Origin of the sequence: Streptomyces sp. NPDC102451, assembly GCF_044765485.1 — a bacterium.
Taxonomy (GTDB): domain Bacteria; phylum Actinomycetota; class Actinomycetes; order Streptomycetales; family Streptomycetaceae; genus Streptomyces.
This window is the reverse complement of sequence record NZ_JBIWKD010000001.1, coordinates 679,062-735,556: the sequence shown is the minus strand read 5'-3', so window position 1 is coordinate 735,556 and position 56,495 is coordinate 679,062. Positions and strand designations below refer to the sequence as shown.

Sequence of the window (56,495 nt, the reverse complement as noted above, 5' to 3'; positions counted from 1 at the left end):
CTACCGGCGAGTTGGGCGGGAGGAGTCGGGGACGCGGGCTTTGGCCCCCACGGAGTTCGTCGGCGAGCGCCCCTTCGCCGAGCACCTCGACCCGGCCCTCCTTGACGGCCTCCGCGAGGGTGCTCCCACCGCGTCCGACCGCCAGGACGGCGTCCGCGTCCAGGACGAGACACGCGTCCGGGTGACCGGCGGGGCCGTATCCGTACGCCGCACCGCCCGTCGCCTCAGCCCCGGTGCGGATGTGGAACTCCCCCTCGGGGAGCCGCACTTCGATGACCCCGCTGTGGGTGAGGCCGTCCAGGGCCCGCAGCAGCGGCAGGGCGAACCAGTGAGCCCTGACCGCGTCCGTGGGGCGGCGCTCACCCAGCCCGGGCGCACCCCACGCGGCGAGCGCGGTGAGCACCGGGAGCAGTCCGCGGCCGTGCTCGGTCAGTTCGTAGACGGCGGCGGCCGCAGGAGGAGGCAGGCGGCGGCGCACCGCCAGGCCGCCCTGTTCCATGTCCTTGAGCCTGGAGGCCAGCACGTCCGTGCTGACTCCGGGCAGATCGGCGTGCAGATCCGTGTAGCGGCGCGGTCCGGCCAGCAGTTCACGGACGATCAGCAGGGTCCACCGGTCGCCGACGGAGTCGAGGGCACGGGCGGTGGCGCAGAACTGGTCGTAGCTCCGGCGGCGGGCGGGGCGTGCGGGCTGCTGCTGACGTGGCATGCGACGCAGTCTAGACATGTTGTTGGACTTTCCAAGCCCGGGCTTGGTAAAACCAAGTACCGCAATATGTGTCGGGGAGGCACCGCATGGAGTTCCGGCAGTCCAGCAAGCTCAACGAGGTCTGTTACGAGATCCGGGGGCCGGTCATCGAGCAGGCCAACGCCCTGGAGGAGGCGGGCCACAGCGTGCTCCGTCTCAACACCGGCAATCCGGCGCTCTTCGGCTTCGAGGCGCCGGAGGAGATCGTCCAGGACATGATCCGGATGCTCCCCCAGGCACACGGCTACACCGACTCGCGCGGCATCCTGTCCGCGCGCCGCGCCGTCGCGCAGCGCTATCAGGCGATGGGGCTGACCGATGTCGACGTGGACGACATCTTCCTCGGCAACGGGGTCTCCGAGCTGATCTCCATGGCAGTGCAGGGGCTCCTGGAGGACGGCGACGAGATCCTGATCCCGAGCCCCGACTATCCGCTGTGGACCGCCGTCACCACCCTCGCCGGCGGGAAGGCGGTGCACTACACCTGCGACGAGGGGGCGGACTGGAACCCCGACCTCGCCGACATGGCCTCGAAGATCACCGACCGTACCCGGGCCATGGTGATCATCAACCCGAACAACCCGACGGGCGCCGTCTACCCCCGCGAGGTCCTCGACGGCATGCTCGGCCTGGCGCGCAGGCACGGGCTGATGGTGTTCGCCGACGAGATCTACGACCAGATCCTGTACGACGACGCCGAGCACCACAGCGTGGCGGTGCTCGCTCCCGATCTGCTCTGCCTCACCTTCAGCGGGCTCTCCAAGACGTACCGCGTCGCCGGATTCCGCTCGGGCTGGATGGTGGTGTCGGGCCCCCAGCAGCACGCCCGCAGCTATCTGGAGGGGCTGACCATGCTCGCCTCGATGCGGCTGTGTCCCAACGCCCCCGCGCAGTACGCGATCCAGGCCGCGCTCGGCGGCCGGCAGTCGATCCGGGAGCTCGTCGCCCCGGGCGGCAGGCTCCATGAGCAGCGCGACCGGGCCTGGGAGCGGCTCAACGAGATCCCCGGGGTGTCGTGCGTGAAGCCGAAGGGGGCGCTGTACGCCTTCCCGCGCATCGACCCGAAGGTCCACCGCATCGTCGACGACGAACGCTTCGTCCTGGACCTCCTGCTGCGGGAGAAGATCCAGGTGGTGCAGGGCACCGGCTTCAACTGGCCGCGCCCGGACCACTTCCGCATCCTCACCCTTCCGCACGCCGACGACCTGGACGCGGCGATCAGCCGCATCGGCCGCTTCCTGAACGGATACCGTCAGTGACCTGTGGGACCTGTCGTACGCCCGTGCACACGCAGTTCGCCTCGGCCGGTCTCGTGGAGGCGATCGTGGAGGGCGGGCTCGACCCGGCCGAGGACCCCCGCTGGGCGGACTCGGGCGCGGTCTCGCCCGCCGAGTACGCGCGCTGGGCTGGCCATCTGTGCGGGATGACCTGTCTGCGGATGGCGCTCGGCACCGGCGCGCCGTCCCTGTTCGCCCTGCGGGACGGTGCGTTGACGTACGAGGCGTACACCGAGGGTCCCGACGGCGTGATCAAGGGCCTGGTCTACGCCCCCTTCGCCCGGTACGTGTCCAAGGTCCACGGCCTCGACGCGGTCGTCCACCGGGACCTCTCCCCCGCCGGGATCCTGGACCTGCTGGACGCGGGCCGGCTGGTGATGGCCTCCGTGCACTAAGGGATCCGGCACCCGGAGCAGCCGGCGCCGGGGCGCGGCGGACATCTGGTGCTGCTGACCTCCCGGACGGCCGACGGGGCCGGTGTCCACTTCCACAACCCGTCGGGGACGACGGCCGGGACGCGGGCGGCCGACCTTCCGCTGCCGGTCTTCGAGCGCTTCTTCGCGGGCCGTGGGGTCTGCCTCCCCGGCCTCCCGGCGACAGGCGTGTAGCGGCTCACCATTACGGGTGGTTCGGCCCGGTTCGGGATGTCCCGCCGTGTGGGCGCGGGGCTCCCGTGCCACGGTGGGCGCCGACCTCGCCCGACCGTTCCTGGGAGTGTGCCTTGCACCGTCCGCGTACACAGCCGAAGCCGCGTCCGATGCGTTCCGGCAGGCGCACCGCGCTCATGACCGCCGCCGCGGCCTGTGCCGTGCTGGCCGGGGGGACGCCGATCGCGTACGCCACCCTCGGCGGTGAGGTGCCCCCGGCCGCGGCGGCCCCCGCCGCACGGGGCGCGGCGTATGTCGAGACCCGTCTCTTCTTCGGCACGGAACGCCCCGACGGTGGGCCGGCAGTGACGGAGGCGCAGTTCCGGTCGTTCATCGACCGCAAGGTGACTCCGAGCTTCCCCGGCGGCCTCACGGTCCAGGAGGGCCGGGGGCAGTGGCGTGACTCCAACGGGGTGATCGAGCGGGAGCGTTCGTACGAACTGATCCTGCTGTACCCGGCGTCGGAGGCCCGCCTGCGCGACCCGCAGATCGAGCGGATCCGCTCGGCGTACGAGAAGGCCTACGCCCAGGACTCGGTGGCCCGGCTCGACGAACGCACCCTCGCCGACTTCTGAGTCCCGGACATCGTCCGGTCTGCCCGTTCGGCGCCCTCTCCCCGGCTGCTCAGCGCCTGTTCAGCAGCCGGGCGAGGCCTTGCACCCCGGCCGCGACGACCGGGAACAGCGCCAGTCCGGCGGCGGCCGACCGCCCTCCCCCGACGGGGACCCCGGCCGCCGCGAGCCGTCGTACGGCCCAGACCGAGTACGGGATGACGACCAGCGGGGCGGTGGCGGCACCCGGGGTGTAGCCGCGGTAGGCGGCGGACTGCGCCAGGTGGACCGCTCCGTGCAGCCCGAATCCGAACAGGACGGTCCCGAAGAAGGGGCTGCGGCCCCCCGTGCGCGCACCGGCCGCCGAAGCCGCGGCGACCACCCCGGCCATGAGGCCGATGGCGGTGTTCACCTCGCGCTGCGAGAGATCCATCCGCTGCCACACCGCGTCCGGCACCCGCGGGAAGCGTTCCTGGAGCCGGGGCCGGGCCGCCGCGGCCCACCGGGCCATGGTGGCCAGTTCCTCCGCGTCGTGCACCGCCCATGCGGCGAACAGCCCCCAGGTCACCGCACCTGACACCGCTTTCCCTGCCATGTCCGCCCCCTTGCCGTTCGGTGACGCGCTGTTCCGACGTCGCGTCACCTGCCGGCCCCGGGCCGGTACGACGCCGTCCTCACAGTATTCGCTACTGTTCCGCAGCCGGGTCCATGGGCCGGCGCCACGGACGGACACGAGCAGGGGAGCAGTCGACATGGGCGCGGCCATACGTCACTTCACCGCCATCGGCCCCGGGGACCAGGTGTTCACGGTCAACATCGAGCGGGACTTCCGGTACGACCCGTACCGCGACTTCCTCGACTGCGCGCACTGCGGCTGGTCCCCGTCCCTGCTGACCACGCGGAGGACCGACGCCATGGCCTGGGAGCACCTGGCGGACTCCCACGGGGCCACCCGCGGACGGAGCGACCAGGAGAACGAGTCCTTCAGGAAGGCGCGTTGGGTGGTGCTCCCGCTGTGCGCGGTCCTGATCGTCGTCCTGCTGATGCTCGTGCAGAGCTGACGCACGTGCCGGGCGTCAGCCGCGCAGGGCCCTGAGGGCGGCCACCGGGTCGGGGTCCGGGGTGGCGCGGGGCCACCAGTCGTCCTCGCCCGGGTCGGATTCGTAGCCGTACCAGCGGCTGTCGTGGCCGAAGCGGAGCTGGAGCGTGCCCCGGGCGTTGGTCAGATGGTTGCGCCAGGGCTGGAAGCGCGGGTGGTCGGCCGCGGCGAGGGCGGGCCGCGCCCGGTCGAACGGGCCGGCCGGCGGGTCCCAGGGTGTCTCCAGCACCTCCAGCCCCTCCGCGCCGCCCTGCCGCCAGGCGGCGACGGCCCGGGCCAGGTCCGTCGTGCTGCGTCCGGTGGCGTAGGCCAGCTCGCGGTAGAGCGCCCGGGTGGTGGCGGTGAGCCCGGCGGTGGGGCGGGACGCGGCGATCCGGACGGCGTCCTGCCAGGTGCTGAGCCCGGCGAGCGGGTCCTCCCCGGTGGTGAGCATCGCGTGGGCGCGGGCCGCCGCGTCCGTGGCGAGGTGGTCGAGGCCGAGCGGATCGCGGGCGCCGGGCAGCTCCGGGAAGGACGGGGGCTCACCCGGGCACGGAGGCACGGGCAGGGGCGCGGGCAGCGGCGGCAGGAAACGGTCGGCCAGGGCTTCGCGGGCCGCGACCGAGGGCATGGCCGGGGTCTCGGGGCGCTCGCGCGCGGAGTGCTCGGCGTTGCGGCGGCCCAGCTCGTCGAGGAGCTCGCGCTCGCCCCGGCCCCGCATCAGCAGGAGGACGAACGGGTCGCTGTCCAGGAGCCGGGCCGTCTGGAAGCAGAGCGCCGCCACGTGCTTGCAGGGCCAGCCCCGGTCGGGGCACGAGCAGTCCGGGTCCAGATCACCGGCGGCGGGCAGCAGCCGGATGCCGGTCTCCCCCGCCGTGTCGACCAGGGAGTGCGGCATCTCCTTGTCGAGGAGCGCGGACAGATGCCCCGGCCGGGCCGCGACCGCGTCCAGGAAGGTGTCCCAGTCGGACGCCGAGAACGTGCGCAGGCGCAGCTCCGCGCGGTAGGGGCGGGGACGGCTGCCGTGGACGTAGGCGATGACCCGGCCGGGGGTGACGGTGACCGCGGCGACGTGACCCCCGTCGGCGTACGTACGGCCGCGGGCGAGACGGCCCTCGTCCATCGACAGGGATTCCAGGGCGTCGACCCAGGCCCGGCCCCACCAGCTGTCCGCGAAGTGCCCTCCGGCGTCGGAGGCGCGGGCGGGCACCGCTTCGAAGGTGCGCCGCAGATCGTCGGGGCCGGGGCGGGCCGCGGGGCTCCCACCGGGGCTCATGACGTCCTCCGGAGCGAGACGAGGTCGGCCAGGTCGCGGTCGCTGAGCTCGGTCAGGGCGGCCTCTCCGGAGCCGAGCACCGCGTCGGCGAGGGCCCGCTTGGACTCCAGCAGCTCACTGATCCGGTCCTCGACGGTGCCCTCGGCGATCAGCCGGTGCACCTGCACGGGCTGGGTCTGGCCGATGCGGTACGCGCGGTCGGTGGCCTGCTCCTCCACCGCCGGGTTCCACCAACGGTCGTAGTGGATGACGTGGGCGGCGCGGGTGAGGTTCAGCCCGGTGCCCGCCGCCTTGAGCGAGAGCAGGAAGACGGGGACCTCGCCGGACTGGAAGCCGTCCACCATCCGCTCGCGCTCGGGCACCGGTGTGCCGCCGTGCAGCAGCTGGGAGGGAATGGCGCGGGAGGCCAGGTGGGCGGCGAGGAGACGGGCCATCGACACGTACTGGGTGAAGATCAGGACGGAGCCGTCCTCGGACAGGATGGTGTCGAGCAGCTCGTCGAGCAGGGCCAGCTTGCCGGAGCGTCCCGTGAGCCGGGTCGGCTCCTCCTTCAGATACTGCGCGGGGTGGTTGCAGATCTGCTTGAGCGAGCCCAGCAGCTTCATGATCAGGCCGCGCCGGGCGATGCCCTCCGACTGCTCGATGAACGCCATGGTCTCGCGGACGGCCGCCTCGTAGAGCGTGGCCTGTTCCCGGGTGAGGAAGACCGGGTGGTCGGTCTCGGTCTTGGGCGGGAGCTCGGGCGCGATGCCCGGGTCGGACTTCTTGCGGCGCAGCAGGAAGGGGCGGACCAGCCGGGACAGCCGCTCGACGGCCTCTTCGTTGCCCAGGCCGGCGGCGGTGCCGGTGTTCTCGACGATCCTGGCGTGCCGGGCGCGGAACGCCTTGAGCGGGCCCAGCAGGCCGGGGGTGGTCCAGTCGAGCAGCGCCCACAGCTCGGAGAGGTTGTTCTCGACGGGGGTGCCGGTCAGGGCGATGCGGGCGGGGGCCGGGATGGTGCGCAGGGCCCTGGCCGTCGAGGAGTGCGGATTCTTCACGTGCTGTGCCTCGTCGGCGACGACCAGTCCCCAGGTGTGTCCGGCGAGCTGCTCGGCGCTGGAGCGCATCGTGCCGTAGGTCGTGAGGACGAAGCCGCCGTCGGAGCCGCCCAGATCGCGGTCGGTGCCGTGGAAGCGCCGCACGGGGACGCCGGGTGCGAAGCGGCTGATCTCGCGGTGCCAGTTGCCGAGGAGGGAGGCGGGGCAGACCACCAGGGTGGGGGCGGCGCGGTCGCGGTGCAGATGGAGCGCGATGACGGTGATCGTCTTGCCGAGGCCCATGTCGTCGGCGAGGCAGCCGCCCAGGCCCAGCGAGGTCATGCGGTCCAGCCAGGCCAGGCCGCGGAGCTGGTAGTCGCGGAGGGTGGCGTCGAGACCGGGCGGCGCCGGGAGGGTGGCCTCCTCGTCCAGGATGCGCGCGCGGAGCGCGGCGAGGGCGCCGGCGGGCACCGCCTCGACCTGTTCGCCGTCGACCTCGGCGCTGCCCGTGAGCGCGACGGCGAGCGCGTCCACCGGGTCCAGGAGCCCGAGTTCCCGCTTGCGTGCCTTGCGGACGAGCGCGGGATCCACGACGACCCACTGGTCGCGCAGCCGCACCACCGGCCGGTGCGCCTCGGCCAGGGTGTCCATCTCCGCCTCGGTGAGCCGGTCGTCGCCCAGGGAGAGCTGCCAGTTGAACGCGAAGAGCTGCTCGGCGTCGAAGAAGGAGGTGCCGTCGGTGGCCGACCCGGGTGCCGGGCGGACGACGGCCGTCGCGGTGAGCGAGCGGGCGAGCTCGCGAGGCCAGTGGAGCGCCACCCCGGCCGCCGCGAGCCGCGCTCCGGCGGCGCCGATCAGCTCGTACAGCTCGTCCTCGGTGACGGCGAGGACGTCGGGAACGGGCTGGTCCAGCAGCCGCTCCAGCGGTGGCCAGACGCGGGCGGCGCGGCGCAGTGCGAGCACGGCGTCGATCCGGGCCCTCGGCCCGAAGGGCTCGCCGGCCCCGCCGCTCCACAGGGTGGCCGCGTCGGTGACGTACGTCGGGTCGGCCAGGCTGTGCACCTGGGTGATGGCGGCGGCGGCGTGGCGCGTGGCGGCGGAAGGGCCCTCCGCGTCCTCCTCCCCCGTGGTGCCGGAGGAGTCGAAGAGGTCGTACGCGGAGAGGTCGAGCCGGAGCGAGACGCGCACCCCGGCATCGAGCCCGGCGGCCACCTCGACGGCCCAGGCCCGGGCGTCCGGCAGGTGCTGCGCCTCGCGGGCGGCGAACGGCGCCCCCATGGCGTGGGCGGCGGCGGGCGTCCGGGGCAGGGTGTCGGCGACGGCGTCGAGGAAGGCTCCGAGCAGGGCGCGGGGCTCGGGGACGCGCAGGGGGGTGCCGTCCAGCGGAACGGCGTGCCCCTCGGGCGGCATCGAGGCGGCGACGGCCCTCAGGTGGGCGATGTCCTCCGCGTCGCGCGGTCCGGCCCGCCAGGCGTCGTGGTCGTCGGCCGTCAGGCCTGGCAGGAGTCTGCCGCGCGCCACGAGGGTCAGGGCGTGCAGGGCGGCCGCTCCCCACGCGCGGGTGGCGGGGTGGGCCGTGGCGCGGTGCCGGGCGCGCGCGAGCAGGGCCACCGCGTCCCCGACGGGAAGCGCGACGGCGGGCACGGTGCGTGCGCGGGCGCCGTCCGTGCCGTCCAGGCCGACGACCGTGAGCTCGACAGCGGTGTACGCGGGGCCGTCGGGAACCACGGCGGGGCGGCCGACGCTTCCCCGGCCGACGCTTCCCTCGGGGTCCCAGAAGGCGATCCGGCCCTCCCGGGGCAGCGCTGACGGCAGGAAGACGGCGGCGCACCGCAGCAGCCGGTCGACAGCGACGTCCTGCGTCTGCCGCTCCATGTCCACCGCCCCTCCCGCTCCGGTCCGCGTCTGGCCGCTCGCCCGTACTTTTCCTGTCCTCGCGAGTCTAGGCGGGGGGTGTGACAACGCCCGCCCCCGGCCGTGTTCCCACAGGCGAGGGGGCGGGCGACCGCGTCAGTGATGGGTGAAGTGGCCCCTACGGGGGCGGCGGGACGGCTGCTCCGGTTCGAAGTCCGGGACCGCCTCGGGTTCGAACTCCGGCACCCCGTCCGGCTCCGGAACCGCATCCGTGAGAGGGGGATCCGGGAGCGGCTGGTCCGTGAAGGTCTGCGCCGTGACCGTGGGATCCACGACCGGGGTGCCCGCAACCGGAGGACCGACGGCGGCGGACGGATCCACGGTGGACGCCCCGGCCTGGTCCGCCTCGGCCGCCGGGTCCACCGTGGCCGGCTCCTGCGGCTGCTGCCCCTGCTGCGCCCGCTCCAGGAAGCGGAGCAGTTCCACCGGGAAGGGCAGGACCAGCGTGGAGTTCTTCTCGGCCGCGACCGCGACCACCGTCTGCAGCAGCCGCAGCTGCAGCGCCGCCGGCTGGGTCGACATCTGCTGCGCCGCCTGGGCGAGCTTCTTCGACGCCTGCAGCTCCGCGTCGGCGTTGATGACCCTCGCGCGCCGCTCACGGTCGGCCTCCGCCTGCCGGGCCATGGAGCGCTTCATGGTCTCGGGCAGCGAGACGTCCTTGATCTCCACCCGGTCGATCTGCACGCCCCAGCCCACCGCGGGACTGTCGATCATCAGCTCCAGTCCTTGGTTCAGCTTCTCGCGGTCGGACAGCAGATCGTCGAGGTCGCTCTTACCGATGATCGACCGGAGGGAGGTCTGCGCCATCTGGGAGACCGCGAACCGGTAGTCCTCCACCTGGATCACCGCGCTCGCCGGGTCCACCACCTTGAAGTAGATGACGGCGTCCACCCGCACCGTGACGTTGTCGCGCGTGATCCCGTCCTGCGCGGGCACGGGCATCGTCACGATCTGCATGTTCACCTTACGGAGCCGGTCGATACCCGGGACGATCATGGTGAAGCCAGGGGGGCGCACCGCGTCATGGAGCCGTCCGAGCCGGAGCACCACCCCCCGTTCGTACTGCTTGACCACCCGGGCCGCGGCCATGGCGTACACCAGGCCGCACGAGAGCACCGCCACCAATGCGATCAACAGCTCCTGGACCATCACGGCCCCCTGCCTCCGGGGTGCGTCACCGCACCCGTTCATCACGCCCTATTAACACGATATGCCCGATACGTACATTCTCGAACCCCCGTGCGGGTGCCGGTGGCCCCGGCCGGCCGCGCACCGGATGCCGGCACCCCGCGGACCGGGCAGGGTGGCCAGCGCCAGCACGTCTCTGGGACGTACCGATGAGCCGGACGAGCAGACGAGGACCCCGCCCATGTCCGTGACCGCGCCCCCCACCGTTCTCCGCCGACGCATCCGCATCGCCGCCGGTGCGGCCCTGCTCACCCTGACCGTCACCGGCTGTTCCGGCCTCGGGCGCACGGCGGTGGGGCCGGTGTCCTACACCACCGGGAAGGACGAGGTCGTCACCGTGCACAGCCCCTCCGTGAAGGGCTGCCACACGATGGACCCCGCCGGCTCGGGCAAGGTCGACAACCGGACGCTGATCGACATGGAGCTCTACACCACCCGCGACTGCACCGGCCGCTCGACCGCCTACGTGGCCACCACGTTCTCCGACGCCAACGCGCCGCGCGCCCTGCCCTGGCGCAGCTACCGCTTCATCCACTGACCCGTTCAGGACTGCTTCGGGCGGGCCAGCGCCCAGATGCCGTCCGGGGTGAGGTAGCGGCCGAGGGCGAGCCCGGCCTCCTCCAGGTACGCCTCGAACCGCTCCACGGACAGCTCCCGCGACCGGAAGGTCTGGGTCCACCGGGCGTCCTCGAAGACGTACTCCGCGCGCACCTCGTCCACCCCGTCGCCGACGGGTTCCGCCGAGAGGATCCGGATGACGCAGCCCGCGGCGGCGTCCTCCCGCTCCCGGGGCAGATCGGAGTGGTAGCCGGCGCCCTCCCGCTGGATGAGCACGACACCGTCGTCCTTCACATACCTGCGGCAGGTCCCGAGCAGCCCTTCCCTGACCCGGTGATCGCTCGTGTGCACCAGGAACGACCCGAGCACCACGGCGTCGAACCGCTCCTCTCCGAGATCCAGCGCCTCGATGGGGCTCCGGACCGTGCGGGCTCCTCGGATGCGCTCCAGCATCTGCGCCGACTCGTCCACCGCGGTCACGTCGAAGCCCAGCCCGACCAGGGGATGCGTCACCCGGCCCGCCCCGCAGCCCAGTTCGAGCACGCTCGCCCCCGGCCGCAGCGCCGAGGCGATCACCTCGGGTTCGCTGCCGACGGACAGGCGCGCGTACAGCTCGACCGCGCAGCCGTCCGGTGTGATGGAGCCGGGTCCGGTCCCTGTGTGGCCCTCACGTACCAGTTGTCCGCTCATACCCGCCGGAACGTACGGGCGCGGGGCGGCGTTCCCCGTCACCGCCGCCGGCAGCGCCCGCGGTTTCCGTACGCCGGGCCGCGGAGTCATGCTGGAGACGAGGCGATGCCGATGTTGCGTACCGGAAGTGAACCGTCCACCGCGCGCAGTCCGCTGCGGATGCGGTTCTGGCTGAGTCTGTGGGGCATGGTCTGGGCCGTGGCCGGTCTGGTGGGTTTCGTGATGACCGGGCGGGCCGGCTGGGCCACGGCCTGTGCCGTCCTGCTGGTGATCACGGTCACCGACCTGTGCGTCGTCGTCCGCCACATGCGGCAGGGCCCGCACTTCCAGCCGGGCCGGGACGTCCCGCCGTACGAACCCGACCGGGGCGGCCGGAGGCGGTACGGCAGCTGAGTCCCGCCGCGGCGGGGCTAGGGGCGGCCGGGCGCCGGTCCCGCGCCCCGGCCGCGTCAGGAACGGTCGTCGAAGCGGGCCGCCCGCAGGTACTCCGGATTCGGGTCGAGTGCCGCGGCCAGCCGGAAGTGGCGGGTGGCCTGCTCTTCCCGGCCGGCGCGCTGGAAGGTCCGGGCCAGGGCGAAGTGCGCGAAGGCGTTGTCCGGCTCACGCTCCAGGACCAGCTCGAACTCCAGCTCGGCCGGACGCAGTTGGGCGGCGGCGAAGAAGGCCCTGGCCCGCAGCAGCCGGGCCGCCGTGTTCTCCGGGTGGGCGGCTATCACCGAGTCGAGCAGCTTGACCGCACCCCGCGGGTCCCGTGCGGCGAGCAGCTGCTCGGCCGCACGGAAGTCGATGACATGCGTCTCCGGGTTGTTCTCGGGCACGGCCGTATCCTTCCCCTTGCCTGCCGGTCTTCAACATGCGGCCGGGTGCGCGTATTCCATCCGCACGCCGGGTCAGCCGGTGGCGGCCCGTGCGGTGAGCTCCGACCAGACCGCGCGGACCTGGGGTTCCAGGTCCTCCAGCGGGCCGTCGTTGTCGACGACGAGGTCGGCGACGGCCAGTCGCTCCTCACGCGTGGCCTGTGCCGCCATGCGCGCGCGGGCGTCGGACTCCGTCATGCCGCGCAGCCGTACGAGCCGGTCGAGCTGGGTTCCGGGCTTCGCGTCGACGACCACGACCAGGTCGTAGAGCGGGGCGAGATCGTTCTCGGTGAGCAGCGGGACATCGTGGACGACGACCGCGCCCGACCCGGCTGCCCGTTCCAGCTCGGCGGAACGGGCTCCGACGAGCGGGTGGACGATGGCGTTGAGCGTGGCCAGGCGTGCGGCGTCGGCGAAGACGATCGAGCCGAGCGCGGGCCGGTCCAGGGCTCCGTCGGTGCCGAGGATCCCGGGGCCGAAGGCCTCGACGACGGCCGTGAGCCCGGGGGTACCGGGCTCGACGACCTCGCGGGCGATCCGGTCGGCGTCGATGATGACGGCTCCGTAGCGTGCGAGCAGTCGTGACACTTCGCTCTTGCCGGCGCCGATCCCACCGGTCAGGCCCACTTTCAGCATGGGCCGAGCCTAGCCTCCGGACCGGGGGACGGCCTCGGCCCCCTCAGGAATCGCCTTCACGCTCCGCGAGGAAGCGTTCGAACTCGCGGCCGATCTCGTCCGCCGACGGCAGGTCGGCCGGCTCCGCGACGAGGTTGCCCCGGGTCTCGGACCCCGCGATCGCGTCGTACTGGTGCTCCAGCCCCTCGACGAGCGAGACGAGTTCCTCGTCGCCCTGGCCGACCTGCCGGTCGATCTCGGTCTGGGTGCGGTGCGCTTCCGTGCGCAGGGTGTGCGCGACGCTCGGCAGGACAAGGCCGGTGGCCGCGGTGACGGCTTCCAGGGCGGTGAGCGCGGCGTCCGGGTAGGCGGACCTGGCGACGTAGTGCGGCACATGGGCGGCGACGCCCAGGACGTCGTGCCCGGCCTCCATCAGCCGGTACTCCACGAGCGCCTCGACGGAACCGGGGACCTGCGCCTCGTCGAAGGGGCTGCGGTGTCCGGGCATCAGGTCGGTGCGGTTGCCGTGCGGGGTGAGGCCGACCGGGCGGGTATGCGGGACGCCCATGGGGATGCCGTGGAAGCTGACCGCGAGGCGGACGCCGAGCCGCTCCACGATCTGTTCCACGGCGGCGGCGAACCGCTCCCACTCGACGTCGGGCTCCGGCCCGGAGAGGAGCAGAAAGGGGGCGCCCGTGGCGTCCTGGACGGCCTTCACCTCCAGGGTGGGCGCCTCGAACGCCGTGTACCGGTCGCGCCTGAAGGTCAGCAGCGGGCGGCGCGCCCGGTAGTCGACGAGCCGGTCGTGGTCGAAGCGGGCCACGGTCTGGTGGGGCAGCGTCTCGAGCAGGCCGTCGACGATCTGCTCGCCGGTCTCACCCGCGTCGATGTATCCGTCGAAGTGGTAGAGCATGACCAGGCCGGCCGACTCCTGGGCGAGCGCCATGTCGACGACGGCCAGGCCCTTGGGCTCCCATTCGTACAAACTCTGCGGATCAGGCACGGTTACCGCTCCTCCTCGTGTTCCTGGACAAGAACACCCCGCCCGGCCACGGCATTCCCGCCCGCGCCCCTTTCCCTCGCGGTTACGCGAGGACCCGGCTGTGCAGCGCCGTCACCGCCTTCCGCGCCGAGGTGAACGCCCCGTGCTGCCAGGCGTCGGTGTGGCTGAGGTAGTCACCGGCGAAGTACACATGCCCGGCGGGCCTGTTGAGCGGCGCGAAGGCGGGGGCGTCGGGCCCGCCGGACAGGGAGTGCCAGGAGGCCTCCAGATACGGCGTCTGGCGCCAGTGGTGGGAGAACGACGTGGCGAGCTCCGTACGGTACTTGTCGCCGTGGATCTTCACGCCCTGGGCGACGGCCCGGGCCTCCCTCTCACGCGGCGCGAGGGCCGCGTACGCGTCGGCGTTCGAACCGGTGTTGTAGTAGCCGATGATCGTGCCGCGCTCGCCGAGGTGGCCGTAGGACGGGTACCAGATGTGCGAGAGATCCATGTCCGTCTCGGTGATGCCCCCGAAGATCCGGTGGTCGCTCTCCCACCAGCGGCTCCTGTACTCCAGCCCGATCTTGCCGGCCGAGGACGGCTTGCAGGCCTCCAGGGCGCTCTGGACGGCCGGGCCGAGGTTGTGCGCGGTCTTCGCCAGGATGTTGGGCGGCAGCGCGGCCACGCAGTAGTCCGCCTCGACGCGCCGGGTGCGGCCCGCCTGGGTGTACGTGACGGTGACGCCGTGGGCGGTGTCCTTGATCTCGGTGACGGCGGCCCCGGTGCGGATCCTCCGTTCGCCCACGGCCCTGGTGAGCGCCGCGGGTATCCGGTCCATGCCGCCGACCGGCTGGAACATCAGCATCGCCTGGTCGTACTCGAACTCGAAGGAGAAGTAGCGCCCGACACCGCTGGCGAACACCTCGGACGCGGTGGGTGCGGGACCGAGTTCCTCACCCGGGGTGCCGGCTGCGGCGGGGTCGACGCGGTAGCCGCGACGGGGGCTGCCGGTGTAGTCGAGCGTGTCGCCGATGTCGCCGAACTCCTTGAGGAACTCCAGGAGCCGCTCCTGGTCGTCGGCGGTGATCTGCCGGTCGAGGGCGCCCTTGTCGGTGGCCTTGGCGAGGAGCTCGGCCACGTAGCCGTACATATCGGCCTTGGCGGTGCGGTAGCGGACCGGCGCCTTCATGCCCGCCTTCTCGTTGAAGAGGTAGGCGTTGGCGTTCTCGTTGGTGAACACCTCCACGGGGACGCCGAGTTCGCGGCAGTAGTCGAGGGTGACCATCCACTGCGGGATCCGGCCAGGACCGGCGTTCATGTACTGGCCGTCGCTGAAGCGGGCGGTCTGCTTGTTGCCGTTGGTGTCGGTGGTCGTGTCGCCGCCCCGGACGGTGAAGTTACGCCCGCCGGTGCGGCCGCGGGCCTCCAGGACCGTACAGTCGTACCCCGCCTTGCCCAGCTCGTACGCGGCGGCGAGGCCGGCGATGCCTCCGCCGACGACCACGACCTTGGCGGCGGCCTTCCCCTTCAGCGAGAAGTCACCCGGGCTCGGCGCCCGGAAGGCGGGCTCACGGCTCGCCGCCCGGGCGGTGGGGGCGAGGCCGAGTGCCCCCATGGTGGCGAACATGGCGCCGGCGCCGCCGGTGAGGCCCACATTGCGCAGAAAGCCGCGACGGCTGGTGCCCGCAGCCGCGGGAGAGTCCTGTGAGACGCGTGTGGTGTTCGCGATGTGTGTCATTCCCTGGCTCCCCTGGTGATCCTGGCGTTGCGCGGATCCTGGCAAGCAGGTGTTACGGGCCGGCAGTTACTCGTGTATCCCACACGTTTCTTCTGCCTCGCCCGGACGCGAGTGAGGCCCGCCCCCCGAAGGGGACGGGCCTCACTACAGCTCTACAGCTACTGCAGCCGATGAGCAGCTGGGGTCAGAGCGTCAGCTCTGGCCGCCGGCCAGCTTCTCGCGCAGGGCAGCCAGGGCCTCGTCCGACGCCAGGGCGCCGGAGTTGTCCGCGGACTCCGAGGAGTACGAACCGCCACCGCTGCCGCCGGAGGCAGCCGGGGCAGCGCCGGCCGGGGCGGCAGCGCCCTCGGCAGCGGCAGCCTCGTCGGCCTCGCGGGACTTGATGACCTGGGCCTGGTGCTGCTCGAAGCGCTGCTGCGCCTCGGCGTACTGCGTCTCCCAGACCTCGCGCTGCGCCTCGAAGCCCTCGAGCCAGTCGTTGGTCTCGGGGTCGAAGCCCTCGGGGTAGATGTAGTTGCCCTGGTCGTCGTACGACGCGGCCATGCCGTACAGCGTCGGGTCGAACTCGACCGAGGCCGGGTCGCCGCCGAAGGCCTCGTTGGCCTGCTTCAGCGAGAGGCTGATGCGACGGCGCTCGAGGTCGATGTCGATGACCTTGACGAAGATCTCGTCGTTGACCTGGACGACCTGCTCCGGGATCTCCACGTGGCGCTCGGCCAGCTCGGAGATGTGGACCAGACCCTCGATGCCCTCGTCGACGCGCACGAACGCACCGAACGGAACGAGCTTGGTGACCTTACCGGGAACGACCTGCCCGATCTGGTGCGTACGGGCGAACTGCTGCCACGGGTCTTCCTGCGTCGCCTTGAGCGACAGCGAGACGCGCTCGCGGTCCATGTCGACGTCGAGGACCTCGACGGTGACTTCCTGACCGACCTCGACGACCTCGGAGGGGTGGTCGATGTGCTTCCAGGACAGCTCGGAGACGTGCACGAGACCGTCGACGCCACCCAGGTCCACGAAGGCACCGAAGTTGACGATCGAGGAGACGACGCCGGAGCGGACCTGACCCTTCTGCAGGGTCGTGAGGAACGTCTGGCGGACCTCGGACTGCGTCTGCTCGAGCCAGGCACGGCGGGACAGGACCACGTTGTTGCGGTTCTTGTCCAGCTCGATGATCTTGGCCTCGAGCTCCTTGCCCACGTAGGGCTGGAGGTCGCGGACACGACGCATCTCGACGAGCGACGCCGGGAGGAAGCCACGGAGGCCGATGTCGAGGATGAGACCACCCTTGACGACCTCGATGACGGTACCGGTGACGATGCCGTCTTCTTCCTTGATCTTCTCGATGGTGCCCCAGGCACGCTCGTACTGAGCGCGCTTCTTCGAGAGGATCAGGCGGCCTTCCTTGTCCTCCTTCTGGAGAACCAGGGCCTCGATCTCGTCGCCGACCTTGACGACCTCGTTCGGGTCGACGTCGTGCTTGATCGACAGCTCGCGGCTCGGGATGACGCCTTCGGTCTTGTAACCGATGTCGAGGAGAACCTCGTCCCGGTCAACCTTGACGATGACACCGTCAACGATGTCGCCGTCGTTGAAGTACTTGATCGTCTCGTCGATCGCCGCGAGGAACGCGTCCGCGTCGCCGATGTCGTTGACCGCAACCTGCGGAGTGGTGGCGGTGGTCTCGGTGCTGCTCGTCATGTGGGAAAGGGCTCCGGTACGGACAGTGAGTCGAAGTTACTGCTACGCCGTGAGCCCGTATCGCCTCTGCAGAAGCCGGACAGCCTGGAAAGCGCCGATCCGTTAACCGGGAGGCGCCTCGACAACCGAGGGGACATGCAACAGACGCGAGCGCGGCCTGCTAGGTCTGAAGCGCGCAGGCTCGCGACGCAACTTGTAGCATACGGGGGCAGCCGGACAGGGTCAATGCGCGAAGGCGCACACCCGGGGCACAACACCCCATTCCCGGCACAACTCACGTTCGCCGAGGCCACATCGGTCCCAGCGGTGTGTCGCGCGCACACGGACGTACTCACCCGTACGGCCCGAGGAGGCACCCGCGCGAGGCGGGTGAAGGCAAACTACAACGACGGGCACGATGAGCCAAGAGATCTACGAGTCCGAACCTGAGGCGACCCGGCGGGAAGCCGGTGAGGCCGAGAGCAGCCGGGCGAGCCGCGGCTGGTGGGACCGGAACGCCGACGAGTACCAGAGCGACCACGGAGCGTTCCTCGGGGACGACCGGTTCGTCTGGGGCCCGGAGGGGCTGGACGAGGCCGAGGCCGCCCTGCTGGGCCCGGCGGCGGACCTGAAGGGCCGGGACGTCCTGGAGATCGGGGCGGGCGCCGCCCAGTGCTCGCGGTGGCTCGCCGCCCGGGGCGCACGCCCGGTGGCCCTGGACCTCTCCCACCGGCAGCTCCAGCACGCCCTGCGGATCGGCGGCGGTGTCCCCCTCGTGGAGTCCGACGCCGGACGGCTCCCGTTCCGGGACGGCTCCTTCGACCTGGCCTGTTCCGCCTACGGCGCGGTGCCCTTCGTCGCCGACCCCGTCCAGGTGTTCCGCGAGGTGCACCGGGTGCTGCGGCCCGGCGGCCGCTGGGTCTTCTCGGTGACGCACCCGATCCGCTGGGCGTTCCCCGACGAGCCGGGCCCCGAGGGCCTCTCCGTCTCCGCCTCCTACTTCGACCGCGTGCCGTACGTGGAGCAGGACGAGGGCGGCGACGCGGTGTACGTGGAGCACCACAGGACGCTGGGCGACCGGGTGCGGGACGTCGTGGCCGGCGGTTTCCGGCTGGTCGACCTCGTGGAGCCGGAGTGGCCCGCCTGGAACGACCAGGAGTGGGGCGGCTGGTCCCCGCTGCGCGGCAACCTCATCCCCGGGACGGCGATCTTCGTCTGCGAGCGGGACTGAACCACCGGGCGGGACTGAACCACCGGCCGGTGCGGGGCGCGGGCACCGGCCGTACGAGACTGGGGGCGTGATCCGCACCGACGCCCTGGACCGGTTGCCCGTACGCTCCGCCCTGCCCGCCCTGGAGCGGGCGCTCGACGAGCGGGGGGCCGCGGTGCTCTGCGCGCCGCCCGGGACCGGCAAGACGACCCTCGTGCCCCTGGTGCTCGCCGGGCTGACCGGGGGCGGCCCGGTGCGCCGGGTGCTGGTCGCCGAGCCCCGCAGGATCGCGGCCCGGGCCGCGGCGCGGCGGATGGCGTGGCTGCTCGGCGAGCGGACCGGCGGCCGTGTCGGGTTCACGGTGCGCGGGGAGCGCGTGGTGGGGCCGGACACGGTGGTGGAGGTCGTGACCACCGGGGTGCTGCTCCAGCGGCTGCAGCGCGACCAGGAGCTGGCCGGGGCCGACGTGGTGATCACCGACGAGTGCCACGAGCGCCATCTGGACGCGGACACCGCGGCGGCCTTCCTCCTCGACGTAAGGGCGACGATCAGGCCTGATCTGCGGCTGGTGGCGGCGTCGGCGACCACGGACGCCGCGGGCTGGGCGCGGCTGCTGGGCGATGCCCCGGTGGTCGAGGCGCAGGGCGTCTCCCATCCGGTCGAGGTGGTGTGGGCGCCGCCCGCCCGCCCGGTCCGGCCGCCGCACGGGATGCGGGTGGACCCGGCCCTGCTGACGCATGTCGCCTCGGTGGTGCGGCGGGCGCTCGCCGAGCGGGACGGTGACGTCCTGTGCTTCCTGCCCGGTGTCGGCGAGATCGCCCGGGTGGCCGGGCAGCTCTCCGGCGTGGACGCGGAGGTCCTCCCGGTGCACGGGCGCGCCCCGGCGGCCGTGCAGGACGCGGTGCTGGCCGGCTCGTCGGACCGGCGCCGGGTGGTGCTGGCGACGTCCGTGGCGGAGTCCTCCCTCACGGTGCCGGGCGTACGGGTGGTCGTGGACTCCGGCCTCGCCAGGGAGCCGCGCACCGACCACGCGCGGGGGCTTGGCGCCCTGACGACGGTACGGGCATCACGGGCGGCGGGGCGCCAGCGCGCGGGCCGTGCGGGGCGCGAGGCCCCCGGCGCGGTGTACCGCTGCTGGGAGGAGGCCGAGGACGGGCGCCTCGCGGCGTTCCCCTCGCCCGAGATCAAGGTGGCCGACCTCGCGGCGTTCGCGCTGCAGGCGGCGTGCTGGGGCGAACCCGACGCCTCCGGGCTGGCCCTCCTGGACCCGCCGCCCGAGGGCGCCATGGGCGCGGCCCGGGAGGTGCTGACAGCCGTCGGCGCGGTCGACGCCACGGGGCGCGCGACGGACCGGGGCGTACGGATGTCCCGGCTGGGCCTGCACCCCCGCCTGGCCCGCGCTCTCCTGGACGGCGCGGAGGAGGTCGGCGGGCGCCGGGCCGCGGAGGTGGTGGCGCTGCTGAGCGAGGAGCCGCCTCGGGAGTACGGCGACGACCTGGCGCACGCGCTGCGTACGGCGCGGCGCGGCGCGGACGGTTACGCGGCGCGCTGGCGGCAGGAGGTGCGGCGGCTCTCCCGGTCCCTGAGCTCCTCGGGGGAGGCGGCTGCGGGCCCGGAGGACGCCGCCGTGGGGCTGGTCGCGGCGCTGGCGTTCCCGGAGCGGGTGGCGCGGGCCAGGGGCGAGGGGGCGTTCCTCATGGTGTCGGGCACCGGCGCCGAGCTGGGGGACGGCTCACGGCTGCGCAGCGCGCCCTGGCTCGCCGTCGCGGTCGCCGACCGGCCGGCGCACGCCGCGTCCGCCCGGGTGCGGCTGGCGGCGGTGGTCGACGAGGGCACGGCACGGCTGGCCGCCGGGCACCTGCGGTTCTCCGGCGAGGAGGTCCACTGGGCGGACGGCGACGTGGTCGCCCGCTCCGTGGAACGCCTCGGGGCCGTCGACCTGTCGGTACGCGCGCTGCGCAGGCCGGCCCCGGAGCTGGTGCGCGCGGCGCTGCTGGAGGGGCTGCGCCGTGAGGGGCCCGGGCTGCTGCGGTGGACCCGGGACAGCGAGCAGCTGCGGCTGCGGCTGGCATTCCTGCACCGGGTGCTGGGGGATCCGTGGCCCGATGTGTCGGACGGCGCACTGCTGGACCGCGCCGACGAGTGGCTGGAGCCCGAGCTGTCACGGGCCGGCCGCCGCTCGGACCTGGCGCGGATCGACGCCGGGCAGGCGGTGCGGCGGCTGCTGCCGTGGGCGACGGGCGACGCCGCCCGGCTCGACGAGCTCGCCCCGGAGCGCATCGAGGTGCCGAGCGGGTCCAGGATCCGGGTCGAGTACGGCGGCGAGCAGCCCGTACTCGCGGTGAAGCTCCAGGAGCTCTTCGGGCTGAGCGAGACGCCCCGGGTGGCGGGGGTGCCCGTACTGGTCCACCTGCTGTCACCGGCCGGGCGCCCGGCGGCGGTGACGGCGGACCTGGCGTCCTTCTGGCGGGAGGGCTACAAGGGCGTACGGGCGGAGCTGCGCGGCCGCTACCCGAAGCACCCCTGGCCCGAGGACCCCACGACGATGGAGGCGACCCGCTTCACCTCGGCGCGGCTGCGCCGGGACTAGGCCTCCGGTCGCGCTGCCGCACCGGGACCACGAGGGCCCAGGTGCGGCAGCCTCTCCCGTACGGGTCAGGCGGCGGGTGCCTCGACCTTCAGCTCGACGGTCAGCGTGGCACCGCTCGCGGTGGTGATCCGCAGCGTGTAGGTGCCGGCCGTGTCGTCGGCGTAGATCTTCGGGAGCTCCAGGAGTCCGTCGGCGCCGGTCGTGAGGTCCAGGGTGCGGACCGGTTCGCCGTCCCCGTCCTTGAAGTACGGGCCCTTGTCGTTCTCTGCGGGCGTCTCCGCGTCGGTGATCATCGTGGCGGTGACGGCGGTGCCCGCCACCCCCGTGCCCTTGTACGTCGTCTTGATCCCGACCCGGTCGGCGAACTCGGCGCCGGGGGCGGCCGTCAGGGCCTTGTCGTCGGTGCGGGCGACGGTGTCCGCGACGCGGGCGGTGACGCTCGCGGCGAAGGAGAGGACGCGCGGTTCGGTGGTGCCGGCGACGGCCGTCACCTTGAAGGCGCCGGTCTTCTCGCCGGCCGTCAGGACGGGCGCGGTGACGGTGCCGTCGGCTCCGGTGGTCAGGGTGACGGTGCTCTTCCCGTCGGCGAAGCGGGTGTCCGTGCTGCCCACGACGGCGAAGGTGACCGACGTCTTGCCGAGCGGCACCCCGAGCTCGTTCTTCGCCCGGACCCTGACGCGCTCGGTGAACGCCTCGCCCGCCGTGGCGGTGAGGGTGCCGGTGCCCGCGTTCTCGAGGCTGCCGAAGGTCTCGGACGGGTCGGGAGCGGTGGGCGGGGGCGTCGTCGTCGGAGGTGTGGTCGGCGGCTTCGTCGGCGGTGTCGTGGCCGGCGGAGGCGTGGTGGCCGGCGGGGTGGACGGCGACGAGGAGGCCGGCGGGGTGGTCACGGACGGGCTGGGCGACGGGGAGGACGTGCCGGTGCCCGTGTCCGTCGCCGGGAGGACGCCCGTGCCGTCCGGGACCTCGTGGGTGCCGCGCTTGTAGTACTCGAACCAGGAGCGGACCGTGCGCAGGTACTCCGTCGAGTGGTTGTAGCTCAGCACCGCCTTGTCGAGGTCCGTGGCGAGCGACAGGTCGCGGGTGCCCGCGCAGAGGTAGCGCCCGGCGGACAGCGCCGCGTCGTAGATGTTGTTGGGGTCCTTGCGCCCGTCGCCGTTGCCGTCCGTGCCCCAGGTGGCCCAGGTGGAGGGGATGAACTGCATCGGGCCGACCGCGCGGTCGTGGGTCGCGTCCCCGTCGTACGCCCCGCCGTCGGTGTCCTTGATCAGCGCGAAGCCCTGGCCGTTGAGCGCCGGGCCGAGGATCGGGGACAGGGTGGTGCCGTTCGCGTCGACCTTGCCGCCGCGGGCCTGGCCGGACTCGACCTTGCCGATCGCGGCGAGGAGCTGCCACGGCAGCCGGCACGCGGCGTCGGTGCTCGCGAGGCCCTGCTCGGCCTTCTTGTACGCGGCGAGGACCGAGGCGGGTATGCCCGCTTCGGCACTTCCGGTCACCGGAAGATTCACGGACGTACCGGGCTTGTTGGGCGTATCGAGCGGCGGAAGGTCCGTGTAGTAGGGCGAGTTGCCCGTGGCCGCGCTGTCACCGGGCTCCGTCGCCCCGGCCGCCGTCCGGTCGTCGGAGGCGCTGCCGGGGTGGGGTGCCGCGGGGGCCTGGGAGGCGGAGAGGGCTGCTACTGCGGCGGCGGCCACCGCGGTGGTGGTGGCCCCCCTGCGCAGTCTGCGGCCGAATTGCGCTGCCATACGTGTCGGTCCCTCCCCGTCGACGACTGCCCGCGCTCCCCGCGCGAGAACTCAGGCGACCCTACGACAACTCCCGCCGCCCGAACACCGGTCCCTGACCGGTTCTTACCGGTTTCTCAGCTTCCCGGCCGTCAAGTCACCGGAACCCCGCGGACGGGTGACGCGGGCTCACGCATACTTGCCGCCATGCCGTTCACGCTCAGCCACGCCGCAGCCGTACTCCCGGGGATCCGCAGGTCCGGCACTGCCCGCGGGCCGCTCCTCGCCTCCGCGCTGGTCGCCGGATCGTTCGCGCCCGACATCACCTACTACGCGGACACGGTCGTGCCGGGGGCGATGGAGTTCGGCGAGGTGACACACAGCCTTTGGGGAGTGTTCACCGTGGATGTCCTCATCACCGGGGCCCTGGTGGCACTGTGGCTGATGCTGCGCGAGCCCCTCGTCGCGTTGCTGCCCGGGGCGGCGCAGGGGCGCGTGCACGCCTTCGTACGAGGGCGGAGCCGGGAGCCCGGCCGCCCGCTCCTCCCCGAGGCGGTGTGGTTCGTCGTGTCCGCCGTCATCGGCTCGGCCACCCATGTCGTGTGGGACGCCTTCACGCATCACGACCGGTGGGGCACGGAGCTGGTCCCGGGCCTCGACCGGAGCGTCGGGGGCCACCCGGTCTTCCAGATCGTCCAGTACGGCAGTTCGGCCGTCGCCCTGGTGGTCCTGGCGTGGTTCACGTACACGGGCCTGCGGCGCACCGGGCCCGCCCCCGTCCCGGGGTCCGTGCCGGTGCTGGGCCGGGCCGAACGCAGGTGGGCCGGGGCGCTCCTCGCGCTCTGCGTCCTGCTGGGCGTCGTCCACCGGTGTGCCCGCTGGTACGCCTGGTTCGGGCGCCTGGACACGCCCCTCGACATCATCCCGACGGCGTGCTTCGGCGCCGGGGCGGGCCTGGCGGCCGGCCTGGTGCTGTACGGGGCGTGGATGCGGCTCCTGCGCAGGCCACCCTCCGCGCCCCGGCCGCCGGACGCGCCCCGCGCGGACACCGCACGGAGCAGCCCGGCCGGCCAGGACGCCGGCTGAGACCTCTGGTCCAGCCGGCAGGACCTCAGTGCGCGGCGGTCTCCCAGTCCTTGCCGACACCGACGGAGACGTCCAGCGGCGCACGGAGTTCGACCGCCGTGGACATCTCGCGGCGCAGGATCTCCTCTACCTGCTCCCGCTCGCCCTTGGCGATCTCCAGCACGATTTCGTCGTGGACCTGGAGCAGCATCCGTGAGGTCAGCTTCGCCTCCGTCAGCGCCCGGTCCACGTGCAGCATCGCGACCTTCACGATGTCCGCCGCCGTCCCCTGGATCGGGGCGTTCAGCGCCATCCGCTCGGCGGCCTCGCGGCGCTGGCGGTTGTCGCTGTTCAGGTCCGGGAGGTAGCGGCGGCGGCCGAGGATCGTCTCGGTGTACCCGGTGGCCCTGGCCTCCTCGACGACCCGGTGCAGATAGTCGCGCACCCCGCCGAACCGCAGGAAGTAGGTGTCCATCAGCCCGCGGGCCTCACCGGCGTCGATGTTCAGCTGCTGGGAGAGGCCGAACGCGGAGAGCCCGTAGGCCAGCCCGTACGACATGGCCTTGATCTTGCGGCGCATCTCCGCGTCGACGGCCGACTTCTCGACGCCGAACACCTGCGAGGCGACCGTCGTGTGCAGGTCCTCCCCGGAGGTGAACGCCTCGATCAGACCGGCGTCCTCGGAGAGATGGGCCATGACCCGCAGCTCGATCTGGCTGTAGTCGGCCGTCATCAGCGTCTCGAAGCCCTCGCCGACGACGAAGCCCCGGCGGATCGCCCGCCCCTCGTCCGTGCGGACGGGGATGTTCTGCAGGTTGGGTTCGGTGGAGGAGAGCCGCCCCGTCGCCGCGACCGTCTGGTTGAACGTGGTGTGGATACGGCCGTCCGCACCGATCGTCTTGATCAGGCCCTCGACCGTGACCCGCAGCTTCGCCTGCTCGCGGTGGCGCAGCATGATGACCGGCAGCTCGTGCTCGGTCTGCGCGGCCAGCCAGGCCAGCGCGTCCGCGTCGGTCGTGTAACCCGTCTTCGTCTTCTTCGTCTTCGGCAGGGCCAGCTCACCGAAGAGCACCTCCTGGAGCTGCTTGGGCGAGCCGAGGTTGAACTCGCGGCCCACCGCGGCGTGCGCCTCCTTCACCGCCTGCTGCACGGCACCGGCGAACTGCTGCTCCATGCCTTCCAGGTGGGACCGGTCGGCGGCGATGCCGTGCCGCTCCAGACGGGCCAGCATGATCGACGTCGGCAGCTCCATGTCGTACAGCAGCTCGGTGGCACCGACCTCCTTCAGACGCGTCGTGAACGCGTCCCCGAGGTCCAGCACCGCGCGGGCCTGCGCCATCAGGGCGTCGGCCTCCGCGCGGTCGTCCGCGCCGAAGGCCAGCTGCCCGTCGGACGCGGGGGCCGGGGCCAGCTCACGCCCGAGGTACTCCACGGCCAGCGCGTCCAGGGCGAAGGAGCGGCGGCCCGGCTTGACGAGATAGGCGGCGAGCGCGGTGTCCATGGTGATGCCGTCCAGCCGCCAGCCCTGCTCGGGGAAGACCCGCAGGGCGTTCTTGGCGTTGTGCAGGACCTTGGGCCGCGCTGGGTCCGCGAGCCACTCGGCGAGTGCCCGGTCGTCGGCCTCGTCGAGCTCGGCCGGGTCCAGCCAGGCGGCGGCCCCGTCGGCGGCGGCGAGCGCGAGCTCCGTGACCGTGCCCGAACCCAGCGACCAGGTGTCGACGGTCATCACACCGAGCGGCTGCCCGCCGTGCGCCTCCAGCCACGGGGCGACCTCGCCCGCCCCCAGCACCACGCCGTCCAGCTCGATCCCGGCCAGGGGCTCCGGCGGACCGGCCTCCTCCGCACCCGGGTCGACGGCGAGCAGCCGCTCACGCAGGCTCGGGTTACGGATCTCCAGGATGTCCAGCACACCGGTGACCGCCGTGCGGTCGTACGGAGCGCGCTCCAGCTCGGCCGGGACCTTCGGCAGCTCCACGTCGCGGACCATCTCGGTCAGCACACGGTTCATCTTCACCGCGTCCAGGTGGTCGCGGAAATTCTGGCCGGCCTTGCCCTTGACCTCGTCGGCCCGCTCGACCAGCTCCGCGAACGACCCGAACTGGTTGATCCACTTCGCCGCCGTCTTCTCACCCACACCGGGGATACCCGGAAGGTTGTCCGACGGGTCACCGCGCAGCGCCGCGAAGTCCGGATACTGCCCCGGGGTGAGCCCGTACTTCTCCTGGACCTTCTCCGGGGTGAAGCGCGTCAGCTCCGAGACGCCCTTCGTCGGGTAGAGCACCGTCACGTTGTCCGTGATCAGCTGGAACGAGTCGCGGTCACCCGTGACGATCAGCACCTCGAAGCCCGCCGCCTCGGCCTGCGTGGCCAGCGTCGCGATGACGTCGTCGGCCTCGAAGCCGTCCACCGCGAACCGGTCCGCACGCATGGCGTCCAGGAGCTCGCCGATCAGCTCGACCTGCCCCTTGAACTCGTCGGGGGTCTTGGAACGGTTCGCCTTGTACTCGGGGAACTCCTGCGCACGCCACGTCTTGCGGGACACGTCGAACGCGACCGCGAAATGGGTGGGCGCCTCGTCGCGCAGCGTGTTCGCCAGCATCGACATGAAGCCGTACACGGCATTCGTCGGCTGCCCCGTCGCCGTCGTGAAATTCTCCGCGGGCAGGGCGAAGAACGCCCGGTACGCCAGGGAGTGCCCGTCCATCAGGAGCAGGCGCGGTCGGTTGTCTGCCGTCTTCTTCGATGCCGTCTCAGCCACGCCCCCGATCCTGCCACGGACCACTGACAATCCGGACCGGCCACCGCCCCGGACCACCCCGGCCCGCCCTTACCACGCCCCCTGACCGGCCTCCCGGCCTCCCCCGCTTCCCGCGGAACACCCCCGCACGCGTGCATGACAGGATCGAAGGACTGTGAAGGCGTAAGAAGTACGCGACAGGACGCCACGGCACGCACGGACGCGGCACCCGCGCCCGCACCGCGCCCGGAGGCGACCGAAGGCTCGAAGGGGAGCACCATGGCCACGAAGCCCCCGACCGGTGACCCGGTCCAGGACGCGCCGCAGATCGACGAGGTCCAGCACGCCGCAGCCGGGCTGCCCGCCGTCGCCCACACCCTGCGCATCGCCCAGCAGCAGATGGGCGTGCGGCGCACCGCGCAGACCCTCCTCAAGGTCAACCAGAAGAACGGCTTCGACTGCCCCGGCTGCGCCTGGCCCGAGGGCGACAAGCGCCACACCGCCGAATTCTGCGAGAACGGCGCCAAGGCCGTCGCCGAGGAGGCGACCCTGCGCCGCGTCACCCCCGACTTCTTCGCCGCCCACCCCGTCGCCGATCTCGGCACCCGCAGCGGCTACTGGCTCGGCCAGCAGGGACGCATCACGCAACCTGTGTATCTGCCCGAGGGCGCCGACCGGTACGAGGCCGTGACCTGGGAGCGCGCCTTCGAGATCATCGCCGAGGAGCTGACCGCGCTCTCCTCCCCCGACGAGGCGCTCTTCTACACCTCGGGCCGCACCAGCAACGAGGCGGCGTTCCTCCTCCAGCTCTTCGCCCGCGAGTTCGGCACCAACAACCTGCCCGACTGCTCCAACATGTGCCACGAGTCGTCGGGCTCGGCCCTCACCGAGACCATCGGGATCGGCAAGGGCAGCGTCAGCCTCGAGGACCTCCACCAGGCCGACCTGATCATCGTCGCCGGCCAGAACCCCGGCACCAACCACCCCCGGATGCTCTCGGCCCTCGAACAGGCCAAGACCGCCGGAGCGAAGATCATCTCGGTGAACCCGCTGCCCGAGGCCGGCCTGGAGCGGTTCAAGAACCCCCAGACCCCCCTCGGCATGATCAAGGGCGCCGCCCTCACCGACCTCTTCCTCCAGATCCGCATCGGCGGCGACCAGGCACTCTTCCGCCTGCTGAACAAAATGATCATCGAGGCCGGCGCCGTCGACACCGCCTTCGTCGCCGAACACACCCACGGCTACGAGGCGTTCGCCCGGGCCGCCCGCGACGCCGACTGGGACGACACCCTCACCGCCACCGGCCTCGACCGCGACGCCATCGAACAGGCGCTCGCCATGATCCTCGCCTCGGAACGCACCATCGTCTGCTGGGCCATGGGCCTCACCCAGCACAAGCACTCCGTACCCACCATCCGCGAAGTGGTCAACCTCCTCCTCCTGCGCGGCAACATCGGCAGGCCCGGCGCCGGCGTCTGCCCCGTGCGCGGCCACTCCAACGTCCAGGGCGACCGCACCATGGGCATCTTCGAACGGCCCGCCCCCGCCTTCCTCGACGCCCTCGACCAGGAATTCGGCATCACCTCGCCCCGGCACCACGGCTACGACGTCGTACGCGCCATCCAGGCACTCCGCGACGGCGACGCCAAGGTCTTCTTCGCCATGGGCGGCAACTTCGTCGGCGCCACCCCCGACACCGCCGTCACCGAAGCCGCCATGCGCCGCGCCCGGCTCACCGTCCACGTCTCCACCAAGCTCAACCGCTCGCACGCCGTCACCGGCACCCGCGCACTGATCCTGCCCACCCTCGGCCGCACCGACAAGGACGTACAGGCAGGCGGGAAGCAGTTCGTCACCGTCGAGGACTCCATGGGCATGGTCCACGCCTCACGCGGCAACCTCACCCCCGCGAGCCCCCACCTGCTCTCCGAACCCGCGATCGTCGCCCGCCTCGCCCGCGCCGTCCTCGGCCCCGCCTCCACCACCCCCTGGGAGGACTTCGAGAAGGACTACGGCACCATCCGCGACCGCATCGCCCGCGTCATCCCCGGCTTCGAGGACTTCAACACCCGCGTCGCACGCCCCGGCGGCTTCACCCTCCCCCACGCCCCCCGCGACGAACGCCGCTTCCCCACCGCCACCGGCAAGGCCAACTTCACCGCCGCACCCGTCGAGCACCCCGAACTCCCCGAGGGCCGGCTGCTGCTCCAGACCCTGCGCTCCCACGACCAGTACAACACCACGATCTACGGCCTCGACGACCGCTACCGCGGCATCAAGGGCGGCCGCCGCATCGTCATGGTCAACCCCGAGGACGCCCACGCCCTCGGCCTCGCCGACGGCTCCTACACCGACCTCGTCAGCGAGTGGAAGGACGGCGTCGAGCGCCGCGCCCCCGGCTTCCGCGTCGTCCACTACCCCACCGCCCGGGGCTGCGCCGCCGCGTACTACCCGGAGACCAACGTCCTCGTCCCCCTCGACGCCACCGCGGACACCAGCAACACCCCGGCCAGCAAGTCCGTCGTCGTCCGCTTCGAGCAGGCCTGAGCACCCCCGCTCCCCCTAAGCGCACGCTCAGTCGTCTGATAAGAACAGTGCACACAGCAACGAACGAACGCACACGATCGGAGCCGGACCCCATGGGCGAGCACACCGCACCCACGTTCCCCCAGGAGATCATCGACGAGTACGCGGCACTCGGCGTCGACCTCCCCGCACTCTTCTCCGCCGGCCACCTCGGCGAGCGCATGGGCGTCACGATCGTCGAGGCCTCCGCCGACCGCGTCGTGGGCACCATGCCCGTCGAAGGCAACACCCAGCCCTACGGGCTGCTCCACGGCGGCGCCTCTGCCGTCCTCGCCGAGACCCTCGGCTCCATCGGCTCCATGCTCCACGGCGGCGCCACCAAGCTCGCCGTCGGCGTCGACCTGAACTGCACCCACCACCGCGGCGTCCGCAACGGCCTCGTCACCGGCGTCGCCACCCCCGTCCACCGCGGCCGCTCCACCGCCACGTACGAGATCGTCATCACCGACGAGCACGACAAGCGGGTCTGCACCGCCCGCCTCACCTGCCTCCTCCGCGACGCCCCCGGCCCCGCCGCAGGCTGACCGCCCCGCCCCAACACCCACTGCCCGGCCCGGAAAGCGCACCGCATTCCGGACCGGGCAGACCCATATCCGAAGCATTTACGGAGAGTTGACGAACACGCAGGGTCAACGCCCTTGACCCCCGCGCCCGTTCCATGACCCACTTCAACAGCCACACCCCCTCGCGGGGCCTCAAACACATCTCACAGATGTAACACTGCGTAACATGTGTGCAATACACGAAAAACGTCGCGCACCCCGGCCCCGCACCCCCCGCCGGCCTCCCGCCGTGCCCCATGCGCCCCGATTCGGGCGACAGCACCAAGATCACCCCAAGCCCCTTAGCAGAGCTGCGGGTTCTCACCATGCGGTCACTCCGCCGCCCGGGCAAAAGCCGTACACCTCCACACTGCGGCCAACAAGCCTTCCCCACGGCATAACAAGACAGTCACATCATCACCGGACCTGTCCCGCACCCCCTCACCTGCCCTTAGAGTCACGGCCAGTCACCGCGCCGCCGGGCGTGTCTGCTGCACGGCCCTGTAACGACCAGTACGGCCCGGCGATCGTCACGGCACCTCAGCAGAGGAGGCCGCGCCAGGGAAAGGACCTTTCGTGCGACACCGTTCTTTGCTCATACTCACCACAGTGCTCACCACAGGCGCACTCACGCTCACCGCCTGCGGATCGCGCGACGACGACACGAAGAGCAGCGGCGGCGGCGACACCCAGACCGTCGTCATCGGTGTCGACGCACCCCTGACCGGCGACCTCTCCGCCCTCGGCCTCGGCATCAAGAACTCCGCCGACCTCGCCGTCAAGACCGCCAACGCCGACAAGACGGTCCCCGGCATCAAGTTCGAACTCCAGGCACTCGACGACCAGGCCCAGCCCTCCGTCGGCCAGCAGAACGCCCAGAAGTTCATCGGCAACAAGGACCTCCTCGGCGTCGTCGGCCCCCTGAACTCCGGCGTCTCGCAGTCGATGCAGAAGCCGCTCAACGACGCCAACCTCACCCAGGTCTCCCCCGCCAACACCGGCACCGAGCTGACCCAGGGCAACAACTGGAAGACCGGCGACAAGAAGCGCCCCTTCAAGACCTACTTCCGCACCGCCACCACGGACGCCATCCAGGGCGCCTTCGCCGCGAAGTACCTCTTCGACAACGCCAAGGTCAAGGACGTCTACCTCATCGACGACCAGAAGCCCTACGGCGCGGGCCTCGCCGCCTCCTTCAAGACGACCTTCACCGAGCTCGGCGGCAAGATCGTCGGAACCGACCACATCAACCCCGACGACCGCGACTTCAACTCCGTCGTCACCAAGGTCAAGCGCTCCGGCGCCAAGGCCGTCTACTACGGCGGTGAGTACCCCGCCGGCGCCCCCCTGAGCCAGCAGCTCAAGGACAGCGTCCAGATCCCCCTCATGGGCGGCGACGGCATGTACAGCGCCGACTTCATCAGCCTCAACAAGAAGGCCGAAGGCGACATCGCGACCTCCGTCGGCAAGCCCGTCGAGGAACTCGACTCCGCCAAGAAGTTCATCGCCGACTACAAGACGGCCGGATACAAGGACGCCTACGAGGCCTACGGCGGCGGCACCTACGACGCCACCTGGTCCGTCATCGAGGCCGTCAAGGCCGTCGTCGCCGACAACGACGGCAAGCTCCCCGAGGACGCCCGCGCCAAGGTCCTCGACGCCATGAGCCAGGTCAAGTTCGAGGGCGTCACCGGCCCCGTCTCCTTCGACGAGTACGGCGACACCACCAACACCATGATGACCGCCTACCAGGTCACCAGCGGCAAGTGGGCCTCCAAGCTCAGCGAGGCCGTCGAGTAGGTCTTTCGTTTGGATCAGGCTGGATAAGGGAGCGGGGTCTGGTGCCGTGCATCGCAAGGCGGAGGAGGGAGTCATGGCGGAGCCATGGCGATCGACGACAACGCCGCGAGGTGCGGCACCAGGGCACGCGAGCCCAGCCTGATCCAAACGAGAGGCCCTAGGTCCACCAAGGACCCCACGGCCACAGCGCACGCACACAAGACCGCGCGGGAGCGCTACGAGCGCTCCCGCGCGGTGCCATATCCGAACCACTCCACGGAGGCCCTGCGGTGCACGAACTGCCGCAACAGCTGGCCAATGGACTCATCCTCGGCGCGATGTACGGTCTCATCGCGATCGGTTACACGATGGTCTACGGAATCATCCAGCTCATCAACTTCGCACACGGCGAGATCTTCATGATCGGGGGCTTCGGAGCCCTCACGGTCTACCTCGGGCTTCCGTCCGGACTCTCCCTGCTCGCTGCGATACCCCTCATGATCGCCGGCGGAGTCATCTGCTCCGTCGCCGTCAGCGTCGCCGCCGAACGCTTCGCCTACCGGCCACTGCGCACGGCACCACGCCTCGCCCCCCTCATCACCGCCATCGGCCTCTCCCTCGCACTCCAGCAGGCCGTATGGATGTGGTACCCCGACGCCACCAAGGACCGCTCCTTCCCCCAGTTCAAGGGCGAAGCGATCGACATCTTCGGCGCCCACATCCAGCGCGGCGACCTCTTCGTCCTCATCGCCGCACCCATCTGCATGCTCGCCCTCGGCCTCTTCGTCTCCAAGACACGCGCCGGCCGCGGCATGCAGGCGACCTCCCAGGACCCCGACACCGCCAAGCTCATGGGCATCAACACCGACCGCATCATCGTCATGGCCTTCGCCATCGGTGCCGCGTTCGCCGCCGTTGCCGCCGTCGCCTACGGGCTCAAGAACGGCCAGATCGGCTTCCGCATGGGCTTCATCATGGGCCTCAAAGCCTTCACCGCCGCCGTCCTCGGCGGCATCGGCAACATCTACGGCGCCATGCTCGGCGGAGTCGTCCTCGGCGTCGCCGAAGCACTCGCCACCGGCTACATGAGCGACGTACCCGGCATGGAACTCTTCGGAGGCGGCGCCTGGAAGGACGTATGGGCGTTCGTGCTCCTCATCCTCGTCCTCCTCATACGCCCGCAAGGCCTGCTGGGCGAACGCGTCGCGGACAGGGCGTGATACCCATGACCACCAACACCGCCCTGCTCCCCCTGCCCACCAAGGCAGCCCGCGCCGCCACCACCACCGGCGCCGCACTCGCCCTCATCGGCACCTTCCTCGCCTGGACCTACACCGACACCTTCCCCGGCGACCTCACCGTCACCGGATACCCCGGCGGACTCCAGGTCCTCACCCTCATCAGCGCAGCACTCACCCTCCTGTTCGCCCTCTCCGGATACGGCATCAAGGGCCTGCGCTGGCTCACCCCCGGCGGCACCAACAGCCCCACCCGGCTCCTCGCCCTCGGCACCCTCATCACCACCGCCTACACCGTCATCGCCGTCATCGTCACCAAGGACGACAACGGCAACCTCCTGGGTCTGATCGAACTCGAACCCGGAGCCTGGGTCAGCCTCGCCGGCGCTCTCATCGCCACCGTCGCCGCCCTCGGCCTCCCCAACGACCAGCCCCTCGACGACACCGCCACCGGCGCCCTCAGCCGATTCCTCGGCAGCCTCCGCGCCCCGGCACCCGCACGAGCCAAAGCACTCCCCGCCTGGGCCGAAATCCTCATCATCGCCGGAGCCTTCGGCGTCGCCCTCGAGGTCTTCACCTACGGCATCGACACCGAATACGCCGAACTCTTCATCGGCTACGTCATCGCCGTCGCCTTCGGATTCACCGCACTCACCCGGGCCGGACTCATCGCCCGCGTCACCGCGCTGACCTCCAAGCACCGCAACGTCACCCTGTGCGCCGCACTCGTCGCAGCCTTCTGCTTCCCCTTCACCCAGCAGAACGAGGAATACGCCCTCATCGGCGCCAACATCCTCATCTTCGCGACCGTCGCACTCGGCCTCAACGTCGTCGTCGGCCTCGCCGGCCTCCTCGACCTCGGCTACGTCGCCTTCCTCGGCGTCGGCGCCTACGCCGCGGCACTCGTCTCCGGCAGCCCCCTCTCCCCCGTCGGCGTCCAGTTCCCCTTCTGGGCCGCCGTCCTCACCGGAGCCGCGGTCTCACTCGTCTTCGGCGTCGTCATCGGCGCCCCGACACTCCGCCTCCGCGGCGACTACCTCGCCATCGTCACCCTCGGATTCGGAGAGATCTTCCGCCTCACCGTCAACGCCCTCAACGGCGTCAGCGGCCCGGACCTCACCAACGGCTCCCAGGGCATCCCCAGCATCCCCGACCTCAAGCTCCTCGGCTTCGACTTCGGACTCAGCCACGACGTCGGCGGCTTCACCCTCGGCAGGTCCGCCAACTACTACCTGCTGATGCTCCTCTTCACCGCCGTCGTCGTCCTCGTCTTCCGTCGCTCCGGAGAATCCCGCATCGGCCGCGCCTGGGTCGCCATCCGCGAGGACGAAACCGCAGCCACCGCCATGGGCATCAACGCCTTCCGGCTCAAACTGCTCGCCTTCGCCCTCGGCGCCACCCTCGCCGGCCTCGCCGGAACCGTGCAGGCACACGTCTCCTACACGGTCACCCCCGAGCAGTACCAGTTCGCCGGATCCGTACCCCCGAACTCCGTGTTCCTCCTCGCCGCCGTCGTCCTCGGCGGCATGGGAACCCTCAGCGGACCCCTCGTCGGCGCCGCACTGCTCTACCTCATCCCGGCCAAACTGCAGTTCATGCAGGACTACCAGCTCTTCCTCTTCGGACTCGCACTCATCCTCCTGATGCGCTTCCGCCCCGAAGGGCTCGTCGCCGACCGCCGCAAGCAGCTCGAATTCCACGAGACCGGCCAACTCGACGTACCACCGGACACACCACTCACCGACACAGCCGCCGGCACCACGAAGGCGGGGGCGTGACCACCATGACCAAGACAGACGCACCCACCGGCACCACCGTCCTCGACGCCAGCGGCGTCACCATGCGCTTCGGCGGCCTCACCGCCGTACGCGGCGTCGACCTCACCGTCAACGCAGGCGAGATCGTCGGCCTCATCGGACCCAACGGCGCCGGCAAGACCACCTTCTTCAACTGCCTCACCGGCCTCTACGTCCCCACCGAGGGCAAGGTCAGCTACAAGGGCACCGTCCTGCCGCCCAAGCCCCACCTCGTCACCCAGGCAGGCATCGCCCGCACCTTCCAGAACATCCGCCTCTTCGCCAACATGACCGTCCTGGAGAACGTCCTCGTCGGACGCCACACCAGGACCAAGGAAGGCCTCTGGTCCGCCCTCCTGCGCCTCCCCGGCTACAAGAAGGCGGAGAACGCCAGCCGCGAACGCTGCATGGAACTCCTCGAGTTCATCGGCCTCGCCGACAAGGCCGACCACCTCGCGCGCAACCTCCCCTACGGAGACCAGCGCAAGCTGGAGATCGCCCGCGCCCTCGCCAGCGACCCCGGCCTCCTCCTCCTGGACGAGCCCACCGCCGGCATGAACCCCCAGGAAACCCGCGTCACCGAAGAGCTCATCTTCGCCATCCGGGACCAGGGCATCGCCATCCTCGTCATCGAGCACGACATGCGGTTCATCTTCAACCTCTGCGACCGCGTCGCCGTCCTCGTCCAGGGCGAAAAACTCGTCGAGGGCACCGCCCCCGTCGTCCAGGGCGACGAACGCGTCGTCGCTGCCTACCTCGGCACCCCCTTCGAAGGCGCCCCCGGCGCCGAAGAAGCAGCCGAGGTCGAAGCCGCCGAAGCCACGGCGGCAGGCGCAGCCAAGGCCGACACCACCACCGCCACCACCGAGGAGGAGGACACCCGATGACCGCACTGCTCGAGGTCGAGGACCTCCGCGTCGCCTACGGCAAGATCGAAGCCGTCAAGGGCATCTCCTTCACCGTCGAAGCCGGCCAGGTCGTCACCCTCATCGGCACCAACGGCGCGGGCAAGACCACCACCCTGCGCACCCTCTCCGGGCTCCTCAAGCCCTCCGGCGGCCGCATCCTCTTCGAAGGAAAGCCGCTCACCAACATCCCGGCACACAAGATCGTCTCCCTGGGCATCGCCCACTCCCCCGAGGGACGCCACATCTTCCCCCGGCTGACGATCGCCGAGAACCTCCTCCTCGGCGCCTACCTCCGCAACGACAAGGCAGGCATCGAGAAGGACATCCAGCGCGCCTACGACCTCTTCCCCATCCTCGGGGAACGCCGGAAGCAGGCCGCCGGAACCCTCTCCGGAGGCGAACAGCAGATGCTCGCCATGGGACGCGCACTCATGTCCCAGCCCAAGCTGCTCATGCTCGACGAGCCCTCCATGGGCCTCTCCCCGATCATGATGCAGAAGATCATGGAAACCATCGTCGAGCTCAAGGCGTCCGGCACCACCATCCTGCTCGTCGAGCAGAACGCCCAGGCCGCCCTCTCCCTCGCGGACCAGGGCCACGTCATGGAGGTCGGCAAGGTCGTCCTCTCCGGCACCGGCGCCGACCTCCTCCACGACGAGTCGGTCCGCAAGGCCTACCTCGGCGAGGACTGAGCACCCGCCCCGCACACGGGAAGGGCCCGCCTCCGGAACGCTCCGGGGGCGGGCCCTTCTCCGTACGCGCGTACGGGACTACTCGGCAGCCTTCTTCTTCTCCTCGGCATCCTCGATCAGCGCCTCGGCGAGCTGCTGCATCGACATACGCCGGTCCATCGACGTCTTCTGGATCCAGCGGAACGCCGCCGGCTCGGAGAGCCCGTAATCCGTCTGCAGGATGCTCTTCGCCCGGTCCACCAGCTTCCGGGTCTCCAGCCGCTGCGAGAGGTCCGCGATCTCGCTCTCCAGCGCCTTCAGCTCCGCGAACCGGGACACGGCCATCTCGATGGCCGGAACCACGTCGCTCTTGCTGAACGGCTTCACCAGATACGCCATCGCACCGGCGTCCCGGGCTCGCTCGACCAGGTCCCGCTGCGAGAAGGCGGTGAGCATCAGCACGGGGGCGATGGACTCCTCCGTGATCTTCTCGGCGGCGGAGATCCCGTCGAGGACCGGCATCTTCACATCGAGGATCACGAGGTCCGGCCGGTGCTCCCGCGCCAGCTCGACGGCCTGCTGCCCGTCCCCGGCCTCGCCGACGACCGAGTAGCCCTCTTCCTCCAGCATCTCTTTGAGGTCGAGGCGGATGAGCGCCTCGTCCTCGGCGATGACGACGCGAGTCGTCAGCGGCGGGACGTGCGACTTGTCGTCGTCGACGGCGTCTACGGGCTGGGGCGACTCGGGGGTGGTCACGGGGGCTCCTTGTTCCAGGGCAGGACTGCTGCACCCCGAGCCTACCTAGCTGCGGCAAGCGACAGTGACCCGGTAGACTCAGCGCGGGTTGGCCAGCCGGGTTGGCGGAATGGCAGACGCTGATGTCTCAAACACATCTGTCCGAAAGGACGTGCGGGTTCGAATCCCGCACCCGGCACATACCCAGAAGCGGATGTCCACGTTCCCGTGAACATCCGCTTTCTGCTACACATTGCCGCACATCAGCACTCAGAGTGATGGTGTGATCTTTCACGGGGTAGAAGTCCGGCAAAAAGCACTCGACCTTCTCAGGTCCGGAACGAGCACCGCCGAAGTGTCGCGTCAGCTGAAGGTTCCTCGCGGCACCGTGTCGTACTGGCTCCACATGGACCGCTCCAAGCGGGGCGAGTGTCCGGGTGCGCACAACACCGCGTGCCATCGGTGCGATGGCATCGATCTCGACGAGACCGCGTACGCCTATCTTCTGGGGCTTTACCTGGGTGATGGCCACGTGAGCCAGTACTCACAGCATCGAGTGCCGAATCTCATGATCACGCTTGATGACTCCTGGCCTGGCATTCAGGATGAGGCCGAGGCAGCGATGCGCCGAGTCTTCCCGGACAACGCCACGTGCAGAGTTCGGAAACCCGGCTGCCACAACATCAAGGTCTATGCGAAGCACCTCCTCTGCCTGTTCCCTCAGCACGGGCCGGGGAAAAAGCACGAGCGCACGATCACGCTGGAGTCGTGGCAACAAAGGATCGTTGACACGAGTCCCTGGGAGTTCGTCCGGGGCCTCATCCACTCCGACGGCTGCAGGATCACCAACTGGACCACACGCCTCGTCGGTGGCGAGCGCAAGCGTTACGAGTACCCCCGGTACCTGTTCGCCAACAAGTCGGACGATATCCGGAAGCTTTTCACCGACACACTCACCGCCGTAGGCGTCGAGTGGACCACCCTCGCTCGCGGCAGCGACCCGTTCAACATCTCCGTAGCCCGACGGGCGTCCGTCGCCCTCATGGACGCTCACGTCGGGCCGAAGTACTGACGACCGTCACTCCGGGCTGTCGTCCTCGCCGATGTGGTGCACCCGTACCAGGTTCGTCGAGCCCGCGACCCCCGGCGGGGACCCGGCCGTGATGACCACGATGTCGCCCTTCTGGCAGCGCCCGATCCGCAGCAGCTCCTCATCCACCTGCGCCACCATCGCGTCCGTCGACTCCACGTGCGGCCCGAGGAACGTCTCGACGCCCCATGTCAGGTTCAGCTGGGCGCGGGTGGCCGTGTCCGGGGTGAAGGCGAGGAGCGGGATCGGGGAGCGGTAGCGGGAGAGGCGCTTGACCGTGTCGCCGCTCTGGGTGAAGGCCACCAGGAACTTGGCGCCGAGGAAGTCCCCCATCTCGGCTGCCGCGCGGGCGACCGCGCCGCCCTGGGTGCGGGGCTTGTTGCGGTCGGTGAGGGGCGGGAGGCCCTTGGCGAGGATGTCCTCCTCGGCCGCCTCGACGATGCGGGCCATGGTGCGGACGGTCTCGACGGGGTACTTGCCGACGCTGGTCTCGCCGGAGAGCATCACGGCGTCGGTTCCGTCGATGACGGCGTTGGCGACGTCGGAGGCTTCGGCGCGGGTGGGGCGGGAGTTGTCGATCATCGAGTCGAGCATCTGGGTGGCGACGATGACCGGCTTGGCGTTGCGCTTGGCCAGCTTGATGGCGCGCTTCTGGACGATCGGGACCTGTTCCAGGGGCATTTCGACGCCGAGGTCGCCGCGGGCGACCATGATTCCGTCGAAGGCGGCGACGATGTCGTCGATGTTGTCGACGGCCTGGGGCTTCTCGACCTTGGCGATGACGGGGAGGCGGCGGTCCTCCTCGTCCATGATGCGGTGGACGTCGTCGATGTCGCGTCCGGTGCGGACGAAGGAGAGGGCGATGACGTCGGCGCCGGTGCGGAGGGCCCAGCGGAGGTCGTCGATGTCCTTTTCGGAGAGTGCGGGGACGGAGACGGCGACGCCGGGGAGGTTGAGTCCCTTGTGGTCGGAGACCATGCCGCCTTCGATGACGGTGGTGTGGACGCGGGGTCCGTCGACCTCGGTGACTTCGAGGGTGACGCGGCCGTCGTCGATGAGGATGCGCTCGCCGGCGGTGACGTCGGAGGCGAGGCCGTCGTAGGTGGTTCCGCAGGTGGTGCGGTCGCCTTCCATGGGTTCGACGGTGATGGTGAAGTCGTCGCCGCGTTCAAGGAGTACGGGGCCTTCGGCGAAGCGGCCGAGGCGGATCTTCGGGCCTTGAAGGTCAGCGAGGATTCCTACGCTGCGGCCGGTTTCTTCGGATGCTTTGCGTACGTGGCGGTAGCGCTGTTCGTGTTCGGTGTACGAGCCGTGGCTGAGGTTGAGGCGGGCGATGTCCATTCCCGCTTCGACGAGTGCCTTGATCTGCTCGTATGTGTCGGTTGCGGGTCCCAGGGTACAAACGATTTTTGCTCGGCGCATGGTTCGAGCCTAGACCTTACCTGCGGGTAGGTAATTGTCTCTGCATGACTGTCCAACAGCCTTTCGGTGAAAGCTTATTGACAAGTGTTGAATTGTGCGGCGGGGTGCTCCGATGAGCGTTCGCGCGGGCGTCGCGGCGGGTCGGCCGGTGGGCCGGCGGCGGTGGGGGCGGAACCGCTGGTCACCAGATCGAAACCTGTTGGGGGTGTTGCGGGTGGGGGTGACTGAGCCAGAATCTACGCGCGTTGTTCGCTCGAACGAGGAGTCAAGGATGCCGTTGAACCGTAGGACGTTTCTGGGCCGTTCGGCTGTCGCCGGTGCGGGTGTGGCGCTGGGCGGAGGGGTCGTCGGTGCGGGGCCTGCGGCGGCCTCGGAGGCGAAGGGGCACGGTCACGGGCGTCCGCAGAAGCGGTACTCGTTCACGGTGATGGGGACGACGGACCTGCACGGCAACGTCTTCAACTGGGACTACTTCACGGACAAGGAGTTCGACGACTCGGCGCACAACGACGTCGGGCTGGCGAAGATCTCGACACTGGTGGACCAGATCCGTGAGGACCGGGGCCGTCGGAACACGTTGTTGATCGACGCGGGTGACACGATCCAGGGCACGCAGTTGTCGTACTACTACGCGAAGATCGATCCGATCACGGCGAAGCGTGGTCCGGTGCATCCGATGGCGCAGGCGATGAACAAGATCGGCTATGACGCGGCTGCACTCGGGAATCATGAGTTCAACTACGGCATTCCGGTGCTGCGGAAGTTCGAGGAGCAGTGTGATTTTCCGCTGCTGGGTGCGAATGCGCTGGATGCGAAGACGTTGCGGCCGGCGTTCGCTCCGTATGTGATCAAGCGGGTGCGTACGCCGCACGGCCGTGATGTGCGGGTGGCGGTGCTGGGGTTGACGAATCCTGGTATCGCGATCTGGGACAAGGCGAATGTGGGCGGGAAGATGGTGTTCCCCGGTCTTGAGGAGCAGGCGGCGAAGTGGGTGCCGAAGCTTCGTTCGATGGGTGCGGATGTGGTGATCGTGTCGGCGCATTCGGGTTCGTCGGGTACGTCGTCGTACGGGGATCAGTTGCCGTACATCGAGAACGCGGCGGGTCTGGTGGCGGAGCAGGTGCCGGGGATCGATGCGATTCTGGTGGGTCACGCGCACTCGGAGATTCCCGAGTATTTCGTGACGAACAAGAAGACGGGGAAGAAGGTCGTTCTCTCGGAGCCGTTGAAGTGGGGGCAGCGGCTGACGCTGTTCGATTTCGATCTGGTGTGGGAGAAGGGCCGTTGGGTGGTCGAGAAGGTCGGCGCTTCGGTGCTGAACTCGAACACGGTGGCGGAGGATCCGCGGATCACGTCGTTGCTCGGGGATGAGCACACGAAGGTGGTGGCGTATGTGAATCAGGTGATCGGTACGTCGGTGGCGGCGATGTCGACGGCGGAGGCGCCGTGGAAGGACGAGCCGGTCATCGATCTGATCAACCTGGTGCAGGCGGAGACCGTGAAGGAGGCGCTGGCGGGTGGTGAGTACGCGGAGCTGCCGGTGCTGTCGCAGGCGGCGTGCTTCTCGCGTACGGCGTCGATCCCTGCGGGTGAGGTGACGATCAAGGATGCGGCGGGGTTGTATCCGTTCGAGAACACGCTGGAGGCCCGGCTGCTGACGGGGGCGCAACTGAAGGAGTATCTGGAGTACTCGGCGCGGTATTACGTGCAGACGGCGGCGGGGGCTCCGGTGGACACGTCGAAGTTGACGAATGCGGAGAGTATTCCGGATTACAACTATGACGTGGTGTCGGGTGTGTCGTACGACATCGATATCGCGAAGCCTGCGGGTTCGCGGATCGTGGGGTTGTCGTTCGAGGGGGCGCCGGTGGATCCGGCGGCGCAGTTCGTGTTCGCGGTGAACAATTATCGGGCGAGTGGTGGGGGTAACTTCCCGCATGTGCCGGGTGCGAAGCAGTTGTGGGCGAATTCGGACGAGATCCGGAACACGATCATCGGGTGGGTGCAGGCGAAGGGGTCGGTGGATCCGGCGGAGTTCGCGTCGGTGGACTGGCGTCTGACGCGGGATGGTGTGCCGGTGTTCTGACCGGGGTTCCGAGCTGGTGGTGTGTGGTGGCCGTCCTCCCTGCGTCTTCGGGAGGGCGGCCTGCTTTCGTGCGGGTGGCGGTCAGGAGCCGTGCCGGGTCGTCCAGCACGTTGTCCGGCAGTTCGCTCGTCCCGTTGCTCCTGGGTCCCTCGTGGCAGCGGGGTGGGCGAGTTCGGCTCCGGGCGGTCAGGTCAGCGGGTCCGTCCGAGGGGGGTGCGGGGGTGGCCCTGGCCGGGGACGGCGGGGTCCGGGTGGGGGGTGAGGCCGAAGGTGGTGAAGGCGGTGCGTTGTGGGAGGGGGTAGGGGTTGGTGCCGGTGAGGTTGTTGAGGATGGTGGCGCTGCGCCAGGCGGCGAGGCCGAGGTCGGGGGCGCCGACTCCGTGGGTGTGGCGTTCGGCGTTCTGTACGTAGATGTTGCCGGTGAGGGCGGGGTCGAGGTCGAGGCGGAAGTCGGTGTGGATGCGGGGGCGTCCTTGGGTGTCGCGGCGGATGTGGGGGGCGATGCCGGTGAGGAGGGTGTCGAGGGGGCGTTCGCGGTAGCCGGTGGCGAGGACGACGGCGTCGGTGGTGAGGCGGCTTCGGGTGGCTTGCTGGGTGTGTTCGAGGTGGAGTTCGATGCGGGTGCCGCTGCCGGAGAGGCGGCCTGCGGTCCGGACGCTGACGCCGGGGGTGAGGGTGGCGTCGGGCCAGCCTCCGTGGAGGGTGCGGCGGTAGAGCTCGTCGTGGATGGCGGCGATGGTGTCGGTGTCGATGCCTTTGTGGAGCTGCCATTGCTGGGGGACGAGGGTGTCGCGTACGTGTTCGGGGAGTGCGTGGAAGTAGTGGGTGTAGTCGGGGGTGAAGTGTTCGAGGCCGAGTTTTGAGTACTCCATGGGGGCGAAGGCCTGGGTGCGGGCGAGCCAGTGGATCTTCTCGATGCCTTGGGGGCGGGCGCGGAGGAGGTCGAGGAAGATTTCGGCGCCTGACTGGCCGGAGCCGATGACGGTGATGTGGTCGGCGCGGAGGAGTTCTTCGCGGTGGTTGAGGTAGTCGGCGGAGTGGATGACGGGGAGACCGGGGGTTTCCGCGAGGGGGCGGAGAGGTTCGGGGATGTAGGGGGCGGTGCCGACGCCGAGGGCGATGTGGCGGGTGTGGGCGCGGCCGGGTGCGTGGGCTTCGCCGTCGGGGTCGAGGTGGGTGTAGTCGACTTCGAAGTGGGCGTGGTCGGTGTTCCAGCGGATGGCGTCGACCTGGTGGTTGAAGTGGGTGGTGGGGAGTTGTTCGCTGACCCAGCGGCAGTAGGCGTCGTATTCGGCGCGGTGGATGTGGAATTGCTCGGCGAAGTAGAAGGGGTAGAGGCGGTCGCGTGTGCGGAGGTAGTTGAGGAAGGTCCAGGGGCTGGTGGGGTCGGCGAGGGTGGTGAGGTCGGCGAGGAAGGGGACTTGGAGGGTGGCGCCGTCGATGAGGAGGCCGGGGTGCCAGTGGAAGGCGGGGCGTTGTTCGTAGAAGGCGGTGGTGAGGGGGGTGGTGCCGGGGGTGGTGGGGATGCCGTGGGCGAGGGCGGCGAGGGAGAGGTTGAAGGGGCCGAGGCCGATGCCGATGAGGTCGTGGGTCCGGTCGCCGTCGGGGGTGGTCCGGTCGGTCATCGGGGGGTGCTGCCTTCCGTGGTGGCGTGGGCGTGGGCGGTGTGGGCCCGGTTGACGTGGGTGAGGAGGTGGCGGAGGTCGTCGGGGGTGGTGTGGGGGTTGAGGAGGGTGGCTTTGAGCCAGAGGCCGTCGTCGGTGCGGGCGCGGCCGAGTACGGCGTGTCCTTGGTCGAGGAGGGTGCGGCGGATGGTGGCGACGGTGGTGTCGTCGCTGTGGGTGGGGCGGAAGAGGACGGTGCTGATGGTGGGGCGGTCGTTGAGCTCGAGTGCGGGGTTCTCTTCGATGAGGTCGGCGAGGTGGTGGGCGGTGGTGATGGTGCGGTCGATGAGGTCGGCGAGTCCGTCGCGGCCGAGTGCTTGGAGGGTGACGGCGATCTTGAGGGCGTCGGGGCGGCGGGTGGTGCGGAGGGAGCGGCCGAGGAGGTCGGGGAGGCCTGCTTCGGTGTCGTCGTCGGCGTTGAGGTAGGGGGCGTGGTGGTGGAGGGGGGTGAGGTCGTGCTGGTGGGGGACGGCGAGGATGCCGGCTGATGCGGGTTGCCAGCCGAGTTTGTGCAGGTCGAGGGTGACGCTGTGGGCGCGGTGGAGGCTGCGCAGGGCGTGGCGGTGGGTGGGGCTGAAGAGGAGGGGGCCGCCGTACGCCGCGTCGATGTGAAGGTCGGCGCCATAGGTGGTGGTGAGGTCGGCGATGTCGGTGAGGGGGTCGATCTGGCCGGTGTCGGTGGTGCCTGCGGTGGCGGTGACGAGGAGGGGGCCGTCGTGTCGGGTGAGGGCGTCGCGGAGGGCGTCGGTGTCCATGACGCCGGTGGGGGCGGGGATGACGACGGGTCGGGGAAGGCCGAGGAGCCAGGCGGCGCGGGTGATGCTGTGGTGGGCGTTGGCGGCGCAGATGGTCTGTACGGGGCCGTGGCGTTCGCGGGCGAGGAGGAGGGCGAGTTGGTTGGCTTCGGTGCCGCCGGTGGTGACGAGGGCGTCGGGGTCGGGGGTGTGGGGGTAGATCTCGGCGGCTAGTGCGGTGGTGAGGGCGGTTTCGAGGGCGGAGGCTGCGGGGGCCTGGTCCCAGGAGTCCATGGAGGGGTTGAGGGCTGAGGCGGCGAGGTCGGCTGCTGCGGCAAGGGCGAGGGGCGGGGTGTGGAGGTGGGCGGCGCAGTGGGGGTGTGCGGGGTCGGCGGCGCCTTCGGTGAGTGCGGTGACGAGGGTGCGGAGGGCGTGGTGGGCGCCGGTGCCGTGTTCGGGGATGAGGGTGCCGGTCGCGGCGTGGAGTTTTTCGGTGACGGTGTGGGGGCCGCCGGCGGGGAGGGGGCCGTTGCGGCGGGTGGCGCCGTCGTGGAGTGCGGCAAGGACGGTGTCGAGGAGGGGGCGCAGGTGGGCGGGGCCTGCGGTGCCTCCGGCGAGGGGCGGGGTGGGCATGGGTGGTGTGGTCCTTCGGGTGCGCGGGGGCGGTGGTGTCAGCTTGTGCGGATTGCGGAGGGTGCGGCCGAAGAGCCCAACGATCTCGACCCGAAAGGGGTACTGCGGTTCGGTGTGGGGGTGTTGGGGCCTGCGGGACTGGTATAAGCGTTCGTTGTTCGTATGGCTGTGCCCGGCTCCTCGGGTGAGGGGCCGGGCACGGCGGCGTCCGGTGGTGTGACCGGGTCAGTGGGCGTCGCGTACGGCGAGGGCGCGGCGCAGGTCGTCGAGCTGGTCGGTGAGTTTGCGGCGCAGGGCCGGGGTGAGTGCCGGGTTCTTGAGGGCCTTGTCGCCGAGCTGGATGCTGTCGGGGTCGACGGCGTGGGTGGGGAAGGCGTGGCGTCCGGCGGCTTCGGCGATGGCGGGGCCGCGGCGGGCGGCGAGTGCGATGGCGTCGGGGTAGTAGCGGGCGACGTAGGGGTGGAGGAGTGTGCTCTGTTCGGGCTGCCAGAAGCCTTGGGCGGTGGCGGTGAAGAGGTAGTTGGACAGGGTGTCGTCGCTGAACATGGCCTGCCAGGCGGCTGTTTTGGCTTCGGGGGTGGGGAGGGCGGCGCGGCAGCGGGCGGCGCCTTCCTGTCCGGTGGCGCTGGGGTCCTTGTCGAGTTCGCGGGCGATCGCGCTCTCGTCGGTGGCGCCGAGGACGGCGAGGCGGGTGAGGATGCGCCAGCGGAGTTCGGGGTCGAGTTCGGGTCCGCCGGGGACGGTGCCTTCGTGGAGCCAGTCCTGGATGGTGTCGGGCTGGGTGGCGGCGTCGATGAAGTGGCGTACGGCGGTGAGGCGGAGGCCAGGATCGGGGCTGCCGGGTGTGGTGGCGCCGGGGCCTTGTTCCCAGTCCTTGGCGGTGAGTCCTTCGGTGCGGCGGAGAAGGTCGCGGCAGAGGGAGGTGAGGGTGGCGAGGGCGGTGGGCCGGTCCTCGGGTGCGAGGTAGCGGTCGGCGATCTGGGTGGCGGCGAAGCCGAGTACGCCGTGGACGAGGGCGAGGTCGGTTTCGTAGGGGAGGTGGGTGCGGGCCGCGGTGAGGTGGACGGTGGGGTGGAGTGTGCCGTCGCGGACCATGTCGCGGGCGGTGTTCCAGATGACGGCTCGGGTGAGGGCGTCGGGGATGCCGGAGAGGTGGGTGAGGGCGGTGTTCCAGGAGTCGGGGTCGAGGCGGATCTTGGCGTAGGTGAGGTCGTTGTCGTTGAGGACGACGAGGTCGGGGCGGGTGCCGGGCTGGGTGGTGGGGGTGCCGTTCTGGGGGATGTCGAGTGCGAAGCGGTTGCGGAGGGTGAGCTGCTCGGTGCCGGTCTGGGTGTCGAGGCTGTGGTCGTAGGTGCCGACGGTGATGCGGTGGGGGCGGCTGCCGGCGTGGTCGACGGTGAGGTCCCAGCTGTTGCCGGTGTTCTCGACGTGGGCGGTGAGGGTGTCGACGCCGGTGGTGCGGAGCCAGGAATTGGCCCAGGCGTGGACGTCGCGGTCGGTGGCGGTGGCGAGGTTGTCGATGAAGTCGGCAAGGGTGGCGTTGGCGAATTTATGGCGGGCGAAGTGGGTGTTGATGCCGGCGAGGAAGTCCTTCTCGCCGAGCCAGGCGACGAGCTGGCGGAGTGCGGAGGCGCCCTTGGCGTAGGAGATGCCGTCGAAGTTGAGGAGGGCGGAGGCGGTGTCGGGGACGGCGTGGGGGTCGGGGGCGACGGGGTGGGTGGTGGGGCGCTGGTCGGCGTCGTAGCCCCAGCCCTTGCGGGAGACGCCGAATTCGACCCAGGTGTCGGGGAAGGGGGTCTCCCCTGCTCGAGCGGAGTTGAGAGCTCGGGGAAGGGTGGCTTCGGTGAGGGTCTGGTAGCCCATGTATTCGGCGAAGGACTCGTTGAGCCAGATGTCGTCCCACCAGGTGAGGGTGACGAGGTCGCCGAACCACATGTGGGCCATCTCGTGGGCGATGACCATGGCGCGGGTCTGGCGTTCGGTGTCGGTGACGGCGGAGCGGTAGACGAACTCGTCGCGGAAGGTGACGAGTCCGGGGTTCTCCATGGCGCCGGCGTTGAATTCGGGGACGAAGGCCTGGTCGTAGGAGTCGAAGGGGTAGGGCTCGTCGAACTTCTCGTGGTAGCGGTCGAAGCAGGCGCGGGTGATGCCCAGGATCTCCTCGGCGTCGGTGTCGAGGTGGGGGGCGAGGGAGCGGCGGCAGTGGATGCCGAAGGGGAGGCCTGCGTGGTGGGTGGTGACGGAGTGCCAGGGGCCCGCGGCGACGGCGACGAGGTAGGTGGAGATGGGCGGGGTGGGGGCGATGGTCCAGCGGCCTTCGGTGGCCTGGGTGGCGGTGCCGTTGCCGAGGACGGTCCAGCCGGTGGGTGCGGTGACGGTGAGGTCGAACACCGATTTGAGGTCGGGCTGGTCGAAGGCGGCGAAGACGCGCTGGACGTCTTCCATGAAGAGCTGGGTGTAGACGTAGGTCTCGCCGTCGGCGGGGTCGGTGAAGCGGTGCATGCCTTCGCCGGTGCGGGAGTAGCGCATGGTGGCGTCGACGGTGAGTTCGTGGGGGCCGGCGGTGAGGCCGTCCAGGGGGTAGCGGTTCTCGTCGAGGCGCCCGGGGTCGAGGGCCTGTCCGTCGAGGCTGAGTGAGCGCAGGGTCTCCGGCTTGATCTCGACGAAGGTGTCTCCGGCCGCGTGGGCGGTGAACCGGATGGCGGTCCGGGAGTCGAAGGTCTCCTCGCCCGTGGTGAGGTCGAGGTCGACCGTGTACCGGTGTACGTCGAGGAGCTGGGCGCGGGTCTGCGCTTCGTTGCGCGTCAGTACGGACATGGCGCCCATGCTGCCGTACGGGTCCGGGGCTGTGCAGTGAGGTTCTCGCAGGGCTGACGGCGGGCGGCGCGGGGCGCATGCGCGGCCGGCCGGCCGTGGGTCGGGTGACGAGGCCGGCCGGCGGCGGGGTCGGGCCTCGGGGCCGGCCGGCGTGGGGTCAGGCGTCGCGGCCGGCCGGCGGTGGGGTCGGGCCTCGGGGCCGGCCGGCGTGAAGTCAGGCGTCGGGGCCCGCGGATTCCTCGGCGATGCGCTCATGGTGGCGGATGACCTCGGCCACGATGAAGTTCAGCAGCTTCTCGGCGAAGGCGGGGTCCAGCCGTGCGCTCTCGGCGAGTTGACGCAGCCGGGCGATCTGGCGGGCCTCGCGGGCGGGGTCGGCGGGCGGCAGGTGGTGTGCGGCCTTGAGGTGGCCGACCTGCTGGGTGGCCTTGAAGCGCTCGGCGAGCATGTGGACGACTGCGGCATCGATGTTGTCGATGCTCTCGCGCAGCCGGTTCAGTTCGGCGGTGACGTACTCGTCGGTGTTGCTCGTGGTCATGGTCAGCGAGCTTAGACGCACCGGTGGCGGGGCGGTCGACGGCGGGGGACGAGCCGGGCCCGGGGGCGCCCGTCAGGACGGGCGCCCCCGGGTGGGGTGTCGCGGGAGGAGAGGGGTCAGAGGGTCGCCGCGGCCGAGGCGATGTCGGCGGCGAACGTCGAGACCTGCGTGTAGACGCCGGGGTAGCCGGCCCGTGCGCAGCCCTCGCCCCAGCTGACGATGCCGACCTGGATCCAGGCTCCGGCGTTGTCCTTACGGAACATGGGGCCGCCGGAGTCACCCTGGCAGGTGTCCGTGCCGCCGGTGCTGACGTATCCGGCGCAGATCTCCTGGCTGGGCACGAGGTCGCTGCCGTAGGCCTGCTGGCAGGTGGCGTCGGAGACGAAGGGGACGGTGGCCTTGAGGAGGTAGCGCTGCTGGCCGCCGCCCTCGGTCGCGGCACCCCAGCCGGCGATGGTGAAGGTGCCGGAGTCGTAGGCGGTGGTGGTGGCGATCTTCAGCGTGGGCTGGTTGATGGGCTGGGCGAGCTTGATCAGTGCCCAGTCCTTGCCGACGCCGTTGTAGCCGGGTGCCTGGAGGACCTTGGTGGAGCGGACCTTGACGGCGGAGGACGACTGGAGGTCGACGGTTCCGGCGGTGGCGGTGATGGAGGTGTTGTTGCCGGACCCGTCGACGCAGTGGGCGGCAGTGAGCACGACGGTCGAACTGTAGAGGGCGCCGCCGCAGCCCATGGAGAGCCGGACCATGAAGGGGAACTCGCCCTGGGCGGCGCGGGTTCCGCCGACGACGGGTGCGGGGGCGGCGGAGGCGTTCGACGGCTGGAGGCTGAGGGTGGCGAGGGCCACCGCGGCTATGACGGAACATCTCTTGAGGGTGCGCAGGAGCTGCTTCACGGGAGTGCCCGCTTTCGTGTGGGGGGTGATGGTGGGGGGTGCTGTGTGCAGGCGTGCGGGCGTGCGTGTCCTGGTCAGGGGCACGGACCACGCATTTCTCGCCATGCCCGCGACAAGAACGATCCGATTATCGGGAAGCGATCACCGCTGTCACAAGGCAGGGGTTTCGGCCAAGATCATCTGTGGTCCCCCGGCCGGAATCCGGCGGACCGGCCTAGAGTGAAGGTCCGTTGAGCGCCATTGATGGGGGTTCGGTCGTGAGCGACGGCAGTAACGGCAGCGGCGGCGGTCCGGTCGTCCACGGGTTCCCGCACCTCGACGCCGTCCGGTCCGCGATCACCGCGCTCTACCGGCGGGTCTCCCCCGACGGTGTGCACGCCTACGCCACGAGCCTCGCCCCGGCCGACGCCGCCTTCTCCGACATGGACGACCTGTATCTCGGGGCGCAGCGGGTGGCCGGCGCGCTGGTGCAGCACCTGCGGCTGCCGCAGGCCCGCATCGTTGTCGGCTTCCGGCGGATGGAACACGCCGCGAGCGTCGAACTCACCGCCGGGCCGGAGTACTTCATCGAGCTCAACGACCGGTTCCGTACGCACCGCAGGGACATCGGCGCCGCGCTGGCGCACGAGATCACCCATGTGCTGCTGCACCGCCTGGGCCTGGAGCTCCCCGGCACCCGCGACAACGAGATCCTCACGGACACGGTGACGGCCTACCTCGGCGCGGGCTGGCTGCTGCTGGACGCGTTCCGTCAGGACGCGGTCTCCAGCCAGAAGCTCGGTTATCTCACGCCCGAGGAGTTCGGGTACGTACTCGCCAAGCGTGCGCTGGTGTTCGGCGAGGACCCCTCGGTGTGGTTCACCAGTCCCCAGGCGTACACGGCGTACACCAAGGGGCGCGCGGAGGCGCTGCGCGATCTGCACCGGCCGCCGCTGACGGCCGCGGGGTGGGCGGGCAGACGGCGTTACGCCAAGGACCGCCGTGACGCCGGGGACCACCCGGGCGGCGCCTCCGACCCGTCCGTCCCGTACTCCTTCGAGGGCGGAGCGGACGGGCTGCGGGTCTCCTTCGCCTGCCCCACCTGCCACCAGCGCGTCCGGGTCCCGGTCAGGGGCCGGACCCGGGCCCGCTGCGGCCTGTGCCGCACGGTCCTGGAGTGCGACACCTGAGAAACCGGCCAGGACCGGGGTGGTCGTAGGGTCGGTGTATGACGAATGGTCCGGTTGGGGGTGCGAGCAGCCTCTTCGAGGCGTTGTACGACGATGAGGACGCCGTCGTACGGGCCCTCCGCGCGGGCGCGTCCGCCGAGTCCAGCGACGGGGAGGGGACGACCGCGCTGTATCTGGCGGCCGTGCAGGATCTGCCAGGCGCGGTCCGGCTGCTCCTGGCCGCGGGCGCGGACCCGAACCGGGCGAGCGGCCCGGAGGCGGGCGATCTGCCGCTGTGCGGGGCGGCGTGCGGTGGTCACGCCGAGGTCGTCGCGGCGCTGCTGTCCGCCGGGGCCGACCCGGATCTGAGCGAGGACTTCGGGTTCACCGCGCTGCGCTGGGCGGCGGGTCTCGGTCATGCGCGGGTCGCGGAGACCCTGCTGGCGCACGGCGCCGGCCCTGACCTGCCCGGCCCACAGGGTGAGGTCCCGCTGGTGGTGGCGGCCCGGCGGGGTTCGGTGCACACGGTGCGGGCCCTGCTGAGGCACGGCGCCCGGGACCTGTCCCCCGCACTGGACGAGGCCAGGCGCATGCTCACCCTCGATGTGGAGCAGGAGCTGCGTGACGCACTGCGGCGTATGTACGGCGACGAGGGCCACGAGAGTGTGGTGCGGCGCGCACCGGTGGACGGCGGGGTGACCGTCACGGTCGAACTGCTGCGGGACGGGGAGCTGTTCGCGTCCCAGGACCTGCAGACGGGGCACGGTGCGGTCGCGACGCTCCTGGAGGGAGAGCTGGGGCTGCGGGCCCCGTTCGAGGAACTGGCCGTCCGCGCGCTGCGGGACGGGGATCCCGGGCTGGACAACTGGCGGGTGGCGGTCGGGGCGCTGTGGCTGCGCGGCGACGAGGAGACGTTCCAGGCGGCGGCCGCGTGGACGGCGGGCGAGGACCCGCTGCGGCGGAGGTTCGGCGTGGATGTGCTGGCGCGGCTCGGATTCGGCACGGGCGGCAGGCCGTTCGCCGCCCGCGCGGTTCCGCTGCTGCGGGAGCTGACCCGGACCGCCGGCCCGGAGCTCTCCGACGCCGCGGCCGGGGCGCTCGACGAGTACGAGGTCCGGCCGGGGAGCTGAGCCGGGGCGAGCCGGGCGCGGGCCGGGCCGGCCCTGGGGCGAACCGGAGAGGGGCGGTGACCGGCTGTGCCGGTCACCGCCCTTGTCGCAACGCCTCCCTGTCGCAACGCCCCCGTCGCTACGACCCGGTCGCCACGCCCTCGTCGTTACGCTGCCCGGCGGCCACGGCCGGGAGCGCTGCCGCGTCCCGTGCCACCGGCCCGGCCGGCCCCGGCGCCACGGCCGGATCCGCTCGCGCCGCCCGCACCACCGCGGGCCGCACCGCCGCCCGCACCACCGCGAGCCGCACCGCCGCCGGCGCCGCCACGCGCACCGCCGCCGCCGCCCGCACCACCGCGGGCCGCGCCACCGGCGCCGCCCTGGGCGGCTCCCGAGCCCGCGCCCGTTCCGCCGCGCCGGCCACGGCCACGGCTGCCCGAGCGGAAGGACCCGCCCGCCGCCGAACCCGCGCCGGAACCGGAACCGGAGCCGCGCGTACGCGGCTTGGGCTGCGTCGGCTGCGGCACCTCGATGACGATCGCGATCCCGGACGGCTCGCGGGCCCCCGTGATCTTGCTGAGCTCCTCGTCGCCGGACTTGATCCGGGTGGTGCGCGGCGCGATGCCCGCGTCCTGCATCAGCCGGGTCATCTCGCGCTTCTCCTCGGGAAGCACGAGGGTGACGACGCTGCCGGACTCCCCGGCGCGCGCGGTGCGCCCGCCGCGGTGGAGGTAGTCCTTGTGGTCGGTCGGCGGGTCCACGTTGACGACCAGGTCGAGGTCGTCGATGTGGATGCCCCGGGCCGCCACGTTCGTTGCGACGAGCGCGGTGACCTGGCCGTTCTTGAACTGGTCGAGCGTCCGGTTGCGCTGCGGCTGGGACCGGCCGCCGTGCAGGGCCGCGGCCCTGACCCCGCTGGCGAGGAGCCGCTTGGCGAAACGGTCGGCGGCACGCTTGGTGTCGACGAACATGATCACCCGGCCCTCGCGGGCGGCGATCCTCGTGGCGACGGCCTTCTTGTCCGTCTCGTCCAGGACGTGGAGCACGTGGTGCTCCATCGTGGTGACCGCACCCGCGGACGGGTCGACGGAGTGCACGACCGGGTCGGTGAGGAACATCTTGACGAGGCGGTCGATGTTCTTGTCGAGGGTCGCGGAGAACAGCATCCGCTGCCCGTCCGCCTCGACCTGCTTGAGCAGGGCGACGACCTGCGGCATGAAGCCCATGTCGGCCATCTGGTCGGCCTCGTCGAGGACGGTGATCGAGACCTGGTCCAGCCGGCAGTCGCCGCGCTCGATGAGGTCCTTCAGCCGGCCCGGCGTGGCGACGAGCACCTCGGCGCCCCGGCGCAGCGCGCCGGACTGCCTGCTGATCGACATGCCGCCGACGACGGTGGCGACGCGCAGGTTCACGGAGGTCGCGTACGGGGTCAGCGCGTCGGTGACCTGCTGGGCGAGCTCACGGGTGGGGACGAGCACGAGGGCCAGCGGGGCGTGCGGCTCGGAGCGTCGTCCCGCGGTGCGGGCGAGCAGCGCCAGGCCGAAGGCCAGGGTCTTGCCGGAGCCGGTGCGGCCACGGCCGAGGATGTCCCGGCCGGCCAGCGAGTTCGGCAGGGTGGCGCCCTGGATGGGGAAGGGGTCGGTGACGCCCTGTGCGGCGAGGGTCTTCAGCAGCGCGGCGGGCATGTCCAGCTCGGCGAACGCGTCGACGGCGGGCAGCGCGGGGGTCAGGGTCTCCGGCAGGGCGAACTCGCCGCCCTGGGCGGGTGCGGCCTTGCGGCGGGCCGGTGCCTTGCCGGATCCTCGGGTGTTCGCCTGCGGCCGGTCGGTGCCGCGGCCCCTTATCGGGCGGTTGCGGGTCGGACGGTCCTGGCGTTCGGAGCGGGTCATACGGAATTGCCCTCCTGGGGGATTCCTGGGGTTACTGCCGACTGCTGTGGACTGCTTGATGTGCGCCCCAGGATGCATGCACAGAGCAGATGTCCCGGTTGCGGAACCGAACCGGGAAGGGATGAGTCGGAAACAGCACAAACCGGGGCCCGCACCTTCACGGTGCGGGCCCCGGCTGCGAGGTACGCGTCCGGCAATTAGGCCGGGACGATGTTCTCCGCCTGCGGGCCCTTCTGGCCCTGCGTGACGTCGAAGGAGACCTTCTGGCCCTCCTGGAGCTCACGGAAGCCCTGGGTGGCGATGTTGGAGTAGTGGGCGAAGACGTCGGCGCCGCCGCCGTCCTGCTCGATGAAGCCGAAGCCCTTTTCCGAGTTGAACCACTTCACGGTTCCAGTAGCCATGTCATTCTCCTAAAAGAGGTGCAGTGCCGGAAATCCGCACTTTACGAATTCCAAGTCGCCGCATTGAGCCCCATCCGGAGAAAGCCGGAAAACAATAAAGCGCCTGAGGAGGGTTCCCGTCAGGCGCACATAAAGTTCATGGGTACCAAAACTGCAACTCGGCAACCGTAGCACGTTCTGTCGGCGGGCGGCAGATCACTCCGCCCCGGCGCGTCGCGAAGCCCGCCGGGGAGCGGCCCCGGAAGGGGCCCGGGCGCCCCGGCGCAGGGGGCCGGTTCACCCGGAAGTCGTACCGGCGCGGGTCCGGGCCGCGCGCCGCCCGCCGGCGGGATCCGTGGCGGGGACTACGCCGGACGGGTGTACGCCCCGGTGTCACTCCTCGCGGACGGGGCTGTCGTCGGCGCCCCTGCGCAGGGTGCGCAGCGCTCGGCCCGGGCGCCAGACCTGGACGACGAGGTCGTCGCCGTCGATGCCGGTGCGGACCACTTCCGTGGGGTCGGCGCGGAAGAGGAGGAAGGGTTCCGGCGGGGTGACCTCCTCGACGAAGCGGGCCAGCACGGCGGCGTCGGTGATCTCCACCGCCCGGCCGGAGACACGGATGTCCCCGTCGGCCATCTCCGCGTCGGGCCCCGGGTTGGCCTGGATGGCGAAGCGCGGGTCGCGCCGCAGGTCCAGGGCCTTGCGGGAGTGCGGCATCATGCCGAACCACAGGGCGTCCATCCGGAACTCCACCTCCAGGCCGGTCACCCTGGGCGAGCCGTCCGCGCGCAGGGTCGCCAGGACGTGGTGTTTGTACTGCTGGAAGCGCTTCTGCACGGTGTCGGCGAAGGCGGGTTCCGCCGTGCGGAAGTCCTGCCATGAGCTGGGTGTCACGGTCGCTGTCATGGGTGCCATGGAACCCGGTGAACAGGACACCTCCTGTCGTGTTTCGTAGCGCGTCACCGGGATGGCGGCCCCCGGCACCCAGGTGCGCCGCGCCTCATCCGGGTTCGCTATCTTGAGCGCCGCCGCCCCGGCGGCGCTCCTGACCTTGTCCACGCGTCCCCGTCCACGAATGAAGGAGCCGGCCATGGAGGCCGCCGCCACCACGTGTTACCGCCACCCGTCGCACGAGACGTACGTGCGCTGCACGCGTTGCGACCGGTACATCTGCCCCGACTGCATGCGTGAGGCGTCGGTCGGGCACCACTGCGTGGAGTGTGTGCGGGAGGGGCAGCGCTCGGTCCGGCAGGCCCGTTCGCTGTTCGGCGGTTCGGTGCCGAGGGCCGCGACGCCGGTGGTGACGTACACGCTGATGGTGCTGAACATCGTGGCGTACGTCGTCGAGGTCGTACGGTCCGGGACGGTGGACCGGTTCGGGATGCTCGGGGCGGCGCTGCTCGGGCCGGACGGCGAGCTGTACGTGTACGAGGGCTGGACCTCGCCCGGCTACGAACTGGCGGGGGTGGCCGACGGGGAGTGGTACCGGCTGCTGACGGGCGCGTTCCTGCATCTGCCGCCCGACGCGTCGTTCGGCGTGATGCACCTGGTCTTCAACATGCTCGCCCTGTGGAATCTCGGCCGGATCGTGGAGGGCCAGCTCGGCCGGGTGCGTTTCCTCGCGCTGTACCTGCTGTCCGCGGTGGGCGGTTCTGTGCTGGTGTACCTCCTCTCGCCGGAGACACCGGCGGTCGGCGCGTCGGGCGCGATCTTCGGCCTGGCGGCGTCCTTCTACGTCATCAACCGGCGTCTGGGCCGGGACATGGGACCGGTCAACCGCTTCATGGCGGGGTTCCTGCTCTGGATGGTGATCTCCGCCGTGTTCACCTCGTGGCAGGGCCACCTCGGCGGGCTGCTGACCGGTGGTCTGGTGACGTACGGGCTCGCCTACGCCCCGGCGAGACTGCGGACGTCCGCCGCGCAGCTGGCCGGCGGGGTGGTCCTGGTGGTGCTGCTGGCCGCGGTGGTCGCCGTACGGACGGCCACCCTGACGGGCGCGGTCTGAGGCGAACTCGCCGGTCCCGGGCCTGAGTCCGCTTTCTGAGATCATCGTCCCATGGTGAGAGAGGTGCCGGAGGGACGGCCGGGGTCCGGCGACACGGGGGACGAGGGGCCCGGTGAGGGCCCGCGCGGGTGGGTGCGGCGGCTCCACCCGCTGGACTGGCTCGCGGGCGGTCTGCTGGCCCTGGGGCTGCTCGCGGTGGTGACGGGGCTGCTGCCCGAGGATCCCGCCGCGGCGGAGATGCGGCGCGTCGGGCCGCTGGTGGTGTTCCTGGGCACCGTGATCGTGATGGCGGAGCTGACGGGCCGGGCGCAGGTCTTCGACATCGTGGCGGCCTGGGTGGCGCGGGCGGGGCGGGGGCGCTATCCGCTGCTGTTCGGGCTGTGCGTGACCTTCGCCTCGCTCACCACGATCACGCTGAATCTGGACACCACGGCGGTGCTGCTCACCCCGGTGATGCTGGCGCTGGCCACCCGGGTGGGGATCGCGGCGGTGCCGCTGGCGATGACGACGGTGTGGCTCGCCAACACCGCGAGTCTGCTGCTGCCGGTCTCGAACCTGACGAATCTGCTGGCGGCGGAGCGGGTGGCGCTCTCGCCGTCCGGTCTCGCCGCGGTGATGTGGCTGCCCCAGCTGGCGGCGATCGCCATGACCTCGCTCTGGCTGTGGGTCTTCTACTGGCGGCGCGGCCGGCGCGGCGCGGACCGGTACACCCCGCCGGGCGCGCCGGTGCCCCGGGACCCCGTCCTGCTGCGGATCTGCGCGGTGGCCTGCGGTGGTTTCCTGCTGGCGATCCTGCTGGCGGACGTTCCGCTGTGGGCGGCGTCGCTGACGGCGATGGTGGTGGTCGTGGTGGCGTTCGCCGTACGGCGCAGGGAGGAGCTGCGGCTGTCGCTGGTGCCGTGGCGGCTGCTGGTGCTGGTCCCGGGGATGTTCCTGGTGGTGCAGACGGTCGACGCGCACGGCCTGCACGGGCTGCTGGAGTCCGCGCTGGGCTCCGACAACGGTTTCCTGGGGATGCTTCGGTCGGCGGCGGTCGGGGCGGGGCTGTCGAACGTCCTGAACAACCTGCCGGCGTATCTGGCGGGCGAGGCGGTCGTCCCGGTGGGGAACCACGAGCAGCTGCTGGCGCTGCTGATCGGCGTCAATGTGGGCCCGTTGGTCACCCCGTGGGCGTCGTTGGCGACGCTGCTGTGGTTCGAGCGGTGCCGCTTCCACGGGACGCGGATCGCCCTGGGCCGGTTCGTCGGGACGGGGCTGGTGCTGTCGGTGACGGGCACGGCGGCCGCGGTGTGCGCGCTGGCGCTGGTGAGCTGAGGCCACCGGGGCCCGGACGCGTCGCGGCGCCCGCCCTTGTCCGGTCGGGGACGGGGGCGAGCGCCGCGTTCAGTTCCGTACGCCGTTGTACGGGACGTCTGTGTGCCGTGGTCAGACCATCAGGGAACGGTCCGTCGGGCGGATCGGGGCGTGCAGAGCACTGGTCCCGGTCAGGAAGCGGTCCACGCCGCGCGCCGCGGAGCGGCCCTCGGCGATGGCCCAGACGATGAGGGACTGGCCGCGGCCCGCGTCACCGGCGACGTAGACGCCGTCGACGTTGGTCGCGTAGTCCTCGTCGCGTGCGATGTTGCCGCGCTCGTCGAGGTCGAGGCCGAACTGCTGGACGAGGCCGTTGGCCTGGTCGGTGCCGGTGAAGCCCA

General features: G+C 71.1%; 45 protein-coding genes, 1 tRNA gene and 1 pseudogene (2 of these 47 cut by a window edge). 23 read left to right on the top strand and 24 right to left on the bottom strand.

The genetic code is table 11. The features are described from left to right. Positions 1–724: the 5' portion of a winged helix-turn-helix transcriptional regulator gene (locus tag ACIRD8_RS03445; RefSeq protein WP_403985478.1), read on the bottom strand. Its footprint begins 5 nt before the window's first position; 724 of the gene's 729 nt are visible here — the first part of the coding sequence; the start codon lies at positions 722–724; its stop codon lies off the left edge, out of view. Between the two features lie 68 nt (positions 725–792). Between ACIRD8_RS03445 and ACIRD8_RS03440 the strand changes: the two genes are divergently transcribed. The 3 genes and pseudogenes from ACIRD8_RS03440 to ACIRD8_RS03430 all read left to right on the top strand — a co-directional run bounded on the left by ACIRD8_RS03440 (position 793) and on the right by ACIRD8_RS03430 (position 3,244). Next, a complete protein-coding gene (locus ACIRD8_RS03440; protein WP_403985476.1) occupies positions 793–2,004 on the top strand; it encodes a pyridoxal phosphate-dependent aminotransferase in 1,212 nt (403 codons plus the stop codon). After that, positions 2,001–2,630, top strand: a pseudogene (locus ACIRD8_RS03435) (peptidase). Before ACIRD8_RS03440 ends, ACIRD8_RS03435 begins: the two are co-directional and overlap by 4 nt. Positions 2,631–2,779: 149 nt before the next feature. Beyond that, entirely contained in the window at positions 2,780–3,244 is a 465-nt protein-coding gene (locus ACIRD8_RS03430) for a DUF3574 domain-containing protein (protein WP_403985474.1), read from the top strand. A gap of 49 nt (positions 3,245–3,293) precedes the next feature. On the opposite strand, the gene ACIRD8_RS03425 is transcribed toward ACIRD8_RS03430, so the two are convergent. Beyond that, on the bottom strand, positions 3,294–3,815 hold the full coding sequence (locus tag ACIRD8_RS03425) for an HXXEE domain-containing protein (protein ID WP_403985472.1): 522 nt from the start codon (positions 3,813–3,815) through the stop codon (positions 3,294–3,296). Positions 3,816–3,972: 157 nt separating this feature from the next. Between ACIRD8_RS03425 and ACIRD8_RS03420 the strand changes: the two genes are divergently transcribed. Continuing rightward, on the top strand, positions 3,973–4,281 hold the full coding sequence (locus ACIRD8_RS03420) for a hypothetical protein (RefSeq protein ID WP_403985470.1): 309 nt from the start codon (positions 3,973–3,975) through the stop codon (positions 4,279–4,281). Positions 4,282–4,296: 15 nt separating this feature from the next. On the opposite strand, the gene ACIRD8_RS03415 is transcribed toward ACIRD8_RS03420, so the two are convergent. The 3 genes from ACIRD8_RS03415 to ACIRD8_RS03405 all read right to left on the bottom strand — a co-directional run bounded on the left by ACIRD8_RS03415 (position 4,297) and on the right by ACIRD8_RS03405 (position 9,653). Then, positions 4,297–5,574 carry an SWIM zinc finger family protein gene (locus ACIRD8_RS03415; RefSeq protein WP_403985468.1) on the bottom strand — a complete coding sequence of 426 codons (1,278 nt, stop codon included), beginning with the start codon at positions 5,572–5,574 and terminating at the stop codon, positions 4,297–4,299. After that, complete coding sequence (locus ACIRD8_RS03410; RefSeq protein ID WP_403985466.1) at positions 5,571–8,465, bottom strand: DEAD/DEAH box helicase; 2,895 nt, start codon at positions 8,463–8,465, stop codon at positions 5,571–5,573. The genes ACIRD8_RS03415 and ACIRD8_RS03410 overlap by 4 nt, the downstream gene beginning before the upstream one ends. A gap of 135 nt (positions 8,466–8,600) precedes the next feature. Further along, positions 8,601–9,653 (bottom strand): slipin family protein, encoded by a 1,053-nt coding sequence (locus tag ACIRD8_RS03405; RefSeq protein WP_403985464.1) that lies wholly within the window; start codon positions 9,651–9,653, stop codon positions 8,601–8,603. Positions 9,654–9,873: 220 nt separating this feature from the next. Here ACIRD8_RS03405 and ACIRD8_RS03400 point away from each other — a divergent pair, with 220 nt between their 5' ends. Next, positions 9,874–10,230, top strand: coding sequence for a hypothetical protein (locus tag ACIRD8_RS03400; protein WP_403985462.1), 357 nt, complete (start codon positions 9,874–9,876; stop codon positions 10,228–10,230). A gap of 5 nt (positions 10,231–10,235) precedes the next feature. Here ACIRD8_RS03400 and ACIRD8_RS03395 read toward each other — a convergent pair whose 3' ends face one another. Further along, the gene (locus ACIRD8_RS03395) at positions 10,236–10,940 is read right to left on the bottom strand and encodes a class I SAM-dependent methyltransferase (RefSeq protein WP_403985460.1); all 705 of its coding nucleotides are present in this window, start codon (positions 10,938–10,940) and stop codon (positions 10,236–10,238) included. A 105-nt stretch (positions 10,941–11,045) separates the two neighbouring features. On the opposite strand from ACIRD8_RS03395, the gene ACIRD8_RS03390 reads away from it, so the two are divergent. Next, the gene (locus tag ACIRD8_RS03390) at positions 11,046–11,333 is read left to right on the top strand and encodes a DUF6343 family protein (RefSeq protein ID WP_403985458.1); all 288 of its coding nucleotides are present in this window, start codon (positions 11,046–11,048) and stop codon (positions 11,331–11,333) included. Positions 11,334–11,389: 56 nt separating this feature from the next. Here ACIRD8_RS03390 and ACIRD8_RS03385 read toward each other — a convergent pair whose 3' ends face one another. The 5 genes from ACIRD8_RS03385 to rpsA all read right to left on the bottom strand — a co-directional run bounded on the left by ACIRD8_RS03385 (position 11,390) and on the right by rpsA (position 16,836). Next, entirely contained in the window at positions 11,390–11,758 is a 369-nt protein-coding gene (locus ACIRD8_RS03385) for a tetratricopeptide repeat protein (RefSeq protein ID WP_403985456.1), read from the bottom strand. Positions 11,759–11,830: 72 nt separating this feature from the next. Further along, positions 11,831–12,433, bottom strand: coding sequence for a dephospho-CoA kinase (gene coaE / locus ACIRD8_RS03380; protein WP_403985454.1), 603 nt, complete (start codon positions 12,431–12,433; stop codon positions 11,831–11,833). A 43-nt stretch (positions 12,434–12,476) separates the two neighbouring features. Then, the gene (locus ACIRD8_RS03375) at positions 12,477–13,415 is read right to left on the bottom strand and encodes a PAC2 family protein (RefSeq protein WP_403985452.1); all 939 of its coding nucleotides are present in this window, start codon (positions 13,413–13,415) and stop codon (positions 12,477–12,479) included. Positions 13,416–13,497: 82 nt separating this feature from the next. After that, positions 13,498–15,021 carry a flavin monoamine oxidase family protein gene (locus tag ACIRD8_RS03370; RefSeq protein WP_403985645.1) on the bottom strand — a complete coding sequence of 508 codons (1,524 nt, stop codon included), beginning with the start codon at positions 15,019–15,021 and terminating at the stop codon, positions 13,498–13,500. A 303-nt stretch (positions 15,022–15,324) separates the two neighbouring features. Beyond that, on the bottom strand, positions 15,325–16,836 hold the full coding sequence (gene rpsA, locus ACIRD8_RS03365; protein WP_014156844.1) for a 30S ribosomal protein S1: 1,512 nt from the start codon (positions 16,834–16,836) through the stop codon (positions 15,325–15,327). A 397-nt stretch (positions 16,837–17,233) separates the two neighbouring features. On the opposite strand from rpsA, the gene ACIRD8_RS03360 reads away from it, so the two are divergent. After that, positions 17,234–18,046 carry a class I SAM-dependent methyltransferase gene (locus tag ACIRD8_RS03360; RefSeq protein WP_403985450.1) on the top strand — a complete coding sequence of 271 codons (813 nt, stop codon included), beginning with the start codon at positions 17,234–17,236 and terminating at the stop codon, positions 18,044–18,046. 67 nt (positions 18,047–18,113) lie between these two features. Beyond that, on the top strand, positions 18,114–20,615 hold the full coding sequence (hrpB, locus tag ACIRD8_RS03355) for an ATP-dependent helicase HrpB (RefSeq protein ID WP_403985448.1): 2,502 nt from the start codon (positions 18,114–18,116) through the stop codon (positions 20,613–20,615). Between the two features lie 65 nt (positions 20,616–20,680). On the opposite strand, the gene ACIRD8_RS03350 is transcribed toward hrpB, so the two are convergent. Then, positions 20,681–22,357: a lytic transglycosylase domain-containing protein gene (locus tag ACIRD8_RS03350; RefSeq protein WP_403985446.1), complete on the bottom strand. Its 1,677-nt coding sequence runs from the start codon at positions 22,355–22,357 to the stop codon at positions 20,681–20,683. 186 nt (positions 22,358–22,543) lie between these two features. Here ACIRD8_RS03350 and ACIRD8_RS03345 point away from each other — a divergent pair, with 186 nt between their 5' ends. Beyond that, the gene (locus tag ACIRD8_RS03345) at positions 22,544–23,422 is read left to right on the top strand and encodes a DUF4184 family protein (protein WP_403985444.1); all 879 of its coding nucleotides are present in this window, start codon (positions 22,544–22,546) and stop codon (positions 23,420–23,422) included. 25 nt (positions 23,423–23,447) lie between these two features. Here the strand turns inward: ACIRD8_RS03345 and polA are convergent, their stop codons facing one another. Beyond that, positions 23,448–26,159, bottom strand: a complete 2,712-nt coding sequence (gene polA, locus ACIRD8_RS03340) for a DNA polymerase I (protein WP_403985442.1) — start codon at positions 26,157–26,159, stop codon at positions 23,448–23,450. Between the two features lie 258 nt (positions 26,160–26,417). Here polA and ACIRD8_RS03335 point away from each other — a divergent pair, with 258 nt between their 5' ends. The 7 genes from ACIRD8_RS03335 (at position 26,418) to ACIRD8_RS03305 (ending at position 35,679) form a co-directional block, all read left to right on the top strand. Beyond that, positions 26,418–28,685, top strand: a complete 2,268-nt coding sequence (locus ACIRD8_RS03335) for an FdhF/YdeP family oxidoreductase (protein ID WP_403985440.1) — start codon at positions 26,418–26,420, stop codon at positions 28,683–28,685. A 92-nt stretch (positions 28,686–28,777) separates the two neighbouring features. Beyond that, on the top strand, positions 28,778–29,248 hold the full coding sequence (locus ACIRD8_RS03330) for a PaaI family thioesterase (RefSeq protein WP_403985438.1): 471 nt from the start codon (positions 28,778–28,780) through the stop codon (positions 29,246–29,248). A 609-nt stretch (positions 29,249–29,857) separates the two neighbouring features. Continuing rightward, the gene (locus ACIRD8_RS03325) at positions 29,858–31,066 is read left to right on the top strand and encodes a branched-chain amino acid ABC transporter substrate-binding protein (protein WP_403985643.1); all 1,209 of its coding nucleotides are present in this window, start codon (positions 29,858–29,860) and stop codon (positions 31,064–31,066) included. A 269-nt stretch (positions 31,067–31,335) separates the two neighbouring features. After that, positions 31,336–32,265 (top strand): branched-chain amino acid ABC transporter permease, encoded by a 930-nt coding sequence (locus ACIRD8_RS03320; protein ID WP_362941926.1) that lies wholly within the window; start codon positions 31,336–31,338, stop codon positions 32,263–32,265. A 5-nt stretch (positions 32,266–32,270) separates the two neighbouring features. After that, on the top strand, positions 32,271–34,061 hold the full coding sequence (locus tag ACIRD8_RS03315) for a branched-chain amino acid ABC transporter permease (protein ID WP_403985436.1): 1,791 nt from the start codon (positions 32,271–32,273) through the stop codon (positions 34,059–34,061). Positions 34,062–34,066: 5 nt separating this feature from the next. Further along, complete coding sequence (locus ACIRD8_RS03310) at positions 34,067–34,966, top strand: ABC transporter ATP-binding protein (protein ID WP_403985434.1); 900 nt, start codon at positions 34,067–34,069, stop codon at positions 34,964–34,966. After that, entirely contained in the window at positions 34,963–35,679 is a 717-nt protein-coding gene (locus ACIRD8_RS03305; protein WP_403985432.1) for an ABC transporter ATP-binding protein, read from the top strand. Before ACIRD8_RS03310 ends, ACIRD8_RS03305 begins: the two co-directional genes overlap by 4 nt. 78 nt (positions 35,680–35,757) lie before the next feature. Here ACIRD8_RS03305 and ACIRD8_RS03300 read toward each other — a convergent pair whose 3' ends face one another. Further along, positions 35,758–36,414 carry an ANTAR domain-containing response regulator gene (locus ACIRD8_RS03300; protein WP_104789892.1) on the bottom strand — a complete coding sequence of 219 codons (657 nt, stop codon included), beginning with the start codon at positions 36,412–36,414 and terminating at the stop codon, positions 35,758–35,760. 95 nt (positions 36,415–36,509) lie between these two features. On the opposite strand from ACIRD8_RS03300, the gene ACIRD8_RS03295 reads away from it, so the two are divergent. Further along, positions 36,510–36,592, top strand: a tRNA-Leu gene (locus ACIRD8_RS03295). A gap of 84 nt (positions 36,593–36,676) precedes the next feature. Next, a complete protein-coding gene (locus ACIRD8_RS03290; RefSeq protein WP_403985430.1) occupies positions 36,677–37,465 on the top strand; it encodes a helix-turn-helix domain-containing protein in 789 nt (262 codons plus the stop codon). A 6-nt stretch (positions 37,466–37,471) separates the two neighbouring features. Here the strand turns inward: ACIRD8_RS03290 and pyk are convergent, their stop codons facing one another. Then, entirely contained in the window at positions 37,472–38,905 is a 1,434-nt protein-coding gene (gene pyk, locus ACIRD8_RS03285; RefSeq protein ID WP_403985428.1) for a pyruvate kinase, read from the bottom strand. Between the two features lie 271 nt (positions 38,906–39,176). On the opposite strand from pyk, the gene ACIRD8_RS03280 reads away from it, so the two are divergent. After that, positions 39,177–40,991, top strand: coding sequence for a bifunctional metallophosphatase/5'-nucleotidase (locus tag ACIRD8_RS03280; RefSeq protein WP_403985426.1), 1,815 nt, complete (start codon positions 39,177–39,179; stop codon positions 40,989–40,991). 191 nt (positions 40,992–41,182) lie between these two features. On the opposite strand, the gene ACIRD8_RS03275 is transcribed toward ACIRD8_RS03280, so the two are convergent. The 5 genes from ACIRD8_RS03275 to ACIRD8_RS03255 form a co-directional block, all read right to left on the bottom strand. Next, positions 41,183–42,616 carry a lysine N(6)-hydroxylase/L-ornithine N(5)-oxygenase family protein gene (locus ACIRD8_RS03275; RefSeq protein ID WP_403985424.1) on the bottom strand — a complete coding sequence of 478 codons (1,434 nt, stop codon included), beginning with the start codon at positions 42,614–42,616 and terminating at the stop codon, positions 41,183–41,185. Continuing rightward, a complete protein-coding gene (locus ACIRD8_RS03270) occupies positions 42,613–44,022 on the bottom strand; it encodes a pyridoxal phosphate-dependent decarboxylase family protein (RefSeq protein ID WP_403985422.1) in 1,410 nt (469 codons plus the stop codon). The genes ACIRD8_RS03275 and ACIRD8_RS03270 overlap by 4 nt, the downstream gene beginning before the upstream one ends. Positions 44,023–44,247: 225 nt before the next feature. Next, a complete protein-coding gene (pepN, locus tag ACIRD8_RS03265) occupies positions 44,248–46,839 on the bottom strand; it encodes an aminopeptidase N (RefSeq protein WP_403985420.1) in 2,592 nt (863 codons plus the stop codon). A 214-nt stretch (positions 46,840–47,053) separates the two neighbouring features. Next, positions 47,054–47,377 (bottom strand): chorismate mutase, encoded by a 324-nt coding sequence (locus tag ACIRD8_RS03260; RefSeq protein ID WP_403985418.1) that lies wholly within the window; start codon positions 47,375–47,377, stop codon positions 47,054–47,056. A 116-nt stretch (positions 47,378–47,493) separates the two neighbouring features. Then, on the bottom strand, positions 47,494–48,270 hold the full coding sequence (locus tag ACIRD8_RS03255) for a S1 family peptidase (protein WP_403985416.1): 777 nt from the start codon (positions 48,268–48,270) through the stop codon (positions 47,494–47,496). A gap of 257 nt (positions 48,271–48,527) precedes the next feature. On the opposite strand from ACIRD8_RS03255, the gene ACIRD8_RS03250 reads away from it, so the two are divergent. Both ACIRD8_RS03250 and ACIRD8_RS03245 read left to right on the top strand, forming a co-directional pair. Next, entirely contained in the window at positions 48,528–49,439 is a 912-nt protein-coding gene (locus ACIRD8_RS03250) for a hypothetical protein (RefSeq protein WP_403985414.1), read from the top strand. Positions 49,440–49,477: 38 nt separating this feature from the next. Continuing rightward, positions 49,478–50,548 carry an ankyrin repeat domain-containing protein gene (locus ACIRD8_RS03245; RefSeq protein WP_403985412.1) on the top strand — a complete coding sequence of 357 codons (1,071 nt, stop codon included), beginning with the start codon at positions 49,478–49,480 and terminating at the stop codon, positions 50,546–50,548. 146 nt (positions 50,549–50,694) lie between these two features. On the opposite strand, the gene ACIRD8_RS03240 is transcribed toward ACIRD8_RS03245, so the two are convergent. From ACIRD8_RS03240 to ACIRD8_RS03230, 3 genes are all read right to left on the bottom strand, one after another. Beyond that, on the bottom strand, positions 50,695–52,416 hold the full coding sequence (locus tag ACIRD8_RS03240) for a DEAD/DEAH box helicase (RefSeq protein WP_403985410.1): 1,722 nt from the start codon (positions 52,414–52,416) through the stop codon (positions 50,695–50,697). Positions 52,417–52,613: 197 nt separating this feature from the next. After that, positions 52,614–52,817, bottom strand: coding sequence for a cold-shock protein (locus ACIRD8_RS03235; RefSeq protein WP_015607926.1), 204 nt, complete (start codon positions 52,815–52,817; stop codon positions 52,614–52,616). Positions 52,818–53,189: 372 nt separating this feature from the next. Continuing rightward, on the bottom strand, positions 53,190–53,711 hold the full coding sequence (locus ACIRD8_RS03230) for a pyridoxamine 5'-phosphate oxidase family protein (protein ID WP_403985641.1): 522 nt from the start codon (positions 53,709–53,711) through the stop codon (positions 53,190–53,192). 175 nt (positions 53,712–53,886) lie between these two features. Here ACIRD8_RS03230 and ACIRD8_RS03225 point away from each other — a divergent pair, with 175 nt between their 5' ends. After that, on the top strand, positions 53,887–54,801 hold the full coding sequence (locus tag ACIRD8_RS03225; protein WP_403985408.1) for a rhomboid family intramembrane serine protease: 915 nt from the start codon (positions 53,887–53,889) through the stop codon (positions 54,799–54,801). Between the two features lie 51 nt (positions 54,802–54,852). Then, entirely contained in the window at positions 54,853–56,115 is a 1,263-nt protein-coding gene (locus tag ACIRD8_RS03220) for an SLC13 family permease (protein WP_403985406.1), read from the top strand. 111 nt (positions 56,116–56,226) lie between these two features. Here the strand turns inward: ACIRD8_RS03220 and ACIRD8_RS03215 are convergent, their stop codons facing one another. Then, on the bottom strand, positions 56,227–56,495 hold the final stretch of the coding sequence (locus tag ACIRD8_RS03215; RefSeq protein ID WP_403985404.1) for a glutamate synthase subunit beta. Its footprint extends 1,192 nt past the window's final position; 269 of the gene's 1,461 nt are visible here — the last part of the coding sequence; its start codon lies off the right edge, out of view; the stop codon is at positions 56,227–56,229.

What these genes read in the sequence shown, in the direction of transcription:
- ACIRD8_RS03260 (WP_403985418.1), bottom strand. Translation starts at nt 47,377, where the DNA reads ATGACCACGAGCAACACCGACGAGTACGTCACCGCCGAACTGAACCGG.
- ACIRD8_RS03350 (WP_403985446.1), bottom strand. Translation starts at nt 22,357, where the DNA reads ATGGCAGCGCAATTCGGCCGCAGACTGCGCAGGGGGGCCACCACCACC.
- ACIRD8_RS03345 (WP_403985444.1), top strand. Translation starts at nt 22,544, where the DNA reads ATGCCGTTCACGCTCAGCCACGCCGCAGCCGTACTCCCGGGGATCCGC.
- ACIRD8_RS03420 (WP_403985470.1), top strand. Translation starts at nt 3,973, where the DNA reads ATGGGCGCGGCCATACGTCACTTCACCGCCATCGGCCCCGGGGACCAG.
- pyk (WP_403985428.1), bottom strand. Translation starts at nt 38,905, where the DNA reads ATGCGCCGAGCAAAAATCGTTTGTACCCTGGGACCCGCAACCGACACA.
- ACIRD8_RS03230 (WP_403985641.1), bottom strand. Translation starts at nt 53,711, where the DNA reads ATGGCACCCATGACAGCGACCGTGACACCCAGCTCATGGCAGGACTTC.
- ACIRD8_RS03430 (WP_403985474.1), top strand. Translation starts at nt 2,780, where the DNA reads ATGCGTTCCGGCAGGCGCACCGCGCTCATGACCGCCGCCGCGGCCTGT.
- ACIRD8_RS03400 (WP_403985462.1), top strand. Translation starts at nt 9,874, where the DNA reads ATGTCCGTGACCGCGCCCCCCACCGTTCTCCGCCGACGCATCCGCATC.
- ACIRD8_RS03310 (WP_403985434.1), top strand. Translation starts at nt 34,067, where the DNA reads ATGACCAAGACAGACGCACCCACCGGCACCACCGTCCTCGACGCCAGC.
- rpsA (WP_014156844.1), bottom strand. Translation starts at nt 16,836, where the DNA reads ATGACGAGCAGCACCGAGACCACCGCCACCACTCCGCAGGTTGCGGTC.
- ACIRD8_RS03395 (WP_403985460.1), bottom strand. Translation starts at nt 10,940, where the DNA reads ATGAGCGGACAACTGGTACGTGAGGGCCACACAGGGACCGGACCCGGC.
- ACIRD8_RS03225 (WP_403985408.1), top strand. Translation starts at nt 53,887, where the DNA reads ATGGAGGCCGCCGCCACCACGTGTTACCGCCACCCGTCGCACGAGACG.
- ACIRD8_RS03360 (WP_403985450.1), top strand. Translation starts at nt 17,234, where the DNA reads ATGAGCCAAGAGATCTACGAGTCCGAACCTGAGGCGACCCGGCGGGAA.
- ACIRD8_RS03315 (WP_403985436.1), top strand. Translation starts at nt 32,271, where the DNA reads ATGACCACCAACACCGCCCTGCTCCCCCTGCCCACCAAGGCAGCCCGC.
- ACIRD8_RS03275 (WP_403985424.1), bottom strand. Translation starts at nt 42,616, where the DNA reads ATGACCGACCGGACCACCCCCGACGGCGACCGGACCCACGACCTCATC.
- ACIRD8_RS03415 (WP_403985468.1), bottom strand. Translation starts at nt 5,574, where the DNA reads ATGAGCCCCGGTGGGAGCCCCGCGGCCCGCCCCGGCCCCGACGATCTG.
- coaE (WP_403985454.1), bottom strand. Translation starts at nt 12,433, where the DNA reads ATGCTGAAAGTGGGCCTGACCGGTGGGATCGGCGCCGGCAAGAGCGAA.
- ACIRD8_RS03270 (WP_403985422.1), bottom strand. Translation starts at nt 44,022, where the DNA reads ATGCCCACCCCGCCCCTCGCCGGAGGCACCGCAGGCCCCGCCCACCTG.
- ACIRD8_RS03405 (WP_403985464.1), bottom strand. Translation starts at nt 9,653, where the DNA reads ATGGTCCAGGAGCTGTTGATCGCATTGGTGGCGGTGCTCTCGTGCGGC.
- ACIRD8_RS03410 (WP_403985466.1), bottom strand. Translation starts at nt 8,465, where the DNA reads ATGGAGCGGCAGACGCAGGACGTCGCTGTCGACCGGCTGCTGCGGTGC.
- ACIRD8_RS03425 (WP_403985472.1), bottom strand. Translation starts at nt 3,815, where the DNA reads ATGGCAGGGAAAGCGGTGTCAGGTGCGGTGACCTGGGGGCTGTTCGCC.
- ACIRD8_RS03280 (WP_403985426.1), top strand. Translation starts at nt 39,177, where the DNA reads ATGCCGTTGAACCGTAGGACGTTTCTGGGCCGTTCGGCTGTCGCCGGT.
- pepN (WP_403985420.1), bottom strand. Translation starts at nt 46,839, where the DNA reads ATGTCCGTACTGACGCGCAACGAAGCGCAGACCCGCGCCCAGCTCCTC.
- ACIRD8_RS03440 (WP_403985476.1), top strand. Translation starts at nt 793, where the DNA reads ATGGAGTTCCGGCAGTCCAGCAAGCTCAACGAGGTCTGTTACGAGATC.
- ACIRD8_RS03305 (WP_403985432.1), top strand. Translation starts at nt 34,963, where the DNA reads ATGACCGCACTGCTCGAGGTCGAGGACCTCCGCGTCGCCTACGGCAAG.
- ACIRD8_RS03220 (WP_403985406.1), top strand. Translation starts at nt 54,853, where the DNA reads ATGGTGAGAGAGGTGCCGGAGGGACGGCCGGGGTCCGGCGACACGGGG.
- ACIRD8_RS03390 (WP_403985458.1), top strand. Translation starts at nt 11,046, where the DNA reads ATGCCGATGTTGCGTACCGGAAGTGAACCGTCCACCGCGCGCAGTCCG.
- ACIRD8_RS03335 (WP_403985440.1), top strand. Translation starts at nt 26,418, where the DNA reads ATGGCCACGAAGCCCCCGACCGGTGACCCGGTCCAGGACGCGCCGCAG.
- ACIRD8_RS03330 (WP_403985438.1), top strand. Translation starts at nt 28,778, where the DNA reads ATGGGCGAGCACACCGCACCCACGTTCCCCCAGGAGATCATCGACGAG.
- ACIRD8_RS03370 (WP_403985645.1), bottom strand. Translation starts at nt 15,021, where the DNA reads ATGTTCGCCACCATGGGGGCACTCGGCCTCGCCCCCACCGCCCGGGCG.
- ACIRD8_RS03235 (WP_015607926.1), bottom strand. Translation starts at nt 52,817, where the DNA reads ATGGCTACTGGAACCGTGAAGTGGTTCAACTCGGAAAAGGGCTTCGGC.
- ACIRD8_RS03240 (WP_403985410.1), bottom strand. Translation starts at nt 52,416, where the DNA reads ATGACCCGCTCCGAACGCCAGGACCGTCCGACCCGCAACCGCCCGATA.
- ACIRD8_RS03245 (WP_403985412.1), top strand. Translation starts at nt 49,478, where the DNA reads ATGACGAATGGTCCGGTTGGGGGTGCGAGCAGCCTCTTCGAGGCGTTG.